Origin of the sequence: Actinoplanes flavus (genome assembly GCF_017592555.1) — a bacterium.
Classification (GTDB): Bacteria; Actinomycetota; Actinomycetes; order Mycobacteriales; family Micromonosporaceae; genus Actinoplanes; species Actinoplanes flavus.
This window is the reverse complement of the sequence record NZ_JAGFNS010000042.1, coordinates 1-57,671: the sequence shown is the minus strand read 5'-3', so window position 1 is coordinate 57,671 and position 57,671 is coordinate 1. Positions and strand designations below refer to the sequence as shown.

Sequence of the window (57,671 nt, the reverse complement as noted above, 5' to 3'; positions counted from 1 at the left end):
TGTCCGTACCCGCGGCAGAGGGTGCGCCGCCGATCGAGGCGCCGGAGATCGGCACCACGATCTTCCTCGCCATGGGTGAGGGCCTGAACCTGCGCTCGAAGCTACAGGGCATCGAGGACGGCGCGCTCATCGTCACCGCTCCGCTGGAGACCACCGGCCTGACCGTGTTCCAGCCGGGCCGCGAGTTCGAGATCTTCTGGGCCCTGCCACGGACCCGGATCGTGCTGCCCTGCCGGCTGATCGCGCTCTCCGACTCGCCGCCGCGGTGGACGCTCGTGCCGGCCGGTGGCGCCCGCCACGACAACCGGCGCGAGTTCGTCCGGGGCGGGGCGGGCGCGGTGGTCCGGCTGGACACCGAGGCCGACGACGGACAGCCGGCCGAGGGCGTGCTGCTCGACATCAGCGAGGGCGGCCTGCGCTGCTGGATCGACCAGCCGACCACCCTGTCCCAGGGGGACCGGGTGGAGGCCGCGGTGTGGCTGGGCGCCGCCGAGGCCCGGCTGAACGGTGTCGTCCACACGATCCGCCCGGCCCCGCACGGCGATCCGGGCGAGCACCTGATCCTCCGGTTCGGCGCCAAGGAGGACGTGGCCAGGTTGATCCGGCAGTACATCCTCGCCTGGGAGATCGGTGAGCGCCGCCGGGCCGGGGGCGTCTGAGGGACGCCGTCAGCGGCGGCGACGGCGGCGCAGGAGCGACCGGGCGACCAGCAGGGCCACGACCGCGACCAGCTGACCGCCGATGACGATCTTGTTGACGTCGACGGCGGGCCGCCAGTGGGCGTCGCCGTCGCGGATGACGTAGACACCGGCCGGGCGGGCGATGAAGCCGAACCCGCCGCCGGAGCCCTCACCCTGCGGGGTGTCGCCGTCCACGGGTCGGTCGCCCGCGGCCGTCCCGCCGCCCTCGCCTCCGCCGCCGCCCCCGCTGACGACGGCGACCGGGACGACGGTGACGCCGTCCCGCTCGATCGGCGGGCCGAAGACCCGGCCGGCCGTGGCCGTCTCGGCACCGGCGCGGGCCCGCTCCAGGATCTCCCCGGCGTTGAGTCTCGATGACATGCGCATCTCCTTCGCGTCGAACGTCGTCCCTTGCAGGATCCGCTCGGGCGACCGGTGCGCGCAGTCCCGGATCAGACTTCCGGGGCGGCGGTGCTGGCCCGGACCACCAGGCGGGTGGCGACCAGATCGGTGCCCGGCCCGGACGGCTCGTCGTGGATCTGGCGCAGCAGGGCGTCCACGCAGCGCCGCCCCACCTCGGCGAAGTCCTGGTGCACGGTGGTCAGCGGGGGCAGGTAGGAACCGGCGTCGGCGACGTCGTCGAACCCGACCACGCTGACCTCCTCCGGCACCCGGCGGCCGCGCTCGTGCAGGGCCCGAAGCACGCCGAGGGCCATCTGGTCGTTGGCCGCGAAGATCGCGGTGCAGGACGGGTCGGCCGCGAGCCGCAGCCCGGCCCGGTAACCGGAGTCGGCGGACCAGTCGCCGCGCTCGAGCGCGGGCACCGGCCGCCCGGCCTCCTCGAGGACCTGCCGCCAGGCCGAGGCACGGCGCTCGGCGGAGAACGACCCGGCCGGCCCGGCCAGGTGCCAGACGGTGTGGTGACCCAGGTCGAGCAGGTGCCGGACGGCCTGCCGGGCGCCGTCGGCCTGGTCGGTGTCGACGACCGGATAGCGGTCGCCGGCGTCGGAGTCGACGACCACCACGTGCGCGCCCGGCGGAAGGGTCACCGCGGCCGCGTCGAGCAGGTGCACCTCGATGATGAGAATGACGCCGTCGACCGCGAGCTCGCCCATTCTTGTGAACGCTCCCAGAACGTTGTCCTGGGTGGGCGCGCCGACCGGGATGAGCGTGATCGCGTACCCCTCGGCGGCCGCGTGGGTGGCGATCGCCTCGACCGTCCGGCTGTTGCCGATGGAGGACAGCCCGAACAGGATCACCCCGATCGTGTTGAACCGTCCGTAGCGCAGTGAGCGGGCCGCGCTGTTGGGCCGGTAACCGAGCTCGCTCATCGCGGCGAGCACCTGCTCACGGGTGGTCTCGACGACACCGGGCGAGCCGTTGGCGACGCGCGAGACGGTCTGTGAGGAGACCCCGGCGAGGCGGGCCACGTCGGCCATGGAGACGCGCTGTTTGCGGCGGCCGCCGGGGACGTCCGAGGAGGCGCGCAGCCGGGGTGGTTCGATCTTGATCACTCCTTGACCGTGATTTGTGGCCCGTGCCACTATACGGCAGTCATGTTTACGTAAACATGACACCGATGTTTACGTAAACATCCTCGGAAGGGGGCAGGTTTGACCCGGCGTTCCTGGATCGGATGGCAGTTCACCGCTCCGTTCCTCGCGCTCTTCACGCTGGTCTTCCTGGCGCCGATCGCGTACTCGGCGTACCTCAGCGTGTTCCGCACCAGGCTGGTCGGCGGCACCACCTTCGTCGGTCTGGAGAACTACACCAAGGCGCTCAGCGACCCGCAGTTCTGGGAGGCGATCACCCGGGTCGTGCTCTTCCTGCTGATCCAGGTGCCGATCATGCTCGGGCTGGCCCTGCTGGTGGCGCTCGCCATCGACAGCGGGCGGCTCTACGGCGCCGGCTTCTTCCGGGTCGCGATCTTCCTGCCGTACGCGGTGCCGTCGGTCGTCGCCACGCTGATGGCCGGTTTCCTCTACGGCATCCGGTTCGGCCTGGTCGGCAGCATCAACGAGGCGCTGGGCCTGAACCTGCCCGACCCGCTGGCGCCGGGCTGGATCCTCGCCACCATCGGCAACATCGTGACTTGGGAATACGTCGGCTACAACATGCTCATCCTCTACTCCGGACTCAAGGTGATCGACGCCTCCCTCTACGAGGCGGCCGCGATCGACGGGGCCGGCGAGCTCCGGATCATCCGGGCGATCAAGCTGCCGGCGTTGCGCGGGCCGCTGGTCGTGGCCACGATCTTCTCGATCGTCGGCAGCTTCCAGCTCTTCAACGAGCCGCAGGTGCTCGACAGCCTGGCGCCGAACTCGATCACCACCTACTTCACCCCGAACATCTACGCCTACCAGCTGTCGTTCGCCGGACAGCAGATCAACTACTCGGCCACTGTCGCGCTGCTGATGGGTGTGGCGACGATGGTCGTGGCCTACCTCTTCCAGCTTCGCGCCATGCGGGGGGAGGCCCGGTGACCGCCACGCCCACCGTCCGGGCGGCGGCGCGCCGTCCGGGCCGCCCCCCGCTGAAACCCGCGGCCCGGCGGCCGCGCCGGCGCAGCGTCGTCCTCACCGCGGTCACCGGCCTGATGCTGGTGTACGCGATCCTGCCGCTGGCCTGGCTGTTCATCAGCGCCACGAAGACACAGGAGGACCTGCTCGGCACGTTCGGGCTCTGGTTCGGCGACGGGTTCGCCCTCGTCGACAACATCACCGAGGTGTTCACCTATCAGGACGGCATCTTCGGCCGCTGGGTGCTCAACACGGTGATCTACGTGGTGGTGGGCGCCGGGGGAGCGACCCTGCTGGCCGCGCTCGCCGGGTACGGCCTGGCCAAGTTCGACTTCCGCGGCCGTCGCGCGGTGTTCGCCGTCGTGCTCGGCGGGATCGCGGTCCCGCCCACCGCGCTGGCCGTGCCGACGTTCCTGCTGTTCGCGAAGATGGGGCTCACCGACACCCCGTGGTCGGTGATCATCCCGTCGCTGGTGTCGCCGTTCGGTCTCTACCTGATGTGGACCTACTCCACGGAGGCGGTGCCGAACGAGATCCTGGAGTCGGCGCGGTGCGACGGGGCCGGCGAGTTCCGGATCTTCTTCAAGCTCGCGCTGCCACTGCTGGCGCCCGGTCTCGTCACCGTGCTGCTGTTCAACCTGGTGGCCGCCTGGAACAACTTCTTCATGCCGCTGATCATGCTGAAGAACGCCGACCTCTACCCGCTCACGCTGGGCCTCTACTCCTGGAACAGGCAGGCCAACACGGTCGGCGGCGACGTCGTCTTCGACCTCGTGATCACCGGCTCCCTGCTCACCATCATTCCCCTCACCGTGGCCTTCCTGATGCTCCAGCGCTACTGGCAGTCGGGTCTGGCCGCGGGGAGTGTCAAACAGTGAAATCCCCCATCACCGAAGGGATTGATATGTCGATCACCCGACGGCGGGCGCTACTCGGCGCCGCCCTGTCGATAACCCTCCTGGCCACCGGCTGTTCCGGCTCGGACGACACCGGCGACGGCGCCGCGGCCCCGGCCACGGTCACCGAGGCGGACATCGCGGCCGCCCTGGAGGCGGGCGGCAACCTGACCGTCTGGGCCTGGGACACCACGCTCACCAAGGTCGCCGCCGACTTCCAGACCAAACACCCCAAGGTCAAGATCAACCTCACCAACGCCGGTACGGGCAACGACCAGTACACCGCCCTGCAGAACGCGATCACGGCCGGCACCGGGATCCCCGACGTGGCGCAGATCGAGTACTACGCGCTGCCGCAGTTCGCGCTGGCCAAGTCGGTGGCGGACCTGAACACGTACGGGGCCGCGTCGCTGGACGGCACGTTCACCCCGGGCACCTGGAACGCGGTGCACGCCGGCGACAAGATCTACGGCTTCCCGATCGACTCCGGCCCGATGGCGCTCTTCTACAACAAGGAGGTCTTCGACAAGCACCAGATCGCGGTGCCGACCACCTGGGAGGAGTACGCGGCCGCCGCCGAGAAGCTGCACAAGGCGGACCCGAAGGCGTACATCACCAGCGACAGCGGCGACGCCGGGTTCACCACCAGCCTGATCTGGCAGGCCGGCGGCAAGCCGTACACGGTCAGTGGCACCGACGTCGGCATCGATTTCGCCGACCCGGGCAGCACGAAGTTCGCCACCCAGTGGCAGAAGCTGATCGACGCCAAGCTGCTCTCGCCGGTCGTCGGCTGGACCGACGAGTGGTACAAGGGCCTCGGCGACGGCACCATCGCCACCCTGGTCACCGGCGCGTGGATGCCGAGCAACCTGGAGAAGGGCGCGGCGGCCGCCAACGGCAAGTGGCGGGTCGCCCCGATGCCGCAGTGGGAGGCCGGCGGCAAGGCCACCGCGGAGAACGGCGGCAGCTCCCTGGCCATCCCGGAGAAGAGCGCCAACAAGACCCTCGCGTACGCGTTCCTGAAGTACGCGGCCGTCGACGAGGGCGCACAGACCCGCATCGACGACGGCGCCTTCCCGGCGACCACCAAGCACCTCGCCGCACCGGAGTTCAAGAACAAGGAGTTCCCGTACTTCGGTGGCCAGAAGGTCAACGAGGTGCTCGCCGAGTCCGCCGGGCAGGTCGTCACCGGCTGGTCCTACCTGCCCTTCCAGGTCTACGCCAACAGCATCTACGGCGACACGGTGGGCAAGGCCTACCTCGGGCAGGGAACGCTCGCCGACGGACTGAAGTCGTGGCAGGACGCTTCGGTCAAGTACGGCCAGGAACAGGGTTTCACGGTTAAATGACACAGAGCAACGAGACGACCCGGCGCTGGCTTCGCCGCGCCGGGTCGGCGCGTCTGGAATTCGGCGCCGACTACAACCCCGACCAGTGGCCGCGCGAGGTCTGGGACGACGACGTACGCGCGATGCGCGAGGCCGGCGTCACCATCGTCAGCCTGGCCATCTTCTCCTGGGCCCGGCTGGAGCCCTGCGACGGCGAGTACGACCTCGGGTGGCTGGACGAGGTGATGGACCTGCTGCACGCCGGGGGCATCACCGTCGACCTGGCCACCGCCACCGCCTCGCCGCCGCCCTGGCTGACCCGGAAGCACCCGGAGATCCTGCCGGTCACCCGGACCGGGGAGGTCCTCTGGCCGGGAGCCCGCCAGCACTGGCGGCCCACCTCGCCGGTCTTCCGGGAGCACGCGCTGCGCCTGGTGGAGAAGCTGGCCACCCGGTACGCCGACCACCCGGCGCTGGTCGCCTGGCACGTCAACAACGAGCTGGGCTGCCACAACGTGTACGACTACTCGGACGACGCGGCGCGCGCCTTCCGGGTCTGGCTGCGGGAGCGCTACGGCACCGTCGAAGCGCTCAATCACGCCTGGGGCACCGCCTTCTGGTCCCAGCGGTACGACGACTTCGAGGAGATCCTGCCGCCCCGCCTGGCCGCCTCGCACCCGAACCCGACCCAGCAGCTCGACTTCAAGCGGTTCTCCTCGGACGCGCTCAAGGACCACCTGCGGGCCGAGCGCGACCTGCTCCGGCGGATCACCCCGGAGGTGCCGGTCACCACGAACTTCATGGTGATGGGCGGGATGAACCCGATGAACTACGCCGACTGGGCGGCCGAGGTCGACTTCGTCGCCAACGACCACTACGTGGTGCCCGGCCCGCAGGCCCGCGACGAGCTGTCCTTCTCGGCCAACCTGACCGGCAACATCGCCGGCGGCGAGCCGTGGTTCCTGATGGAGCACTCCACCAGCGCGGTCAACTGGCAGCCGGTCAACGTGGCGAAGAAGCCGGGCGAGCTGGCCCGCGACTCGCTGACCCACGTGGCGCACGGCGCCGACGCGGTTTGCTTCTTCCAGTGGCGGCAGTCGCGGGCGGGTGCGGAGAAGTACCACTCGGCGATGCTGCCGCATGCCGGGACCGACAGTGATCTCTTCCGGGGTGTGGCCCGGCTGGGGGAGCGGCTGCGCGAGCTGGCGCCCATCGCCGGCTCGCGCCGTCGCCGCGCCGCGGTCGGCATCGTCTTCGACTGGGAGTCGTGGTGGACGGCCGAACAGGACTCGCACCCGACCGACCGGCTGCGGTACCGGCAGGAGGCGCTGGACTGGTACACCGCGCTGCTGGACGCCGGCGTCCGCGCCGACGTGGTGCCGACCGGCGGGCCGCTGGAGGAGTACCGGCTGCTCGTCGCCCCGGTGCTGCACGTGGTCCCGGCCGCCCTCGCGGACCGGCTGGCGGCCTGGGTCGCGGCGGGCGGGCATCTGGTCACCACGTACTTCTCCGGGATCGTGGACGAGAACGACCACGTCTGGCTGGGCGGCTACCCGGGCGCGCTGCGTGACCTGCTCGGCATCCGGATCGAGGAGTTCGGGCCGCTGCTCGACGGCGAGAGCGTGGCGCTGGACGACGGGACCACCGGCACACTGTGGACCGACCGGATCGACGTGACCGGCCCGGACGTCGAGGTGCTGGCCCGCTACCGGACCGGCGAGCAGGCGGACCGGGCGGCGGTCACCCGGCGGCGGGTGGGTGCGGGCTCCGCGGCGTACGTCTCCACGCGTCTCGGCCCGGACGGGCTCGCCGGGCTGTTGCCGCGTCTGCTCGGCCCCGCCGGGGTGGCTGGCGAGCTGCCGGCCGAGCTGGCCGGGCGGGTGGAGCTGGCGATCCGCGGCGACCACTGGTTCCTGATCAACCGCACCGACCAGCCGGTGGACCTGCAGGCCCTCCCCGGCGCCCCCGAGGTGCTGGAGGCGCGGGGAGTCGCGGTCTTCACGAACTGAGCGCCTGACCGCTCCCCGGCCGGATGGGCCGGCCGGGGAGCGGTCAGAGCGCGGCCCGCGGCACGAACGCGGTGGCCCGCTCCGCGGAGGTCTCCACGATCCGCAACCACTGGTCGCCGGAGACGACATAGTGCCTCGGATAATTGTGGGAACGCAACACGAGCGCGGAACCTGAACGAATCGTCAGTGGACAGAAAGTGGCGTCCTGACGGAAAAGCTCACTGCCGTCGATCCGGTCCAGCCGGATTTCGTAGTTGCGGTGCCGCAAATAATATCCGGGAAAGTTAACAGATTCGAAGGAGACGCAGCCGCCGTTCGCGAGTCCGCTACGGATCCGGAAGTTGGCGTCGTCTCGCTCGCGGTCGCCGATTCGGTCCAGACGGCCCCGGTAATCGCGGTGCCGGACCCGCAGCGTGGTCTCGTCGGCCGCCGCCAGGCCGCCTGTCGAGCCCACGGAGAGTGACACCGGCGCGGGTTTCGTGGTGGCGGTACGGGTCGGCTTCTTGGTCACGGTCCGTGTCGACACCGCCGTGGTGGCCGGGGCCGTGGTGTGCCGCCGGGTCGGCGTCGCGGAGAGTGAACCCGCTGGTGGGGATGGCTCGACGCTGACCGGCACGTCGGACGGGCCGAGGCCGGGCGGCAGGGCGGGCCAGGTCTGCGGCGCGGCGGCCGGGAAGGTGAACTCGGCGGCCACCGGTTCGGGACCGCGGGCGGCGTCCAGGGCGACGGCGACCGCGGCGGTGGCCGCGCAGGCGAGACAGAGGGCGGCGGCCAGAACGAGGCGTGGGCGCGTCACCGCGGCGCCGCGGAGCCGGGGGAAATGGTCACGGGGGCGGGCCCCGCCGGGTAGCGCGGGTTGGACGGTCGGCCGGATCGGCCCGGTGGTCGCCCCACCGGGTGAATAGGGCGGAATCCAGCCGCCGACCCGCAGTCCGTCGCGGGTGTCGTCTTCCGGCATCAATTCGCTTCCTGGGGAACACTCACATTGGCACTTAATGATCCGTTAAGGATCTACACGGTCTATGTGTCGTGGGGCAAGAGGTAACACCCCATCAATTCTCTGGGAGCGATCCCAGTTGATCCGCACGGCCCGCGCGCCCGTATCCCCGGCTGGATCCATCCGTGCGCTTCGAGGAGAGAGCAGCGTGGACAGTCCCGTCGTGCCCACGACCGGCGACCCGGCCGAACCGGCTGAGTTGCCCGACATATCGGAATACTGGCCGGATGCCCCGCACCGGGCCGGGCCGCCCGCCGACCACTACGAGCGGGACGGCGCCGAGGCCGTCCGGACCGATCCGGCCTGGAACTCGCTGGCCACCCACCGGCCCACCCTGGAGCTGGCCGACCTCGGCTCGCCGCCGCCCCGGCCGCTCTGGCGCCCGGTGGTGCCGCTGCTGGCCGGCATCCTCGTCGTCGCCGGCGCCTTCTGGGTGGTCTTCGGGCCGGACCGGCCGGCCGCGCCGCCCCGGGAGCCGGTCGTCGTCGACCCGCCGGCCGCCGCCCCGGCCAGCCCGCCGGTGTCCATCGGGACGTCCCCGCCGGCCGCCGAGCAGACCACCGCGCCGCCCGCGCCCGCCCCGGCCGCCGCCACCTTCGAGCTGGCCGAGGGGACCACCGAACTCGACGTGCGCATCGGTGACCCGGACGAGGGCTGGTTCGCCGTGTCGACCCCGGCGGACAGCGGGATCACGGTACGGACCGTGGTCGAGGGCACGTCCGTACGGGTCTTCGTCGACGAGACCGACCGCGACGGCTCCGCCCGGATCGACGTGACGCTCAGCCCCGCGGTGGTCTGGTCGGTGCTGATGCGCGGCGGCGTACGGGTCGGCGACTTCGACCTCACCGGCGGCCGGGTGGGCCGGGTGGACCTGCTCGGTGGCGCCCGGCGGATCGTCCTGGCGCTGCCCCGCCAGGACACCGTCGTCCCGATCTCGATGGGCGGCGGCGTCCGGGACTGGCGGATCACCACCGACGGTGAGACCCGGGTCCGGGCGGTGCTCCAGCGTGGCGCCGGCGAGGTGGACTTCTACGGCGACCGGGAACGCGGCGTCGACCGTCGTACCGTGTTCACTGTCGGTGACGGTGACGGCGGCATCGACCTGGTCGCGGCCGAGGGCGTCGGCACCCTGACCGTCGAGGCGGGGTGAGCCCGGGGCAGAATTTCGGGGTGACACGAGCAGAGGGCGACGCCGCACCACCCGAGACCACCGTCTCCCTGGACTACTTCACCGGGCTCTACCTGGCGAAGGACGACCCGTGGGACATCGCCAGCAAGTGGCACGACCGGCGCAAGTTCGCGGTCACCATGGCGAGCCTGCCCCGCGAGCGGTACGAACGCTGCTACGAGCCGGGCGCCTCGGTCGGCACCCTGACCCGGATGCTGGCCGGCCGCTGCGGCGAGGTGCTGGCCGTGGACAGCGTGCCCGAGGCCGTCGACCTGCTCCGGCAGAACACCGCCGACCTGCCGAACGTCCGGGCCGAACGCGCCGAGCTCCCGGCCGAGCTGCCGGACGGCACGTTCGACCTGGTCGTCATCGGGGACCTGCTCTACTACCTGTCCGCGGCCGACCTGACCGCCCTGCTCGACGGCCTGGTCCAGCGGCTGGAGCCGGGCGGCGACCTGGTGTCGGTGCACTTCCGGGACCGGGAGAACGGCGGCAACTACGACGGCTTCAACGCGCACGCCGCGCTGTTCACCACCGCCGGGCTCACCCCGGTCGTGCACCACGAGGACGAGTGGTTCCTGCTCGACGTGCTGCGCCGGTCGGACGTCGCGTAACGCGGTCAGCGATCGACCCGGCCGGGGCGTTCGGCAACTTCGTCGCTATGAGTGACAGAAATCGTCGAACCGACACGGCCTGTGATCCGTTCTCTCTGTCAGGCGGGACACGACGTCCCGCGGTGACCGACAAGGCGGTGGCAATGCTGATCCTGTCCCTGCTCATCCTGGTCCTGGCCGCCGCCTGCGTGCTCGCGGTGCGCGGGGTGCGGGCGGACGCGTCAGCCGAGGCTGAGTCGCTGAGCATTCCGGAGGCGCTCTTCGCGCCGGAGAGCCTGGAGGGCGTGCTCTGCGCGCAGCTCCTGGACGGGGAGATCACCCGGCGCCAGTACCTGCGGTCGATGGCCGGCATCGCCGCGCGTGACGAGTACCGCCACCCCCTCGTGGTGCCCCGCTACGAGGACTGAGGTCCGGGTGTGGCCCGGTACCCGCGGACGCGGGTGCCGGGCTTTTTTGCGTCCTTGACAGCCCTCCATCGATGGCCGCTAATGGAAACACTGTTTCGGAGAGTGTTACGGCTGACCACTTGGAGGTCCCGTGTCCCTGTCCCCGCGCCGCATCGTGGCGACGCTCGTCATGTCCGCCGGCATCCTGGCCGCCACCACGACGGCCGCCCACGCCGCGGCGGTCGAGGTCGACGGTGACATCACCGTCCCCTGCGGCAGTTCGATCTACACCCAGGACGCCGACTGGTTCTTCCCCGCGACCACCAGCCCGAAGGCCCTGGTCCTGCTCCAGCACGGCTTCTCCCGCTCGAACAGCAACGTCGCCGCGCTGGCCCGCAGATACCAGGCCGCCGGCTTCCTGGTCTTCACCCCGACCCTGCCGTCGACCAACTCCAGCGGCTGCACGGTCAGCAACCAGGGCGACAACACCGCCTTCCTGAACAGCGTCGCCGCCTGGATCGGTGAGGCCACCACCTCGACCAGGGCGCTCGCCACCAGCTACGCGAAGGCGGCGACCACGGCCGGGCGCTCCGGCAGCACCCTGCCCACGAAATACGTGCTGGCCGGGCACTCGGCCGGCGGCGACGCGGTCACCTACATCGCCAACCGGTTGCGCACCACGTTCCCGGCCGCGTTCGCGAACCTGGCCTACCTGCAACTGCTCGACCCGGTGAAGTCGCCGTCCGGCACCAACATGGCGGACGCCCTGACCGGGCTGAACGGGACCGCGCTGCCGATCACGGCGATCTCCTCGCCGCCCTACCTCTCCAACGGCAACGCCAGCGGCACGGTGGAACTGCTCGCCCGGGTCGACCGGCCGTTCCTCGGGGTCCGGCTCACCACCGGCTCGCACTGTGACGCCGAGGGCGCCAGCACCAACTGGCTCTGCACCCTGACCGGCGGCGCGCCGAAGGAGCGGAACGTCACCGCCCTGCAGACCTTCGCGGTCAACTGGGCCTCGGACGCGGTGGCCGGCGCCGCCACCGCGACCTACTACCCGGGCGGCTCGTACTACCAGGGCCTGCTCACCGGCAACGTCATCCAGACGCTCAGCTGACCTGCACCACCGGAGCCGGCGGCCGCACGGTCGCCGGCTCCGCGCCGCCGGACCTCACCTGGTCCCCGATCTCCGAGCGCCCGGCCGGAGGATGCCCGCCGCCGTCCACTGTCCTTGGCTGGGTGAGTGGACCGGGCGCTGCGGTACGCCGGCCTGCCGTCGATCTTCCGCGTCGGCGGCGACCAGCCGTTGAGTGAGTCCTGGCGGGCCGCGGTCGTCTCGCTGGTCAGTTGAGGCCGGGTGGCAGCTCCGCCCGGAACGGGCGGCACGGGCTCGCGTGGCAGTGTGGCCGCCGTGCGCCACGGGACGGGGAGTCCTACCCGGAACGCTCCGCCGCGTACCGGATCAGGGTTTGCCGGGTTTCGGGGAGGGTGACCACGTCGGCGTATTTGGCGTCGAGGTCGAAGAGGTTGTGGTCGTGCGGGCCGCCGTCGCGGTCGGCGCAGGCGTCGCGGACGACGATCGGCCGGAAGCCGTGCTGGAGGGCGTCGAGCGCCGAGGCGCGGACGCAGCCGGAGGTGGAGTAGCCGCCGATGACCAGGGTGTCGATCGAGTGCGAGGCCAGCCAGGCGGCCAGTGACGTGCCGGCGAAGGCGCTCGCGTAGTGCTTGACCACCACCTGCTCGCCGGGTGCCGGGCGCAGTGGCGGCGCGAAGCCGCCCAGCGGGTTGCCGTCGGCGAAGACCTTGAGCGCCGGGACCTTGGCGGCGAACAGCGGCGCCTCCGCGCACGATGCGTCGGCGAAGTGGACCCGGGTCCAGAGGACCGGGATGCCGGCGGCGCGGGCGGCGCCGGCCAGCTCGGCCATCGCCTCGGCGGCCGCCTGGCCGGTGGTGAGGAAGAGCGGCGAGTCCGGGTCGGTGTACGCCAGCGCCGGGTCCACGAGCAGCACCGCGGGCCGGGCGCCCCAGCCCAGCCGCCGCGCGAACCCGGCCCGCCTGTAGTCCTCGCCGAGCCCGGCCATCAGATGATCCCGCGGGTTCTCAGGCCGGCCAGCTCGTCGCCGGTGAGGCCGAGCAGGCCCTGGTAGACCTCCTCGTTGTGGGCGCCGAGCGCGGGGCCGGCCCATTTCACCCCGCCGGGTGTGCCGGACAGTCGCGGCGCCACGTTCTGCATCGGGAGCTTGCCGAACTCGGGGTGGTCCACCTCGATGACCGCCTGCCGGGCCGTCACGTGCGGGTCGGCGATGATGTCCTCGGCCGTGTAGATGCCGCCGGCCGGGACGCCGGCCTCGTGCAGCAGCGACAGCAGCTTCGCCGACGGGATGGTCCGGGTCCAGGCGGCGATGATCTCGTCGAGTTCGGCCTGGTTCTCGCCGCGGGCGCCGTGTGTCGCGTACCGCGTGTCGGCCGGCAGGTCGGGGCGGTCCATGACGTCGGCCAGCCGGCGGAACACGGTGTCCTGGTTGGCGGCGATCAGCACGTCGGAGCGGTCGGCGGTGGGGTAGACGTTGCTGGGCGCGACGTTCGGCAGGATCGGGCCGGTGCGCTCGCGGCGGTAGCCGGCCACCGCCCACTCCGGGATCAGCGACTCCATCATGGCGAGCACCGCCTCGTAGATCGCCGCGTCGACGACCTGGCCGCGGCCGGTGCGCTCGCGGGCGTGCAGGGCGGCCAGGGTGCCGAAGGCGGCGTAGGTGGCGGCCAGCGAGTCGCCGATCGAGATGCCGGAGCGGGACGGGGCCCGGTCGGCCTCGCCGGTGACATACCGCAGGCCGCCCATCGCCTCGCCGATCGACCCGAAGCCGGCGCGTGGCGAATACGGCCCGGTCTGTCCGTAGCCGGTCACCCGGACCAGGATGAGCCCGGGGTTGATCGTGGAGAGTTCCTCGTAGGAGAGGCCCCAGCGCTCCAGGGTGCCGGGCCGGAAGTTCTCCAGCAGCACGTCGGCCTTCTCCACCAGGCGGCGGACCAGCGCCTGGCCGTCGGCGGTACGCAGATCGCAGGTGACCGACTTCTTGTTGCGGGCCACCACCGGCCACCACAGCGACTGGCCGTGCGGCTTCTCCCGGCCCCACTGGCGCATCGGATCGCCCCTGCCCGGGTCCTCCAGTTTGATCACCTCGGCCCCGAAGTCGCCGAGGAGCTGCCCGCAGAACGGGCCGGCGAGCAGGGTTCCGGTTTCCAGGACGCGAATGTCAGACAGTGGCGCGGTCACGCCGCCACCCTATACTCGGGAAACGACGTTTCGCTAGATGAAACAAGGGGTATCGCAGGTGGAGATCGTCGAGGTCGGGCCGCGGGACGGGCTGCAGAACGAGAAGCGGGTGCTGCCGACGTCCGTCAAGGTCGGCTACGTGTCCCGGGCCGTCGCGGCGGGGCTGCGGCGGATCGAGGTGGCCGCCTTCGCCCGGCCGGACCGGGTGCCGCAGATGGCCGACGCCGAGGAGGTGCTGCGGTCGGTGCCCCGCCGGCCCGGCGTGCGCCATGTCGCGCTGGTCCTCAACGGCCGCGGCCTGGACCGGGCCCTCGCGCTGGAGGCCGCGCGGCCCGACGAGATCAACTATGTAGTTGTCGCGAGTGACGAGTTTTCCCGCCGCAACCAGGGGATGTCTACGGCCTCCTCGCTCGCGGCCTTCCGCGCGGTCGCGGCGCGCGCCCGCGACGCCGGACTTTTCGTGACTTTGACGGTCGCGGCGGCGTTCGGATGTCCCTTCACCGGTGCCGTGCCCGTTTCCCGGGTGCGCGACATCGTGGCCGGCGCCGGTCCGCTGGATGAGATCTGCCTGGCCGACACCATCGGCGTGGGCGTGCCGGGGCAGGTCACCGAGCTGGCGGCCGCGGTGCGTGAGGTCGCTCCGGGCGCGCCGCTGCGCGCTCACTTCCACAACACCAGAAACACGGGGTACGCCAACGCGATCGCCGCGGTGGCGAGCGGATTCGTGGCGCTGGACGCCAGTCTCGGCGGGATCGGCGGGTGCCCGTTCGCGCCGGCCGCCACCGGGAACATCGCCACCGAGGACCTCGCCTACCTGCTGAACCGGTCGGGGCTGAAGACCGGGGTGGACGTCTCCGCCGCCGCCGCGACCGGCACCTGGATCGGATCGCGGCTGGGGCTCGCCGCGGTTCCCGCGCAACTCGGCCGGGCCGGCGACTTCCCTCTTGCGTCATGAATGGAAACGGTGTTTCCATTCTCGCATGCTGCGGCCGGGTGGTGCTGATCTGACGATCGCCGGGGGCGTGCGCGAGTTCGGCCGGGCCACACCGGACGTGATCGCGGTACGCGACGGGGATCGGGAACTCAAGTACGGCGCTCTCGACGAGCGCTCCTCACGCATCGCGTGCGCGCTGCTGGCCCACGGGCTCGTCCACGGCGACCGGGTGGCGCTGCTCTGCGGCAACCGCCTCGAATACCCGGAGATCGCGGCCGGCGTCGCCAAGGCGGGCCTGGTGCTGGTCCCGGTCAACCCGCGGCTCACCGCGCCGGAGGTGGACTTCATCCTCGGCCACTCCGGGGCACGGGCGCTGATCGTGGACCCGGCCCTGGCCGGGGCGGTTCCGGACGGCTTCCCGGGGCGGATCGTGCACATCGGTCCGGCGTACGAGGCGTGGCTCGATGCCGCCCGCGCCGTCGACCCGTGGATCGCGGTGGACGAGCGGGACCCGTTCTGCATCGCGTACACGGCCGGCACCACCGGCGACCCGAAGGGCGTGCTCGTCTCGCACCGGTCCCGGGCGCTGACCTTCTACGCCACCGCGCTGGAGTGGGGGATCGGGCCGGGGCGGCGGACCATCGCGGTCGCCCCGATGTACCACGGCGCCGGGTTCGCCTTCGCCTACGCGGCCGTCTACTGCGGGGCGACGGTCAGCATGCTGCGCTCGTTCCAGCCGGACGCGCTGCTCGACATGATCCAGCGGGACGGCGCCCAGTCGGTCTTCCTGGTCCCGACCCACGCGCAGGTGATCCGCTCCGCCATCGACGAGGTCCCGGCCCTTCCGACGCTGGACACCCTCTACTTCAACGCGGCGGCGCTGCCCGGGGTGCTCAAGGAGTGGGTGTTCGAGGCGTTCCCCGGCGTGGGGGTGCACGAGCTGTACGGCTCCACCGAGGCGGGCGTGATCACCAATCTGCGGCCGCCGGACGCCCGGCGCAAGGCCGGGACCGTCGGCCACCCGTGGTTCGGCACCCGGGTCAGGATCGTCGACCCGGCCGGGAACCCGGTCGGGCCGGGACAACCGGGAGAGCTGTACAGCCGCTCGCCGTACCTGATGAACGGCTACCACGAGAACCCGGCCGCGACCGCGGCGTGCACCACCGCGGACGGCTTCCTCACCTCCGGCGACATCGTGATCCGCGACGAGGAGGGCTTCATCTCCATCGTGGACCGGGTCAAGGACGTGATCATCACGGGCGGCGTGAACGTCTACCCGCGCGACGTCGAGGAGGTGCTGCTCACCCACCCGGCGGTGACCGAGTGCGCGGTCGTCGGCGAACCGGACGAGCGGTGGGGTGAACGGGTCGTCGCCTACTACGTGGGCCGCTCGCCGGTCTCCTCCGGCGACCTGGAGGGCTTCCTGCGGTCGCGGCTGGCCGGTTTCAAGGTCCCCAAGCAGTACCGAACCGTCGCGGCGCTGCCCCGCAACGCCGCCGGCAAGATCCTGAAACGCGAGCTGAGGAGTACGCCGTGAGGGCACATGTGGAGTTGATCCACGAGAACGACTACATCTTCCACGCCGGGGAGCTGCCGTACGGCGAGGGGAGGATCCTCGAACGCCGCCTGTCGACCGACGAGGAGGACGGCTCGTCCTCGCTGTCGCTGCACGCAGGAGCGGACTGGGGCCGCAGCGCCGGGATCGTGCACGCCGACACCGAGTTCTACGTGGTCGAGGGCTCGCTGTCGTACGGTGGCCGGGAGCTCGGGGCCGGCGGCTACGTCCAGGTCCCCAAGGGCACGGCCATGGACTGGATCAAGATCCGCGAGGGTTCCCGGGTGCTGCACTGGCGGGAGTACGGGGACTGCGGCTTCGATCCCTTCACTTCCCTGAGCGAGGCCTCGGCGAAGGCGGCCCCGGAGTCGGCCGAGGGCGTGACGGTCATGGACGCCGAGAAGATGGAGTGGACCGAGGCGCCGTCGGTCGGCCCGCTCACCCCGCTCTACATCAAGCTGCTGCACCGCGACCCGAAGACCGGCTTCTACACCCGGCTCATCCGCGCGCCGAAGGGCTGGACCGATCACCGGCTCGCCCACCACCCGTGCTACGAGGAGTTCTACACCCTGGCCGGGAAGATGGCCTACAACTTCGGCGACATCGACGAGGGCACCTACTGCTTCCGCCCGGCCCGGGTGAAGCACGGCCACTTCGTCGCGGAGACCGAGATCGACTGGATCCTGCGGTCCGACGGTGAGCTGACCAACTGGTACACCACCGGCGAGTGGGTCGACTACGGCGGGCACGCGGAGAACTACGACGAGCACGACGGGCACATCCACCCGATCCTGTCGTCGCTGCCGGTGCGGTCCCGGTCCCGTGGCGAGTGGTCCGGCGACGGCATGTGACGGCGTTTCTCCGGCTGGGCCGGCGCCCAGGCGGTTAAAAAAGGTTACTCGTGGGTAATATCGCGGCATGAGTGATCGTGTCACCGCCTCCCTGACCGAGGCGCTCGACGGCCGGTGGGCGCACATCCGCCGGGCGGTCCGGGAACGGCTCGGCGCCGAGTTCGTCACCGTTCCCGGCGAGACCGGCGACCAGGCCCGGGAACGCGTCAGCCGGCTGATCCGCGAACTGCCCACCGACGTGGGCGTGGTCTCCGCCTTCCCGGTCGAGTACGGCGGCTCGGACGATCCGGGCGGCTCCACCGTGGCCGCCGAGATGCTCGCCCAGGTCGACCTGTCGCTGATGGTCAAGGCCGGCGTGCAGTGGGGGCTCTTCGGCGGGGCGGTCGTCGCCCTGGGCACGAAGCGGCACCACGACGCCTACCTGCGCGACATCATCTCGGCCGACCTCATGGGCTGCTTCGCGATGACCGAGACCGGACACGGGTCCGACGTGCAGCAGCTGCGCACGACGTGCACCTACGACGCGGCCACCGGAACCTTCGATCTGCACACCCCGCACGAGGCCGCGCGCAAGGACTACATCGGCAACGCGGCCCGCGACGGGCGGATGGCCGTCGTCTTCGCGCAGCTGATCACCGGCGGCAAGTCCTACGGGGTGCACGCCTGGCTCGTGCCGATCCGCGACGAGAACGGCGATCCGATGCCCGGCGTCACCCTCGGCGACGCCGGACCCAAGGCCGGGCTGCTCGGCGTCGACAACGGGCGGATCTCCTTCGACCACGTCACGGTGCCGCGGGACATGCTGCTCGACCGGTACGGGCAGGTCGCCGCCGACGGCGGCTACACCAGCTCGATCGAGAACGACACCCGGCGCTTCTTCACCATGCTCGGCACCCTGGTCCGCGGCCGGGTCACCGTGGGCGCCGCCGCCTCCGCGGCCACCCGCAGCGCGCTCACCATCGCGGTCCGCTACGGCGAGACCCGCCGCCAGTTCACCAGCCCCGGTGCCGACCGCGAGATCGTCCTCAACGACTACCTGGCCCACCAGCGCAAACTCCTTCCGGCGCTGGCGCGCTCGTACGCGTACGCCTTCGCCCAGGAGGAACTCGCGGTCACCATGGCCGACGTCTTCTCCCTCGCCGAACCCGACGAGCACCGGCAGCGGGAACTCGAATCCCGGGCCGCCGGGCTCAAGGCCGTACAGACGTGGCACGCCACCCGGACCATCCAGATGTGCCGGGAGGCGTGCGGCGGCGCCGGATACCTCGCCGAGAACCGGCTGCCCGGGCTCAAGGCCGACACCGACGTGTTCACCACCTTCGAGGGCGACAACACCGTCCTGCTCCAGCTGGTCGCGAAAGGCCTGCTCACCGGCTATCGCGACGCCTTCGGCTCGCTCGACGGCTGGGGGCGCGCCACGTTCGTCGCCGAACAGGTGCGGGAGATGATGCTGGAGCGTACGGCCGCGCGCTCGCTGATCCAGCGGCTTGTCAGCGCCGCCCCCGGACGCGACGAGGAGGTCGCCGTCACCGACCGGGGCTGGCACCTCGCCCTCTTCGAAGACCGGGAGAAGCACCTGCTCGACGGGGCGATCCGCCGTCTTCGCAACGGCGCCGCCACCAAGAAGGACCGGCCGTTCGACATCTTCAACGACGTACAGGACCACATCCTGTCGGTGGCGAGTGCCCACATCGACCGGATCACCCTGGAGGCGTTCGTGGCCGGCATCGACCGGACCACCGACGAGGCCGCCCGCGAGCTGCTCGAAAAGGTCTGCGACCTGTACGCGCTGACCACCATCGAGGAGCACAAGGCCTGGCTGATGGAACACGGCCGCCTCACCCCGGCCCGCTCCAAGGCGGTCACCGCGGTGGCCAACGACCTGCTCCGCGAGCTGCGGCCGCACCTGCGCACGCTGGTGGACGCGTTCGCCGTACCGGAGGAGTGGTTGAACGCCGCCATCCTCCGCGAGGAGCCCGCCCGCCAGGAGGCCATGTCCAAGGAGGACGACGCCCTCCGTCAGTCGTGATCGAGTGGGTAGACGAGGTGTTCGGCATCCCACCAGAGGATGTAGAAGACGCCGGCCGCGATGAAACCCCACAGACGCCGGCGGTTGGCCACGCGGAAGCGGAAGATCTCATCGCCGAACACCTCGTCGAGCCGCAGTTGGGCGATCCGCTCCTGTGCCTCGTCGGCGGCCGGCCATCGCCAGGCGCCCTGGTATCCGTGGTCGGCGTAGTGGAACGAGAAAGTCACCTTGTGCGATCCGGCGTCGGGGCCGCGCACCGCAGTGGCGTCGACCTTGGCGACCTTCTCGCCGGATGCGATCCGCTTCGGGGAACCCGTCCGGGTCCTCTTCGGGGACATCGAACCGCCTACGCGGTGGCGGCGGTGGCGCCCCAACCCTCCCAGGTCAGCTCATCGATGGGTATGGCCTCCTCGGCCGCGTCGAGCGAGCCGTAGTACTCATGCATCGCCGCGGGGGTGATGACGTTCTCCGAGCGCTCGGTCGGGTGCAGGCCGGTCCGCGCGTCGGCCCACGGCGCCTCCGCGTGCGTCAGATGGCTGAGTTTGCGGCCGTCGAGGTCGCCGTACGATTCGAGGACCACGTCGACGGACTCCCGCTCGGAGGCGGAGAGCCGTGTCGCGTCGCCGTGCGGCCACTCGCTGATCAGGAACTGGCCGCGGTGCAGGGGATACAGCTCGGCGACGACCGGGCCGTTGGCCCATGCCTCGATGCGCTCGGGGAAGAGCGGCTGCTCGTCCCACACGAGATGCCATGCCTGGGAGTAGTAGAGCAGTTTCTGTAGCTTCATCGCCGACATCGGGCCGCGCCTGGCCAGAATGTAGGCGGCCACGTCATGTGCGGTCGCCACTGTGTCACCCCCTGACCTGGACTTCCTTTCGGACCTTGCGCGGATGAGCTTAGCGAGGTGGTGTGTCATTTTCCGTCCCCAGAATATCCGTCGGCACGCCGCTTTGCGCTTACTTGACCGTTTTGTCGCATCAGGCGGTCCGGTGGATCCGAGTGAGCCTCGCAACTCGTGGGCGTGTTTCGCTGCCTAGTCTCCGGTATCCCGAGACCACCGGGCAGCGCTCGATCGGCTGACGTGGATGGTCGGTTACCTGACAGGGCGGGCGCTTGTCGGTCACGTGGGATGAACGAGTGACCCGGTCCCGAGTCGGCGGGCGCCATCCCCGCCGGCGCCCGCCGCGAGTAGGTCAGCGGGAGACGAAGGCGCCCCGGGGAGCGCCCAGGACCTCGCCGTCGCGGTAGGCGACGCGGCCCCGGAGGACGGTGGCGACCGGCCAGCCGCGGACCTTGCGGCCCTCGAAGGGGCAGTGGTCCTGGCCGGAGAGCAGCAGGCCGGCGGTGACCTCCTGCTCCAGGTCGGGGTCGATGATCGCCAGGTCGGCGTCGAAGCCGGGGAGCAGGTTGCCCTTGCGGCCGTCCAGGCCGTACGCGCGGGCCGGGTTCGCGGACACCAGTTCGGCGACGCGGGCCGGGGAGAGGCCGCGTCGGTGCATGCCCTCGCTGATCAGGATGGGGTAGAGCAGTGCGGTGCCGCCGAAGCCGGGCAGCGCCGGCCACAGTTCGTCGCCCTTCTCCTCCTCGAGGCAGCAGGCGTGGTCGGAGGCGACCCAGCCGACGGTGCCGTCCAGGACGCCGGCCCACAGGGCTTCGGTGTCGGACCTGGCCCGGACCGGTGGGTTGACCTTGCCGCCGAGGCCGCCCCGCGCGTCGAGGTCCTCGTGGGTGAGGCACAGGTGGTGCAGGGTCACCTCGAAGCGCATGTCGACCCCGGGCATCGCGATCCGGGCCTCGCGGGCGGCGGCCAGGGCCTCGCCGGAGGACAGGTGCAGCAGGTTGATGGCACAGTCGGTGGCCCGGGCCAGGGTGGTGGCCTCCCCGATCGCCACCCGTTCGGTCAGTGGCGGGCGGGCGTCCGAGTAGGCCTTCAGGGTCTGGGGATCGCCGTTCGCGCGGACCCTCTCGATGAAGAGCCGCATCAGTTCGGCCTGTTCGCAGTGCAGGGAGAGGGAGACCCGCCGGTCCGTCGAGGCGTTGGCGGCCGCGACCGCCTCCATCAGCTGGTAGAGGTGGCCGAGGTCGTACTCGTCGCTCATCGTGAAGGACCTGGCGTCGCGCGAGTTCGCCGACAGGTTGAAGCCCTTGTAGAACATGTAGTACTTGAACGAGCTGACCCCGCTGCCGTCGACCAGCGCGGACACCTCGCCGACCTGGGCGGTGTCCATCGGCGCCAGGTGGAAGCCGTAGTCGGTCCAGGCGTGACCGGCGACCGCGCCGAGCACCTCCGGGAAGATGTCGGCGTAGGCGCCGGTCCGGTTCAGGTAGTGCTGCCCGGTCCGGAAGTAGGACAGCACCGTGGTCGCGCCGCCGACCAGCGAGGACCGGGTCTCCTCGGCCGCGTCGACCGCGAGCGGACGGTAGATGCCCAGGTGGAAGTGGGCGTCGACGGCGCCGGGGAAGACCAGTCTGCCGGTCGCGTCGAGGACCTCGTCGGCGTCCTCGACGTCGATCGTGTCGGCGATCGCGGCCACCTTGCCGTCCCTGGTGGCCAGGTCGGCCCGGATGGTTCCCAGGTAGGGCACGACCAGGGTGCCTCCGCGTACCAGCAGTTCGTAACGGCTCATCCGGCCCTACCCTCCACCGACGTTTCGCACACAGTAACGCGGTTTCCCTTAACGGAACAGAGCGGTTAGGGTGTGGCATGCACAGCCCTCTCGAAGGGGTGCGCGTCGTCGACGCGTCCACCCTGTTCGCCGGACCTCTGGCCGCGACGATCCTCGGCGACTACGGCGCCGACGTGACCAAGATCGAGCATCCGGTCAAGGGCGACCCGGCCCGGGGGCACGGGCCGGCGAAGGACGGGGTCCCGCTCTGGTGGACCATGCTGGGCCGCAACAAGCGGACGATCACCCTCAACCTGGGGGCGGCCAAAGGTGCCGCCATAGCGAAAAGTCTCGTCAAGGACGCCGATGTCATCATCGAGAACTTCCGTCCCGGGACTCTGGAACGCTGGGGCCTCGGCCCTGACGTTCTCCACGAGATCAACCCGAAGTTGATCATCGCGCGTGTCACCACGTATGGACAATTCGGACCGTACTCGCACCGGCCGGGGTTCGGCACGCTGGCCGAGGCGATGAGTGGGTTCGCGGCGATCACCGGTGAGCCGGACGGCCCGCCCACCCTGCCGCCCTTCGGTCTCGCCGACGGTATCGCCGCGCTGACCACCGCGCAGGCGATCATGACGGCCCTGTACCACCGCGACGTCCACAACGGGCCGGGCCAGGTCGTCGACCTGGCCATCGTCGAGCCGATGCTCACCGTCCTCGGCATGCAGGCGATGGTGTACGACCAGCTCGGCCAGGTGCAACAGCGGACCGGCAACCGATCGGTCAACAACGCGCCGCGCAACACCTACCGGACCGCCGACGGCCGCTGGGTCGCCGTCTCCACGAGCGCGCAGGCCATCGCCGAGCGGGTGATGCGCCTGGTCGGCCGCCCCGAACTGATCGACGAGCCGTGGTTCACCACCGGTGTCGGCCGGGCCGCGCACGCCGACGTGCTGGACGAGGCGCTGAGCGGGTGGATCGGCGCCCGCGACCTGGCGACCGTCACCGAGGCGTTCGAACGGGCGCAGGCAGCGATCGCCCCGGTCTACGACATCGCGGACGTCTTCGCCGACCCGCAGTTCATCGCGCGCGACTCGGTGACGACCGCGCACGATCCGACGCTCGGGCCGGTGCGCATGCCCGGCCCGCTGTACCGCCTCTCGCGGACGCCCGGCTCGATCCGCTGGACCGGCCGGCCGCGCGGCGCGGACACCGACGACGTGCTCGCCGGCCTCGGCTACGACGAGGAGGAACGGGCGAAGCTGAGGGCCGAAGGAGTCATCTAGTGGAAGTTTTCGACCTCGCGCAGCCGATGCGGAGGGGGATGCCACAGTCGCCGAACCATCCGGCCTACACCCATTCCCTGGTACGCCGGCACGGCGACATGGTGCGGGCCGGCGGCGGGTCGGCCGCCAACGACATCCTGGTCATGGGTACGCACGTCGGCACGCATGTGGACGCCCTGGCCCACGTCTCCCAGGACGGCCTGCTGCACGGCGGGGTGGTCGCGGCCGACGTGCAGTCCGACACCGGCTTCTCCCGGCTGGGCATCGACGAGTTCCCGCCGTTCGTCGGCCGCGGCGTCCTCCTGGACGTGGCGCGGGTGCACGGCGTCGAGGTGCTGCCGCCCGGCTACGAGGTGACGGCCGAGGACCTCGCGGCCGCCTCCGGCGCCCTCACGATCAACCCCGGCGACGCGGTCCTCATCGGCACCGGCTGGTCGCGCCACTTCGGCGACGGACAGACCTTTCTCGGTACGCGTGACGGCGCGCCCGGTCCCGGCGAGGACGCCGCGCGCTGGCTGGCCGAGCGGGAGATCGCGGTGACCGGGGCGGAGACGATCGCGTACGAGCACATCGCCCCCGGCGCCGGGCACGCCAGCCTGCCGGTGCACCGGATCCTGCTGGTCGAGGCGGGCATCAACATCGTGGAGACGATGCTGCTCAGTGAACTGGCCGACGCTCGGGTGACCGAGTTCCAGTTCATCCTGGCCCCGCTCAAGCTGGTCGGCGCCACGGGTTCGCCGGTGCGGCCGCTGGCGGTGGTCCCGTGACGCTGGCTCAGGAACTGGGGGAGTTCGCGGCCAAGGTGGACCCACCCGGGCGGGTTCGCGCGGACGTGCCGACGCGGATCCTCGACGTGCTCGGAAACGGTCTGGCCGCGTACGCCGAAAAGGACGCGGACGCGGCGCCCGCCGCACTCCGCGCGATGCGACGCTGGGGTGGCGTGCCCGAATCGACCGTCCTCGGCTCCGGGGACCGGCTGCCCGCGCCGTCCGCGGCGTTCGTGAACGGGGTGCTCGCCCACTCGCTCGACTTCGACGACACGCATCTGCCGTCGGTGCTGCACCCGAGCGCCTCGGTGGTCCCGGCCGCCCTGGCCGCGGCCGAGGCGGGCGCGCCCGGTGACCTGATCGCCGCGATCGCCGCCGGCATCGAGGTGACCAACCGGCTCGGCATGGCCGGCTGCGATCCGGAGACCGGCGCGAACCTCTACTTCGAACGCGGACAGCACGCCACCTCGATCTGCGGGACGATCGGCGCCGCGGTGGCCGTGGCCCGCCTGTACGAACTGGACGCCGGGAAGATCGCCGACGCCGTCGGGATCGCCGTGTCGATGGGCGCCGGGGTGCTGGAGGCGAACCGTACCGGCGGCTCGGTGAAACGGTCGCACTGCGGCTGGGCGGCGCACGGCGGCGTGGTCGCGGCCACCCTCGCCGCCGAAGGGCTGACCGGCCCGCCGACCGTGCTGGAGGGGCGCTTCGGGTTCTTCACGGCACACACCGGCCGGTTCACGGCGGCGGCCGTCACGGACGGGCTGGGCGAGCGGTGGGAATTGCTGCGGACGGTGTTCAAGCCGTACCCGTCGAATCATTTCACCCACGCCGGGATCGACTGCGCGCTGGCGTTGCGCGCGGCCGGGCTGGATCCGGACGACGTGGACAGCGCCGAGCTGGGGGTGGCCGGGCCGGTGTTGCGGACCATCGCCGAGCCGGCCGCCGAGAAGGCCCGGCCACGCAGCGGGTACCACGCCAAGTTCTCCGGGCCGTACACCCTCGCGGTGGCCCTGACCGGGGGCGGCGGGCTGGGCGTGGGCCTGGACGATTTCGCCGGGCTGGACCCGCGGCGGCTGGAGCTGGCGTCCCGGGTGCGGATGTACGCCGACGACGCCGCCACCGCCGCGTTCCCGCGTGCGTTCGCCGGCGTGCTGCGGGTGCGGACCCGGTCCGGGGCGGTGCTGGAGCACCGGGTGGACAGTTCGCGCGGCGGCCCCGGGCATCCGCTGAGCGCCGCCGAGGTGACCGCGAAGTTCACCGGCAACGCCCGGCGTGCGATATCGGCCGACGCGGTGGCGGCGCTGTCCGATGCGGTCCGGCGGCTCGGGTCCGGCGGGCCGGTTTCCGACGTGTTTCCGGTCTGACGCGTTCACCCGCGAACTTTGGAAACGGCGTATCGCAGAGCGGGATAAGGCTGGTCGGTGGGTTGACATGAGTGTTGCGGACTGCGTTCATTGATCCCACGCAGAAAGAAAACGCCGTTTCCCTCAGCGAAACGGCAGGAAGACTGGATGCGTACCGCGCGCTAGAGCGTCACCGCCGCCACCCGGCGGGGGCGCACCCACTGTCAGAGAGGGGACGCGGCACCACCATGACATCCACCGCAAGAAGAGCCCTGATCGCGGCACTGGCCCTGGTCGGCGTCGTCGCCGTCCAGGCGCCCGCCGCCGGGTACGGGCCGACCGCGAGTTCCCTTGGGTGCCGGATCTATTTCAGCGACGCCGGCACCGGCTCCTCCCCGAGCACGTGGGCGGACACGTTCACCCTGACCCAGACTCCGGCGTCGCCGAAGCCCGGCCAGACCGTGACCGTGTCGTTCACCGCGGCGGAGGGATCCACCAACGGCCCGGTCCCGCTCACCGCCGGCTCCGTGCCGGTGGCCGTCACGGTCGGGATCACCGGATCCCAGACCGGCACGGTCACCCTCAACCAGGCGAGCTACCCGGCCGGCGCCGTCGCCGCCTACGCCAAGCTCGGCGGCTTCACCGCCACCGGCACCTTCACCGCCGGCGCGGCGGGCACCCTCAACCTCACCATCCGGCAGGTCACGTTCGCCAACACCACGGCGTCCACCTACTGCTCGGCGGAGGGCGACCGGGACCACAAGGCGAGCCCGGCGGCCACCACCATCGTCCAGCCGGTCACCGTCTTCGACGGCGGGGCGACCATCACCTCGATCACCGGGCAGACCGGCACCGCCGCCGCCCGCTCCGGCAACACCATCAACTACTCGGTCACCGGCCTGGCCGCGAACGCGACGCTCACCGCGTCGCTCAAGGACAGCGCCGGCGGCGGTACGGGTGAGGGCAGCGGCACCGGCAGCACCGGGGCCACCGGCGCCGGCACCGGCACGCTGGCCGTCCCGGCGAACGCCACCGCGGGCGACCGCACCGTGGCGATCACCGACGGCACCAGCACCGTCCTCGTACCCATCACGATCCTCGGCACGCCGGCGATCACCATCACGCCCCCGGGCGGCGGCGCCGGCACCGTCGTCAGCGTCAAGGGCACCGGCTTCAACCCCGGCAGCACGGTCACGGTCGGCGGCTACCAGGCGCTCGCCGGCGCACCGCCGCCCCCGGCCACCGCCGACGCGCCGGTCACCACCACCGCGACGGCGACCGGTGGCATCACCGCCACGTTCACCGTCGACGACCCCGCGACCGCCTGGATCGGCGCGTCGTCGGGCCAGCTGTTCGCCCTGGCCGCGTGGACCGCCTCGGCGGACTCCTGCACCGCGGCGACCGGCAACGTCGACGCCGCGTGCGACCTCACCTACGAGCTCTCGCAGACCGTGAACGGCGGCGCGCTCGCGATGTCGCGGGGCGCCGGCTCCAGCACCATCGCGTTCGACGGCATCACCCTCAACGGGACCGCGCAGACCGCCGAGGGCACCCTCCCGGCGATCAACGTGACCGACCACCGCGGCAGCACCCTCGGGTGGGACCTGACGGCGGAGGTCACCGACTTCACCGGTGTGCCCGGCGGCACCATCCCGGCGAGCGCCCTCACCTGGACGCCCGCCTGCGTGGCCCACCCCGGCGCCACCAACGCCGTCACGGCGGAACCCGGCACCGCGGGTCAGGCGGTCAACGCCGCCACCCTCTGCAAGGGACCGGTCAACACCACGACCGGTACGGGCGGATCGTTCGACGCCTCGGCCGAACTGGCCCTGGCAGTGCCCGTGAACCAGCTCGCGGGCACCTACACGGCGCCGCTCACGATCACCCGGAGCTGCCCCCGCCCCGGGGTGGGGGCGGCCGCCACCGCCCCCACCCGACTCCTTCTCCGACTTTCCGGCCGCCATGCCGATGGAGGGACAGACATGCGGATCACCCGGATCGCCGCGGCGGCCCTGGCGCTGGCCGCATGCGCGGCCGTCCCGGCCACCCCGGCCCTGGCCAGCGGCAACGGCGAGTGGGCGGTGACACCCACCCCGGCCGGGAACGCCGGGCCCACCCCGCGCCTCTACTTCTTCCTCGACGCGGCCGCCGGCCAGACCCTCAAGGAATCGGTACGCGTCACCAACCTCGGCAAAGACCCGAAAGCCTTCGAGATCTACGGCGCGGACGCCTACAACACCGTCAAGGACGGCGGATTCGCGCTGCGCACCAAGGACCGGCGGCAGACCGGCCTCGGCGCCTGGGTGACATCCGGCGCCGGAAAGGTGACCATCCCGGGCGGCACCAGCGCGGACATCCCGTTCACCATCACCGTCCCACCGAGCGCCACCCCCGGCGACCACGTCGGCGGCGTCGTGGCCCTGGAAGCCGAGCCGAGCGCCGTCACCCGCAGCGGCGGCGCCACCGTGAAGATCCAGCGCGCCGTCGCGGCCCGCGTCTACCTGCGGGTGGCCGGCACCATCGTGCCCGGCCTCGGGGTGCCCGGCCTGCGGATGGACATCGGATCGCCGCTGCTGCCGGTGCCGGTGACGGGCGACCTGGAGTACACCGTCACGAACCTCGGCAACGTGCACCTCATGCCGCGGGCCACCGTCCGGGTCACCGGCCTGTTCGGACATCCCGTCACGGTGAGCGGGCCGACGCCGTCCAGCGACATGGTCCCCGGCTCCGAAGGCAGGTTCGCCATGACCGCCTCGGGCATCTGGCCGTTCGACATCGTCACCACCTCGGTCGTGGTCGAAGCCGACGGCGGTGTCTACGCCCGCCGCAGCGACCGGGCCTTCGTCTACTCGTACAGCGGCGCCATGATCCTCGCCATCCTGATCGGCTCGCTCCTCCGGGCCGCCCGCCGCCGGGTCCGCAGCCGCGAGGCCCGGCCCCGTGGGTTGGTGGCCGGCCGATGAGGCGGATCGGAGTCCTCCTCGCGGTCGTCGTGCTGGCGCTCGCCACACCGGCGGCCGCCGCCCGCGCCGGCGGCCTGGTCGCCCGGCTCTCGGTCACCGAGGCGTCGCCGGGCGAGAAGATCCGCGTCACCGGCGAAGGCTGGGAGCCGTCCCAGCTGCTCCAGTTCGTCACCTGCGGCGAAGGCGGCGTGACCGGCTCGGCCGCCTGCGACACCCGCGCCTCGATGGCCACCCCGGTACGCAAGGACGGCACCTTCATCGTCGACCTGATCGTCGGCGAACCCCCCAAGGCCTGCCCGTGCGTCGTCCACGTGGCCGCCGTACAGGGCGACGCCGGCGCGGGCGTCGACCTGCCGCTCACCATCACCGGCCACGCCAGCGGGCAGATCCCGCGCACCGCCGACCCGGTCCGGGACCTGGTCGTCCAGGACGCCCGGCTGACCGGCGGCACGGCGGCCGCCTGGTTCGGCGCCCCCGACCGGCTGCTGCTCGTCTACACGATCCGCAACCCGGGCACGTCGACGCTGGTCGACGCCACGGCACAGGTCCGCCTCGGCGGAGGCGGCGACGACAACGTCTTCCACCGGGCCCCGATCACCGACCTGGGGCCCGGCCAGAGCGTCACCCTCACCGTGCCGGTCGAGCTGCCTCTCGCCGCGTTCGGCCGCTACGTCGTGACGGCCGACGTCAGCGGACTGGCCCGGGCCCGGCTCACACACCAGGCGTACCCCTGGGGTCTGTTCGCCGTCAACGCCGCCGGCCTGCTCCTGATCGCCGGGGGCGTGCTGCGCCGGGCCCGCCGCCGCGGCACCGAACTCGCCTGGGCCGACCCCTCGCAGACCATGCTGCCGTCCGTCGTCCGCCTCGGCAGCCTCGGCGCCCACCTGGTCTTCGACGACGCCCCCGGCGCCCGGCGACTACGCCGGATGGCCGGCGCCCAGCTCAGCCTGGAGACGCTGCGCGCCCTGGTCGGCTCCGGACGCCCGGCCGGCGGCGACTCCGTGCTCGACCTGGACGCGCTCGACCACGTGATGGCCCGGCGCTACCCCCGGGACCTCACCCTCTTCGAGGAGGACGACGAATGACATCGCCGTCGCCGCGCCGCCCAGTGGACCGGCCGCTGCTGGTCCGGGCCGGCGCCGTGCTGGTGGCCGCGGCGCTCGCCTACACGAGCTGCGGCACCCTCATGCCGGGCGCCGACTCGGCCGGCGGGGCGTCGGCGAACGGCACCGGACCCGGCGTCACCGACGACACCGTGAAGGTCGTGTTCATCGGCACCGACCTCACCAAGACCGCCTCCATGACCGGCTTCCAGAACGCCGACGTCGGCAAACCGTCCGAGCAGGTCGAAGCCCTCGAGACGTACGTCAACGCGCACGGTGGGGTGGCCGGGCGCAAGCTGGAGGCCGTCTACCGCGAGTACGAGGCGAGCAAGGACTCCCCGGCCGCCGAGACCACCCTGTGCAGCCAGATCACCCAGGACGACGAGGCGTTCGCGGTGGTCCTCACCGGACAGCTGCAGTCCAACGCCCGGCCCTGCTACGCGCAGCGGCGCACCCTGATGCTGGACGCCACCCTGATCGCCGACGACCGGGCCACGTTCACCCGGCTCGACCCCTACCTGTGGACCGCGTCCTATCCCGAGTACGACGCGTTCGCCACCTCCTTCCTCGACGTGCTCGTGGCACAGAGGTTCTTCGACGGCCGCCGCCAGGCCGGCCTGGTCGCGGCCGACACCCCGGCCAACAGATCGGTGTACGACGAACTGGTCGTCCCGTTGCTCGCCGAAGCCGGCGTCACCGTCACCGTCAACTGGATCGACACCACCAGCCTCGGCACCCTGAACAGCGGCCTGTCGCAGGCGGCCGTCAACTTCCGCGGCAAGCGCATCGACCGGGTGTTCTTCCTCGGCGGGGCCCGGCTCGCGCCGTTCTTCATGACCAGCGCCAAGGCACAAGGCTTCACCGCCCGATACGGCGTCTCCACCTTCGACAGCCCCGTCTTCATGGTGAACAACCCGGGAACCGTGCCGCCGGAGTCGCTGGCCGGCATGGTCGGCATCGGGTTCGCGCCGGCCAACGACATCCCGGACTCCCAGCTCGCCTTCCCGGACACCGACGCCGAGCGCAGGTGCCTCGACATCTACCAGCAGGCCGGGATCACCTTCGCCAAGCGGGAGAACGCCCGGGTCGCCCTCACCTACTGTGACGCCGCGCTGCTGCTCCAGGGCGCCGCCGCGAACCTGGGACCGAACCTGAACGCCGCCGCCTGGGCCGCGGCCGCCCGGGCCCTGGGTCCCGCGTACCGCACCGCCACCGGCTTCGGCGGCGAACTCGGCCCCGACGGGTACGCGGCCGGCACCGGCTACCGGATCCTCAAGTACGACACCGGATGCGCCTGCTTCACCTACGACGGGCCGGTGACCCCCCTTGGCCGCTGACATCGTCCTCCAGACCACCGGGCTCTCCGGGGGCTACGGCTCGATCCGGGTGCTGTTCGGCGTCGACCTGACCGTCCGGCGCGGCGAGACCGTGGCACTGTGCGGGCCCAACGGCGTCGGCAAGTCCACCCTGGTCCGGATGATCTCCGGGCTCAGCCGGCCCAGCGCCGGCACCGTCTTCCTCAACGGGCTCGACGTCACCGGCGTGCCGGGCGCCCAACGGCCCCGGCTCGGCATGTCCACGGTCATCGGACAGCAGGCGTTCGGCTCCCTCTCGGTACGCGACAACCTGCGCATGCACACCTACCCGGTGGGCCGGGGCGACGAGAAACCCACCACCTCGGTCGACGGGGCGCTCGCCGTCTTCCCCCGGCTGCGGGCCCGCGCCGACCAGCCCGCCTCCACCCTGTCCGGTGGGGAACGGCAGATGCTGGTGCTCGCCAAGACGCTCATCCAGCGGCCCGACGTGCTGCTGATCGACGAGTTCTCCCTCGGGCTCGCCCCCGTCGTGGTGGGCGGCCTGCTCGAACTCATCCGCCGACTGGCCACAGCCGGCGTCGGCACGCTGCTCATCGAACAGTCGGTGAACGTGGCCATGTCCGTCGCCGACCGGCTGCTCTTCATGGAACACGGCACGATCATCGCCGAGCACACCCCCGCCGAGCTGCGCGAATCCCCGGACCTGGCCCGCCGCCTGGTACTCGGAGGGCACGCCGCATGAGCACACCCCGGTCCCTCGTCCCCATGGCGGCGGCATGACACTCCTCGGCTTCGATCTCGGGCTCGACCGGCTCACCGTCGGGCTGTTCACCGGGCTCACCTACGGGCTGCTCGCCGTCGGCCTGGTCCTCGTCTACCGGTCCAGCCGGTTCGTCAACTTCGCGCACGGCGCCATCGGCGTCTTCGGGGCCGCCGTCCTCGCCCGCTTCGCCACCGGAATGCCCTACTGGCTGGCCTTCCCGGCCGCCATCGTGGTCGCCGGTGGGCTCGCCGCGCTCACCGAGATCGTGATCGTCCGGCGCCTCTACCGGCGGCCCCGCGTCATCGGCATGATCGCCACCCTCGGCCTGTCCCAGTTCATCCTGGTCATCGCCCTGCTCGTGTCCCGGGACAGCTTCTCCGGCACCACCTACCCGAAACCGCCCGGCCTGCCCGCCTTCAGCATCGGCACCACCGCGGTCGGCTCCTCGCTCACCGCCATGCTCCTGCTCACCCCGGTGCTGCTGGCCGCGCTCGCCTTCTTCCTCCGGCGCACCAAATACGGCATCGGCATCCGCGCCGCCGCCGACAACCCGGACGCCGCCACCGTCGACGGCGTGCCCGCTCCCCGGATGGCCACCCTCGCCTGGGCGGTCGCCGGGGGCATCGCCGCCTTCTCGGCCATCCTCCTCACCCCCACCCAGGGCGTGCAGTCGATCGAGTCGCTCGGCCCCCAGCTGCTCCTGCGCGGCCTGGCCGGCGCGGTCCTCGCCCGCATGACGTCGCTGCCGATCGCGTTCAGTGCCTCCCTCGGCGTCGGCGTCCTCGAACAGGTCTTGCTCTCCAAGGAGGGCAGCGGCTTCGTCGACGTGGTCCTCGGATTCGCCATCCTCGTCTCGCTGCTGCGCCAGCGGCAGGGCGGCCGCCGCGACGACCCGACCGCGCCGTGGCCCCGCCAGGAACGCGAGGCCCCGTCCGGCCTCGCCAAAGCCGGGCTGGCGCTGCTCGCGGCCCTCGGCGTCGGGCTCGCCTACGTGGTCAGCAACGCCACCGCCTCCATCCTCACCACCATCTGCGGATACACACTGGTCGCGCTGTCCGTGATCCTGGTGACCGGCATCGCCGGCGAACTGTCGCTCGGCCAGTTCGGCTTCGCCGGCATCGGCGCCGCCGTCGCCGTCCAGGTCGCCACGCGCACCGGCAACATGTTCCTCGGCACCGTCGCCGGCTGCGCGGCCGGCGGGCTCGCCGCGATCCTCGTCGGCATCCCGGCCATGCGGCTGCGCGGCGTCGCCCTCGGCGTCACCACCCTCGCCTTCGCGCTCGCCACCAGCGGCTGGCTGCTGCGCCAGCCGTTCCTGCTCGGCGACGGGCTGGACACGCCCTACCCGGTGTGGCACGGCTACGTCGTCGGCGTCGCCACCGACTACTACCTTCTCGCCCTGCTGCTCCTGGGACTCGGCTGGTGGGTCACGGCCCGCCTCGGCGGCGGCGGCTTCGGCCGCCTCCTGCTCGCGCTGCGTGACAACGAGGAGGCGGGACGCGCCCTCACCGTGACCGCCCCGCTGCGCAAACTTCAGGCCTACGCCGTGGGCGGCGCCCTCGCGGGCCTCGGCGGCGTGGTGATCGGCTTCGGACAGTCGCAGCTGAGCATCAACAACTTCCCGGCCGGGGCGAGCATCGACGTGGTCGCCATCGCGGTCGTCGGCGGGCTGGCCCGCACCGGGGGAGCGCTGCTCGGCTCGGTGATCATCGTGGGGTTGCCGCTGCTCCACCCCCTCGGCATCCCCGGACAGGCGGCACTCACCCTCGTCTGGCTGCTCGTGGTCATCCTCATGCCGGACGGTCTGGGCGGCTTCCTCGCCCGCGGCGCCCCGCGCCTGGGGCGGCGCCTCGTCGCGTGGGGTGAGCGCCACGGTCTCGCCAACGTCACCCACCACCTGGCACACGCAGGCGCGACCGTCCTCACCCGCCTCCACGAACGCCGCCCCACCGTTCCGCGCGCCGCCGTTCCGGATGTCGGAGCTTCGGGGGCCGCTGTTTCGGTTGCCGCTGGTTCGAGTGCCGCCGCCTCGGATGTGGCTGTTTCGGGTGCCGCTGTTTCGGGTGCCGCCGCTTCGGACGAGGCTGTTTTGGGTGCCGCTGCTTCGGGCGTCGCCGACCCGGATACCAATGCCGCGATCTCTGTTGCCATCCGGGATGCCGTCCCGGATGCCGTCCCGGATGCCGTCCCGGATGCCGTCCCGGCCACGGGGTTTCCCGAGGCGTTCGACGAACACGCCGGATCTGTTCTGGCGGGCGCCGATTCGACTCTTGCGGGTGTTGCCCATGCGGATCCCTCCTCGGCAGATGTGGCTTCCACTTCGGACCCTGATCCTGACCCGGCGGAGACACAGGCCGGGAGGGGATCGTCTGACCTGGGATCCGCAAGCCACGGATCCGTGAGCCCAGGATCGGCGGGTCTGGGATCGGCGGGCCAGGGATCCGTGAGCCTGGGATCTGCGAGTCTGGGATCGGCGGGCCAGGGATCCGTGAGCCTGGGATCTGCGAGCCAGGGATCCGTGAGCCTGGGATCTGCGAGTCTGGGATCGGCGGGCCAGGGATCGGCGGGCCAGGGATCCGTGAGCCCAGGATCTGCGGGTCTGGGATCGGCGGGCCAGGGATCGGCGGACCTGGGGTCCGCGGGCCTGGGGTCCGCGGGCCTGGGGGCCGTGAGTCACGGATCCGCGGACCTAGGATCGGCGAGCCAGGGATCTGGGGACCTAGGATCCGCAGAACCATGGTCCACGCGGCCGGAGCCGGGAAACATGGGGGCCACGGACGAAGGGCTCGGGGGCCGGGTGGGAGCCGGCGCCGGGGCGGAGGCATCGTTCGCTGGGCGGCGTGCGGGTTCTGTCCAAGATGGGAGGTTGCGGGAGGCAGGGGCGACCGTCGCGGGGGAGAAGCCGCGGCTCTGGAACATCGCACGGCTGCCCGCTGAGCCTCTGGAACGGGCGGAGCCGGGGGTGCCGGGGGAGGAGACCGGGCCGCTGCTGGAGGTGGCCGGGATCCGGCGGGCGTTCGGTGGGGTGCGGGCTGTGCAGGACGCCACGTTCGCCGTCACCGAGGGTGAGATCGTCGGGATCATCGGGCCCAACGGCGCCGGGAAGACGACGCTCTTCGAGATCCTCGCCGGGTTCACCGCGGCCGACGGCGGTGTGGTCCGGTATCAGGGGCGCGCTGTCACCGGCTGGACTCCGGAGCGGCGGGCGCGGGCCGGGCTGGTGCGATCGTTCCAGGACGCGCGGCTCTTCCCGGCGATGACCGTCCGGGAGAACGTGATGGTCGCCGCCGAACGGACCGCGCCGGTGCGGCTGGCTGCGGACCTGATCGGTGATCAGCGATCGGAAGCGGTCAAGGCGGCTCAGGCGGATGCCGCGCTGGCCGCCATGGGGCTGGACTGGCTGGCCGGACGGCCGGTCGGGGAGCTCTCCACCGGGACCCGCCGCGTCGTCGAGCTCTGCTGCCTGCTCACGCTGCGTCCCCGGCTGCTGTTGCTCGACGAGCCGTCGTCCGGCCTCACCCAGGCCGACGGCAAGGCCCTCGGCGACCTGATGCTGCGCGTCCGCGCCGAACTCGGCACCACGATCCTCGTCATCGAACACGACCTGCCGCTGCTGTCCCGCGTCGCCGACCGGCTGATCGCCATGGACGCCGGCACGGTCATCGCCCACGGGACGCCGGACGAGGTCCGGACCCACCCCGCGGTCGTCCTGTCCTACCTCGGCACTGACCAGGCTGCCGTGGCCCGCTCCGGTGATCCGGCCGGCCTATCGGCCCGCTCCGGAGAACCGGCTGACCAATCGGTCGGTTCGGGGGAGTCGGCCAGCTTGTCGGCCCGCTCCGGAGAGTCGGCTGGCTTGTCGGCCCGCTCCGGAGAGTCGGCTGGCTTGTCGGCCCGCTCCGGAGAGTCGGCTGGCTCATCGGCCGGTTCTGGAGAGTCGGCCGGCTCGTCGGCCCGTTTCGGGGAGCCGGCCGGCTGACTGCCCGTACCCATGATGGAGGTTCTTTCCATGGTTCTTTCCCGCCACCTGCGCCGGCTGGCCGCCTCGGTCGCCGCCGGCCTGATCTGCGCCTTCGCGGTCGTGCTCGTCGACACGGCTCCGGCCCTGGCCGCGCCCGAACTGCACGTCTCCAAGACGAGTGGCATCGCCGACGGCGAGAAGATCACCGTCTACGGGACCGGGTTCAAGGCCGGGCTCACCGACCTGGCGCTCGGCCAGTGCATCGCCGACCCGGCCACCGCCACCGACTGCAATCTCACCGGCGGTGCCGAGTTCGTCTCCACCGACGGCTCCGGCAAGACCAAGACGCTCACCCTCACCATCGCCAAATCGTGGAGCGACGGGGCCAAGACCTGCGATGACGGTTGTGTGATCGCGGCGCAGTTGCTTCCGTCCAGCCACAGCGAGGAGGACGTGGCGGCCAACAAGGTCCAGGTGAAGATCTCGTTCGGCACCGGCGGTGGGACCACCACGTCGCCGACGGCTACGTCCACCACAACGTCGACCTCGACCAAGTCGGCGACGGCCAGCTCGTCGAAGAGTTCCAGTGCGGCCACCGGCGCCCTGCCCAAGACCGGGCCGGGCCAGGAGTGGGCCACCGTCGTACTGATCGGGAGCGCGCTGCTGTTGCCCGGTATCGGCCTGCTCGTCCTGCTGCCGGCGCGCCGGCGCCGGGTGGCGGGTTTTCGGTAGGGCGGCCTCTCCCGCCTGCGCCCGCCCGAGGGGAGGACGGTTCAGGGGTGTGGGCCCGGCTGTGCGCGGGGCCGGTCCCACACCCCCGATCCGGCAGGAACTACTTGCCCAGGCTCGACTGGGAGATGAACTCGCCGGCGGCCGGAGCCTTGATGTCGGCGAAGGTGGCGCCGAACTCGCTGAACAGGATGCCTTCGCCCGCCGCGTCCGCGCCGATCTTCACCGGGTACGCGTCGCCGGTCGTCGCCACGAACAGCTTCGCCGTCGCGTCGCCGGCGTCGGTCAGGGTGATCACCGCGGTGTCGCCGACCTTCGCGGCCTCGCCCTTGGCCAGCTTGCCGGTCGGCTTCAGGAGCTCGTCGACGTTCGCGCTGGCGAACAGGCCGGTCGCGGTCTGGTCCTTGGCCGGCACCAGCACCCACTTGCCGCCGGTGGCCGCCACCATCTTCTTCGCCTGCTCGGGGCCCATGAGCATGGCCCAGAAGCCCTCGGCCGGCTTCATGTAGTGCTTGCCGCCGACCGACAGCAGTTCCACGTCGGCGCCGTCACCCATCGACATCGTGCCCGCGAAGTCGTCGCCGGCGATCCGGAAGTCCATGCTCACGGTGGTGCCGTCGGTGGTCTGGCTGCCCTTGACCTGGAACGAGCCGGCCTTCTTCAGGGCCTCCTTGGCCTTGGCCAGGATCTCGTCGGCGGTGAGAGCGGCCACCCCGTTGTCGGCGGCCTGGGTGGCGGCCGGCGCGCCCTTGGACGCCGTGTCGCTCGAGTCGGAGCTGCCACACCCGGCGAGCAGCATGGCGGCGGCGGCCAGGGCGGCGGCACCGACCTGGAGCGTAGTCTTCTTCATCGATCTTCTTTCGCTGTCCGGCTCACCAGGAACCTGCGTGAGCTGGGCGAATCTATCGGCCTCCGGCAACGATTCGATCAACTTGACGGCCTGCAAAATGAGGTGAATCGCACACCGGAGCGTCGAAGGTGCTGGTAGTCCTACTTCTTGCCGGTCAGGGCCGCCATGTCGAGGACCTGGTCGGCGGCGGGCGCCTTGATGTCGGCGAAGGTGTCACCGAACTCGGTGAACGTGATCCCGTCACCGGTCGCCTCGCCCATCCGTAGCGGGTACGGCTCACCGGTCGTCGCGACGAACAGTTTCGACGTGGCATCGTCGCTGTCGGTCAGGGTGATCACCGGCCGCCCGTCGAGCTGAGCCGGTTCGCCCTTGGCGGCCGTGCCGGTCGACGACAGCATCTCGTCGATGTTCACGATGCCGAAGATGCTGGACATGCTCTTGTCCGTGGCGGACACCTCCAGCCATTTGGTGCCCAGTGCGGCGGTCACCGTCTTGGCCGTCTCGCCCATCCCGAGCATCGTGTAGAAGCCCTCGGACGGCCGCATGTACTGCTTGCCGTCGACGAGCAGCAGTTCCACGTCGCCCTGCCCCATCGAGAGCGTCCCGGCGAAGTTCACGCCCGAGACCCGGAAGTCCATGGCCATCTCGGTGCCGTCCTGGGTGGCGCTGCCCTTGACGTGGTACGAGCCGGCCTTCTTCAGCGCCTCCTTGGCCTTGGCCAGGATCTCGTCGGCGGTGAGAGCGGCCACCCCGTTGTCGGCGGCCTGGGTGGCGGCCGGTGCGCCCGTGGACGCCGTGTCGCTCGAGTCGGAGCTGCCACACCCGGCGAGCAGCATGGCGGCGGCGGCCAGGGCGGCGGCACCGGCCTGGAGCGTGGTCTTCTTCATCGATCTTCTTTCGCTGTCCGGCTCACCACGAAGCTGGGTGAGCCGGGCGAATCTATCGGGATCCGGCAACGGTCAGCACACCGGTGCGGCTCGGCCGGGTCGAGGGTGACCACCGATCTGCGCCCGGCGGGCGCGGCACGGGCCGGAGTGGGCAGTGAGATCGCGCGGCGGGGCGGAACGGCCCTGAACCGGACGGGGCAAGGTCGCGCGTACCGGAAAGGAAAGCCGGAAGCGGAACGCGGACCTCGACCCCGGGAGCCGGGCGGGCGGTGCGGTCAGTGGTCGCGGAGCAGGGAGCCCGCGCCGTACACCTTGTCGTTGATGTTGTTCTCCCGGAGGGCCATCCACCAGGTGGCCGCGTTGATGGCGATCACCGGTTTGCCCAGCCAGCGTTCGGCCTCGTCGGCCAGGCGGATCATGGAGAGGTTGGTGCCGCACTGGACGATGGCGTCGACGTCGGGGGTGTTGACCGTGAGGATGGCGGCGCGCAGTTCGTCCTCGGTCACGTGGGCGATGGAGACCGCGGTGGGGCATTTCAAACCCTCGATGGCGGTGACCTCGAAGCCGATCTCGCCGAAGAAGCGGACCACGTTCGCGTCGCCGACCGGCTGGTAGGGGGTGACCACGCCGATCTTGCGGGCGCCGTAGAGCGTGAGGGCGCGCTCGCACGCCTCGGCGCCGGTGGCCACGTCCAGGCCGGTGATCTCCCTGATCTGGGCCACGAATTCGCGGTTGCCCTCGACGCCGCCCCAGAACGTCTCGGCGGACATGCCCATCACCATGTAGTCCGGTTCGCAGGTGAGCACCCGTTCACAGGCGAATCCGATCTCGGCGCGGATCTGGACCAGCAGGTTCTCGAACTCGGCGTCGTCGGACAGGTTCTGGTTGCGGATGTGGATGCGGGAGAAGTGCGAGGTCACGCCGGGTACGGCCATCGCGTAGAAGTCGGGCTCGACGATCGTGTTGGTGGACGGGGCGATGACGCCGAACTTGCGGCGCCAGCCGAGGGCGTCGGTCATCTCCGGGCTCCGATCGGTGCGGGACGGGTGGCGCGAAGGGTGAGCCACGCGGCGATGAGGAGGCAGCCCTGCGCGGCGGTGTTGATCGACTGTTCGAGCCATTGGAAGGCGAGGGTGTGATGGTCGCCGGACGACCGCAGCGGCACCAGGCCCGTCACCAGGACCAGGCCGAGCGCGTAGAGGGACACCGCCCACCACTGCCGGTGGCGGCCCGCGACGATCGCGCCGAGCACACTGACCGCGGTCACGCCCAGCGTGGCGGCGACGAAGAGCGGGTCGAGGCTGCCGGCCGGCACCGATCCGGCCACGCACAGCCCGAAGGCCAGCCCGAACGGCCAGGACCGGGTCGGCCTGCCCCGGCGTACGGTGACGGCCAGTGACCAGGACAGCAGCACGGCGCCGGCCGCCATCAGCGGGAACAGCGACTGTTCGAGCGGCTTCCAGTCGCCGGCGCCGGCCGAATAGCCGAGTTTCCAGACGCATTTGGCGATGCCGCCGGCGCCGATGAGCACGGCGCCGGCGAGGCCGGCCGTCCGTGCGGGCTCCACCGGCGCGGTCCGGGCGAGCAGGGCGAACCCCACGGTCCCGAAGATCACCGGTACGAAGTCCTCGATCGCGAGGATGATCGGATAGTCCATCAAGCGTCCCCGAAGAGGTCACGCTTGCGGAATCCGGCGGTGGCGAACCGGTAGGCGGCCTTCGGTCCGGTGAGCCAGGCGACCCGGCCGCCGTTCCTCGTGCCGGCCAGCACCTTCGCGGCGAGCCAGGGGGTGACCGTCTCGACCCGGTCGGCCAGGATGTTGAAGATCTTCTTGGCCTTCTCCAGTTCGGCCGGGTCGTAGTCCTGGACGAGCAGGTCGGTGACGACCATGCCGGGGGAGAGCAGGCCCACCTTGACCGGGGTGCCCTTCAGCTCCTTGGCCATCGCCAGGGTGGCGTAGGTGAGGGCCCGCTTGGTCGCGCCGTACGGCGTCAGGCCGGGCACGATCTGCCCGTTCGAGCCGAGCCCCTCCATGTTCCACAGTGCGCCGTGCCCCTGGGCGAGCATCGCTTCGAGGACGACCGCACTGGCGTGCAGGGTGCCGTGGAGGTTGAGCCCGACGACCGCATCGATCTCCGCCGGTGGAAGGTCCCACAGCGGACGCCGTGAATGGGAGATCCCGGCATTATTGACCCAGATATCGACTTTTCCGAATTTGTCGACCGCGGCATCCCAGAGTTTTCGGACATCTGCCCGATCTGTCACGTCAGCGGCCACAGCGAGCGCCTCAGCCGGTCCATCCGGGGGGACCGTCCGTCCGCAGTAGGCGACAGACGCGCCCTGATCGAGGAACGCCCGGACCAGCCCCTGCCCGATCCCGCGCGTCCCACCCGTGACCACCACGACGGTCATGAGGTCCACTCCAGGAGACCGTGCAGCACCGAGTCCAGGTTGCCGCCGTGGAACAGCTCGTAGACGACCGCCAGCCGCCTACCGGCCGACATCCCGGGCTCGGCGTCGATCGAGAACTCCCGCGCCCTGACCTTCCACACGTCGGTGAAGTGCAGCGACTGGAACGACGCCCGCCCGAACCCGATCGCGTTGCCCCACGCCCGCGGCCCCTCGAAGAACAGCCGGTTGCCGTCGCGCCGGGTCTCGACGGTGAACACCCGGTCCAGGCCGGCGCCCCGCCAGGACACCGTCCGCCGGGTGCGGAGCAGGTCGACCGGCTCCAGCCCGATCGACGCCGACACCGTGCCGCGCAGCTTCTGGTCGGCGCCCCACAGCTCCAGCTCGCCGGTGAACGCGCCGGCCTGCTTGGTCGGCAGGATGTACGGCACCGAGCCGTTGCGGGTCTCCGCCTCGATCAGGGACTCGACCCGGTCCGAGACCCGCGTGTAGAGGCCGTTGAAGCAGCCCACCACGGCCCACCCCTGGTAGAGCACCGACGAGTAGACCTGCGTCTCGCCGTCCGGTAGCACCTGGTTCCAGGTGTTGAGGTCGACCTGCCAGCCGGGACCGTAGTAGTGCGAGTCGACGAAGGACCCGTACGGCTGCCCGGTCCCGAAGAAGTCCGGCCCGGTGTAGACCCGGTCGGCGTCCGAATCGACGACGCCGAACGAGAACGGCGCGCCCAGCCGGAACTGCCCGGCCAGCGGGCCGCCACCGATCAGACCACCATCCATCCGGTACGTGGTGACGCCGTCCACGAAGTCCGACGACCGCCGGATCTCCTCGAACCCGCACCACGTGCCGTTGTGGTCGAACAGCGACGGCCGCCCGTGCCACTCGCCGGCGATGCGTTTCTGCCAGGTGGACGGCTCAGTCATTGCTCACCAGCGCCCGGCGTACCGATTCGCTCTGCTCCTCGCCGAGGAGACGGACCGTCTGCTTCCACACCGGGTCGATCTCGGGGCTGAACAGCAGCTCGCGGTGGGCGGCGTCCCGAGCGGCGGTGCCCTCGGCCTTCACACCGCTCTCGACCAGCGCGGCCCAGTGCGACAGGTAGGCGTCGACCGCGTCGCCGATGCCCTCGAAGGCCGCCGCGGTCGCCCGGTTCACCAGCATCCACGGCGACATCAGGGCGTACTGGCGGGGCGTGAGGTGGGCCGGCGTGAGACCCTCGCGGCCGCGCACTTCCTGATACAGAGCGGTCAGCGGCTCGTACACGGAATCCAGGTAGTCCAGCGACGTGGCCAGATCGATCCGGGGGATCAGATCCAGGTGGAACGCGTAGTTCTCGCCATTGGCCACCGAGTCCAGCGTGAAGTGCGGCACGCCCGAGTCGGGGGCGGTGAACGCGAAGATCATGTGACTGTCCAAACCGATCATCGGTACGACCAGCGACACGTTCACGACTTTGACGACGGTGCCCGTACCCCGGAAGATTGTGATCCCGCCGACCGGGTCCGGGCTCATGGGCGAGGTGAGGTCGCGGTCCTCGGCGAGGGAGACCGCGAAACGGGCGAGGATCTTCTCGAGCGTCGTGTCGGAGAGGGCGGCGGGCAGGCTCACGTGGTTTCCTCTTCGGGATCGGCGCCCATCAGGCGGGCGGCGGCGACGGTCGGGTGCTCGCCACGGGCCTTGTGCACCCAGGCGCGGGACAGCTCCGGGTTCTCCCGGCGGGCCGGCGAGGGAATCACCGTGGCGGTGCGTTTCGGCACGTCACCGGTGATGAAGTCCTCCTCGTTCAGCAGCCAGCCCTTGTCGGCCAGCTCCTGGCGCCGGCGGCGGTACTCGACCGCGATGATGTCGCTCCTGATGTGCAGCTCGGCGCCGAGATCGAAGGGCAGCAGCTCGGGCCGCACCTTGTCGACCACCGCCGCGTCCTCGTAGAAGATCCGCATCGTCCGGTTGACGGCGTCCCGGTTGGCCCATTTCCCGGTGAAGAACGTGCGCAGCGCGACCCACTTGACCAGCGTGGTCGTCTCGTCGATCGGGATGTTCGTGTCGTAGATGATCATGTCGCCGATCGGCAGCCGCACGTGCAGCTTGATCATGTTCGGCAGCATCCAGCCGGCCGACGTGGTGACCGGCGGCCGCTTCTTCAGATCGTTGCCGATCAGCCGGCCGAACTTCCCCCACAGGCCGCTCGGCTTCGGCGGGTGCAGATCCACCGTCGCGAACGCCGACCACTCGTCCGGATGCTCCACCTCGTAGTCCGGCACCTGCGGCATGTCCGGGTTACCGAAACGGCCGGCGTGCACGAACGGCGCGTGCGCGATGTCGCAGCCGTTCTCCAGAATCCGCTCGTAGTTGGCCTTCCACAGGAACTCGCCGGTCACCGTGCGGAACCTGCCGCCGTTCTCCACCAGGTCGTCGAATTCCGGCCACACCGGCATCGGCGGGCGCTCCTCCTCCGGGAGATCGCCCATGAAGACCCAGACAAAACCATATTTCTCCTGTACGGGGTACGAATCCACCCGTGCCTTCCGGGGAATGCCCCGCCCCGGCAGGTTCGCCGGGATCTTGACGCAGGCGCCGTCCGGCTCGTACTCCCAGCCGTGGTACGGGCACACGATCCTGTCGTCGTCGAGCCATCCACCGGAGAGCGCGGCCCCCCGGTGCACACACAGATCGCTCAGCGCGACGACCCGTCCCTGCCTGGGCGTCCGGTAGATCACCAGGTACTGCCCGAGGACCGTGATCCGCTCCGGCTTGGTGGTCACCCGGTCGGAGAACTCCACCGCGTACCAGAAGTTCTTGAGCATGGCTGTCACCTCCGCCGGATGCCGGCGATGTCGGGATTCTGGAGAGCCTTGTCGAGCACGTCACCGGAGGCGCCGCGCAGGTGGATGTCGAGGAACGCCGCGGTGACGTCCACGAGGGCGGCACGGGTGGCCGCCGGATCGGTGGTGGCCTCGGCGTCGAGAAACGCACGGGCGGCGGTGCCGTCGACCGGGTGCACGATCCCGAAGTGGTTCGCCCCGGCGAAGGTGACCTGCACGTTCGCGCCGTCCGCCGGGGGCAGGGCCTCGTCGAAGGTGCGGCTGATCGGATCCCGCCTGGTCGCGGCATCCTCGCCGTACCGGTCCGCCGAGCCGTTGATGACGCCGTCGTTCTCGCCGTTCATCAGCAGCACCGGGCAGTCCACCTGAGCCGGGAGAACCGTGCCGGCCGGCCAGCCCAGCATCGTCGCGACCATGGTGTGCGTGCCGTAGGCCGCCACTGCTCTCACCTGCGGGAAGAAGCGGGCACTCTGGAGGATGACGGTGCCGCCCGCCGAATGCCCGATCAGCCCGACATTTCGCATGTCGAGCAATCCCTCGGTCGGGCCTGTCATGGTCGCCAGCGCCTCCAGCACCGCGGGCACCGACGGCGTGGTGGCGCGCGTGCCGTAGGTTTCCGGCTTCGCGGCCGCCAGTTCGACGCCCGGGGTGATGCCCTTCAAGCCGCCGAACAGCTCACCCACCCAGTCGTAGGTGACGGCCACGAAACCGCGCGAGGCGAGTTCGACCGCCAGCCAGCGATAGGCCTCCTGGCCGACGTTCACCCCGGAGACGATCAACACCACGGGGTACGGGGCGTGCGCCGGATCGGCGGGGAAGACACCGGACAGCCGTTCCGCGTCCGACCCGGTCGGCTTCGACGGGTAGAAGACCCGCAGATGCGCGGTGTCGAACGGCTTGTCCGCGCCGGGAATCGCAGCGGCCCACCAGACCGACCGGACGCCCATCACCCCACCGCCGTTCCCGTGGTCGCCTGTTTCCCGGTCGCTGTTTCCTGGACCGCTGTTTCCTCGGCCACCCCTTCCGTGGTCGCCTGTTTCCCGGTCGCCGTTTCCGGCGTTCCGGGCCGCGGCAGCTCACGGTCGCCGCCCCAGAGGGCGCGGACCAGCTTGTTCGTGGTCTCCTCGCCGAAGAACCGGACCCCCATCACGTTCGCCGGGTCCCGTTCGGCGATGTTGCGGCGGATCGTCTCGTCGGTCGCGGCCAGTGCCGCCCGCTCCTCCGCCGGCACCGGTTCGGCCTCATCGACCCAGCGCAGCCAGCGGTCCACGTGCGCGTGCGCCCGGGCCGCCACGATGTCGAGATTGCGCTGCGAACGCTCGAACGAGAAGCAGTACGCGGTCGGCGACAGGCTCGCCCGGATGAACCCGGCCCGGCTCACGAAGTAGTCGAACTCCGGGTCGCCCCGCAGCTCCAGCCACTCCTCGTTGACCGGCTCGTAGTACTTGTCGTAGTACTCGCCGTCCTCGACCAGATTGGTCCGCGGCACCGAGTCGAAGTAGAACCAGCCGCCCGGCCACACCAGCAGCGCGATGCCCAGGTGCGGCACCTTGACCTGCGGGCCGAGCCAAGCGGTCAGGTGCAGGTTGGCGAAGCTGGCACCCGGGTTGCCGATCCACGAGTGGACCAGCCAGTCGATCTCCGGCCCGGAGTACGCCTCCAGGGAGCCGCCCGGGCCGTCCGGGTAGCTGCCGTACGTCTGGAGGCCCAGGGTGGACGGGTCACGCCTCAACTCGAACCGGGCGTCGATCTTCGCCTTCAGATCGGCGAGGAGCTGCCGGTAGAAGTTGAACGTGTCGTGCACGTCGATGGCCGGCGAGTTGTCGACCATGTCCTCTACATGCTGGATCGTCTCGGCCACTATGTGCACCCTTCGATATCGAATCAATGCGTTGTGTCAAGTCAATGTGTGTATGAAGTCAATGCGTCGTTAACGGATCAATGCGTCGACCAGGCGCCAGGGACGGCCGTCGACGAGATCGGTGTTGCGTGAGACCAGACGGTTCGCGGCCTGTGCCGGAGCGACGTCGGCCGCGCCGATCGGCTCGCCGGCCGGGATGTCGGTACGGACCGGCGTGGAGATCCGGCCGGTGAACGGCCCCTCCCACTTCGTCCAGAGGGTGAAGTCCGGGGTCATCGCGAAGATCGCGGCGGGCTGGCCGATCGGGGTGGCGACGACCAGGTTGAGCCGGTTCTCGGCGGCCCGCTCCGGTAGGCCGAGAGCGAGCTCCCAGTCCTCCTGGGCCGCGTAGGGGACCGCCACGACATCCGTGTCCAGCAACGCGGCCAGCCGAAACGTCTCCGGATAGAGCGCGTCCTCCCCGGCGATGATCGCCAGCCGGCCCCACTCCAGATCGATCGGAACGATCCCCACACCAGGCCCACCGACCGCGCCGATTCCGCCGGCCGCGCCGATTCCGCCGGCCGCGCCGCTTCCGCCGGCCGCGCTGGGTTCGCCGGGGCGGTCGTGCAGGCGGGGCTGACGCGCCACGACGCCGTCCCGGGAGATCAACAGGCCGGTCGGGACGCCGTCCTCCAGTGCGGTGGTGACGACGTGGGCATCGGTGCCGTCGAGCGCCGCGGCGAGCGCCGCCGGATCACCGGCCGACTGCGGCATCACCACCAGCCGGGCGCCCTTGTCGACGGCGTCGCGCAGGAGCGCCGGATCGCGGACCACCGCCGTGTGCAGCACCGGCGCCCCGGGCGGGCGGCGGCGTCCGGCCGGCGGCTCACCGATCGGCCCGTACAGATGGGGGCGCCGGGTGGCGAAGATGTCCGTCCCGTCCGGCCGCCGTTTGTCGTCGGCCAGCGCCGGGTCGATGTCGGCGACCACCACGGCCTCGCCGGTGCGCGGCGCCTTCGCGACCACCGTGCCGTCCGGCGCCACGATCTGCGACTCGCCGGCCCCGTGCAGCCACTCCGGCGGCACCCCGAGACGCGCGGCGATCGCGGGCAGCTCCTCGCGCGGCAGCAGTGGCCCGACCTTGTTGGCGGCGACCACCCACACCTTGTTCTCCGCCGCGCGGACCGGGATGTGCAGGTCGGCCTCGTCCAGGGCGAAGCTGTTCAGACTGTTGAGCAGCACCTGTGCGCCGCGCAGCGCCAGCCCGCGGGCGACCTCGTTGATGACGCCTTCCATGCAGGCGTACATCCCGATCCGCCCGAGCGGGGTCGCCAGCACCGGCCCGACCGTGGCGCCCGGCTCCAGGAAGTCGTTCTCGGCGCCCATCAGGGTCTGTTTGTCGCAGGTGCCGGCCACCGCGCCGGCCGGGTCGAACAGGAAGTTGGTGCCGCCGGTGGTCCCGTCCGGGTGGGCGTGCGTGACATTGATCTTGATCCAGATGCCGTGCCGGCGGGCCCGCTCGCCGACGGCGGTCAGGAACGCGTCGCCCGGCCGGGTGGCCCGCTCGTGTGCCTGGGCGCGAGACGCGTACCAGGACAGATGGTTGCAGAACTCGGGCAGCACCACGAGCTGCGCCCGCTGCCCGGCCGCGGCGTCGATGACCCGCAGGCAGGCGGCGAGATTCGCGGCTTCGTCCTGGCCGGCTTCGATCTGGGCGGCGGCGACACGGACCATGGTCGGCGCCGCGGCGTCGGGCACTGCGGCATTGGGCACTGCGACACCGGGCATCCGGTTCCCCCTAGCGAAACGGCGTTTCCCAAATTTACACTCGGGTGCCGTCTGCGCAACAGATATCTCGATGACAAAGATTTTGGGGATGCAAGATGCTGACGCATGTCGTACTGATGAAGTTCTCCGATGCGGGCGATGCTGCCAAGGCCAGGCCGCGTTTGGAAGAGCTCGCGGAGGTCGTTCCGCAGATTCGGTCCCTGGAGGTGGCGGTGGACGAGCTCGCCACCGACGTCTCCTGGCATCTGTTCCTGCGCACCACCCACCGGGACGCCGGCGACCTGCGGGCCTACCAGGACCATCCGGCCCACCGCGAGTTCGGCGCCTGGGTCCGCCCGCTGCTCGTCTCCCGCGCGGTCGTCGACTACACGACGCCCTGACCGCCCCCGGCCGCCGCGCTTTCCGCTCCGGGGATCGCGGAAAGCCGCCCGTCACCGCAGGTCGCGCACGACTCCGGCGGTGACGGCGCCCAGCTTGTCGGGATTGGCCACGTTGTGGATGGCGACGATCCGGCCGTGCTCGTCGAGGTCGAGCGTGAGCGTCGCCAGGACCCGTCCGCCACCGCGCATCACGACGCCGGGCGCACCGCTCAGCCCGGTGATCTCGGCGGTCATCGCGGCCGGCGCGACCCCCTCGTAGGGCCGCCTCATGATGCCCGCGAACCAGGCCGCCACCGGCTGCGCCCCGCGGACCGGCCGCAGCGCCTGGCGCACCTTGCCGCCACCGTCGGTCCACAGGGTGACGTCCGGGGCGAGCAGCTCCAGCAACGTGTTGATGTCCCCGCCACCCGCCGCGGCCAGAAACCGTTCGGTCACCGCCCGGTGCCGGGACGCGGTGACTGGGAACCGCGGCCGGTTCGACCGCACGTGCTCCCGGGCCCGCGACGCCGCCTGCCGTACCGTCTCCTCGGAGCGGTCCACCGCGGCGGCGATCTCGGCATGGCTGAACGCGAACGCCTCCCGCAGCACGAACACCGCGCGTTCCAGCGGGCTGAGGCTCTCCAGCAGCATCAGCAGCCCGGTCGACACCGACTCCGCGCGGACCGCGTCGTCCTCGGAGCCGGCGCCGGTCGGCACCGGCTCGGGCAGCCACGGGCCGACGTAGGACTCCCGTCGCGCCCGGGCCGACCGCAGCCGGTCCATCGACACGTTCGTCACGATCCGCACCAGGTAGGCCCGCGGGTCGGCGACCCGGGAGCGGTCCGCGGCCGACCACTTCAGCCAGCTGTCCTGGACCGCGTCGTCGGCGTCGGCCGCGCTGCCGAGAATGCGGTAGGCCACCGCGAACAGCAGCCTCCGGTGCTCCTCGAACGGCGCGCTCACCGGGTCCGCCGGCCACCGCGGCGCCAGGCGAGACGGCCCGCGCCCGGGCTGCGGAGGATGCGCTGGAAGGACGGCCAGGGAGACGAGCTCACGGTCTCCTTGTACCAGACCGCCGCCCGCCCGGTCAGCGCCAGCCGTTTCGGGCTGCCGTCCGGCCGGGTGAACTGGACGACCGCGTCGCCGCGGCCCAGGCTCACCGGCAGGTGCAGGTAGCCGAACCGGAACCGGCCCGGTTCCCGGCCGTCCAGCTCCCGCGCGATGTTCCACGCCGCGTGCGCGCCGGTCGGCATGCCGCTCTGGCAGGTGCCGTGCAGGACGCCGAACCCCTGCCGGATCGCGGCCGCGTCCCCGATCGCATAGATCTCCGGGTGCGACACCGAGCGCAGGGCGCCGTCCACCACGATCCGCCCGGACCCGTCCACCGTGAGGCCGGCCGCCGCGGCCAGCGGGGGGACCCGCACCCCGGCGGCCCACACCACCACGTCGGCCTCGACGGTCGCGCCGCCGGCCAGCGCCACCACGCCCGGGAGCACCTTGACCACCTCGGCGCCGGCCAGCACCCGGATGCCGAGGCGGGCCAGCGCGCCGTCCAGGTGCGCCCGCGCGCGCCGGCCCAGACCGGCGCCGGGTGCGGCCGTGCCGAGCAGCGTGACCGCCAGGCCGGGGTGCCGCTCGGCGATCTCGGTGGCCAGCTCGATCCCGGTCAGGCCGGTGCCGCACACGGCCACCGAACCGCCGCCCGGCCGGGCCACCTCCGCCAGACGGCGGGCCAGCGCCTCGGCGGCCGGCGCGCCGTCCAGGGCGTACGCGTGCTCGTCCGCCCCCGCCACGGCGCCGGTGGCGGCGACCCCGCCGAGCGCGTAGACCAGCGTGTCGTAGCGGAGCACCCGTTCGTCGTCGACCCGTACCGTCCGGGCGGCCGGGTCGATCGCCGTCACCCAGCCGGTGACCAGGCGGGCGTTCGTGCCGGCCAGGACCGCCGGGATGCTGAGCTCGGCGAGCCGCTGCCCGGTCGCCACCTGGTGCAGCCGGAGCCGTTCGGTGAACCGGTCGCCGCCGTTCACCAGCGTGATCCGGACGTCGTCGCGCCGTGCGGTGCGGCCGGCCAGGCTGGTGGCCGCCATCAGGCCCGCGTATCCGGCGCCGAGAACCAGGATCTCGTGCATGGCTTGTTCCTCCTTGGTCGCGATGTGCGACCGGGAGACGGATGGGGGACCGCCGTCCGTGAACCGTGGTGACGCGGGTCACCGTCCAGGGGGTCGGCTGTCCGGGACGGCCCCTCACCCCGCGGGGTACGCCGACGGCCCGCCCCCGGCCACCGCGGCGCCCGGCCGGAACGCGGCCGGGGCGTGGATGACGCAGGTCTGGACGTATGCGGCGAGACCCTCGTGGGCGTACTCGCGACCCCAGCCGGAGCGCTTCACCCCGCCGAACGGGGCGCGCAGGCTCATGCCGGTGCGGTTGTGGGTGTTGACGAACGTGAACCCGGCCTCGAACCGCCGCGCGAACGCGAACGCCCGTTCCTCGTCGGCGCTCCACACCGACGCGCCCAGCCCCAGCTCCCCGGCGTTCGCGGCGGCCAGCACCGACTCCTCGCCGGAGTAGCCGAGCACCGGCACCACCGGCGCGAACTGCTCCGCGGCGACCAGCAGCGACCCCGGGTCCGGCTCCACGACGAGCGCCGGCCGCACGAAGTACCCGCTCGCCGGATCCCCCTCGAACCGGCCGAGGTCGTGCACGGTTCCGCCGCCGCGCAGGGCGAGCGCGGCCCGCTGGGCGGCGGCCGAGATCACCGGCCCCATGGTCACCCCGTCGGCGAGCGGGTCGCCGGTGACCAGGACCCGGTCGGCGGCGGCCAGGTAGGCGCCGACGAAGGCGGACAGCCGTGACGACGGCACGTAGATCCGTTTCGCCGCCATGCAGACCTGCCCGCTGGTCGCGAAACTGGCCATCACCAGCCGGTCCATCGCGTCGTCGGTGAACGGCGCGTCGTCGAGGAAGACGGCCGGATCGTTGCCGCCGAGCTCCAGGACACTCGGGGTGAGCCGGTCACCGGCCAGCGCCGCCACCGCCCGCCCGCCGGCCGTGCCACCGGTGAACGCCACTTTCCGCACCAGCTCGTGCCCGACCAGCGCGGCGCCCGTGTCCGCCCCGCCGTGCACCACCCGGACCGGCGCGCCGAAGAGGTCCACCACCCGGGAGACGGTCAGCGGCGCGAGCGGCGACGGTTTCACCACGACGGCGTTCCCGGCTGCCAGCGCCGGCGCGATCTTGAGCATGGCCAGGATCACCGGCGCGTTCCAGGGCGTGACCGCGGCCACGACACCGTACGGTTTGCGCTGCTCGACGATTCGTCCCAGGTCGTCGTCGAGCACGCGGTCCGCGTACGCCGAAGGGGCATGCTCGACCACCCACCGCAGATAGCGGACCGCGAAGCCCAGCTCGCCGCGGCAGTCGCCGACCACCTTGCCGGACTCGCGCGCCAGGAGGGTGGCCAGCCCGGGCGCCGCGTCCTCGATCGCGGCGGCGGCGCGCGCCAGCGCGGCCAGCCGGTCCGGGAGTGCCCGCGCCGCCCATCTCCGCTGGTCGGCGTCCGCTTCGCGGACGATCGCGTCGACCGCCTCCGGCGCCGTCTCGGCGACCACCCCGACGATCTCATCGGTACGGGCGGGATTCTCCCGGGCGATCGTCGCCGCGCCGGACGGCGTCACGCGGCGACCGGCCGCAGTGAGGTGATCATGGAGCTGCGCAGCAGGGACTCGCGGGCGCGGGCCGGGTCGGCGGCGATGGCGCGCAGGCCGTCGAGGTGGGCGGCACGGGCGTCCGGGTCGGTGGCGCGCAGACGCTCGTAGTTCTGGTGGGAAACGCTCTGCACGTACTCCAGGGCGATCCGCCGCCGGTCGGTGGCGGCCGCCCCGATCGCCGCATCGTCACCGGTCGCGATGGCGGCGGCGTAGGCGACGGCGTCGTGGATGCCGGAGTTCATGCCGAGCCCGCCGAGCGGATTGTTGACGTGCGCCGCGTCGCCGGCGAGCAGGACCCGCCCGGTACGGAACGACGTGGCGACCCGCTGGTGGACGCGGTACATGCTGGCGTGCGCGACCCGCCACGGCCGTCCCGGGTCGAAGACGCCGCGCAGCCGGGAGCCGAGGCGTCCGTACTCCTGCTCGTCGGGTGTCTCGGCCGGGGTGGGCAGCAGCACCCGCCAGTGGTCCGGGGTCCGCAGCAGCACGCACCACTCGACCGGGTCGAACACGTAGTTGACCGAGGCCAGGTCGTCGAGCCAGTCCGGCAGTTCCTCGTCGACCGACGCGACCAGGAACCGCTCGGGATAGGTGATGCCGTCGAAGGTGACGCCGGTGGCCCGCCGGGTCGACGAGTGCGCGCCGTCCGCCCCGATCAGCCAGTCACCGTGGAGTCCGCGGCCGTCGGCGGAGGTGACGGTGACCCCGTCGTCCTCGGCCACTCCGGCCACGTGGAAACCGAACTCGATCCGGCAGCCGGGGTACCGCAGCAGATGGTCCAGCAGGATCGGCGTCAGCTTCGACTGCTCACACTGCAACCGGTACGGAAAACGGGTGTCGTCACCGAGAACCGCCAGGTCCAGCAGGGCGACCAGCCCCTCGCGCCGGTCCCGGTAGGCGAACGTGGGCGACCGCAGCCCGCGCTCGTGCAGGTCCGCGCCGACGCCGAGATCGTCGAGCATCTCCAGGGTGGGCGGGTGGAACGTGGAGGCGCGGGACTCGGCGGCCAGCGCGTCCCCGGACTCGCACACGGTCACGGCGAAGCCGCGCCGCGCCAGGGCCAGGGCCGCGGTGAGACCGACCGGCCCGGCGCCGGCGACCAGGATGCGGTTCACGTCTGCAAGCCTTTCGGTACGTAGCGGGCGTCGAGGTCGAGCGCCTCGTCCTGGCCGACCAGTGCGGTGAACGCGGCCCACGGCATCCGGTCGACCGGGTCGGCGGTGCCGCCCTCGGCGATGGCCCGGTAGGCCAGCGACGCCGCGCGCATGGCGGCGAGCAGCGCGGACACCGGGTGCAGGACGAGACGGACACCGGCCGCGGCGAGCTCGGCGTCGGTCCGTGCCGGGCGTTCGCCGCCGGCCTCGCTGCGGTTGACGACGATCGGTACGCCGGGGATCGCGGCGCTGATGCGGGTCAGGTCCGCCAGGCTGTCCACGCCCTCGGGGAACACCGCGTCGGCGCCGGCCTCGGCGTACGCCCGGCAGCGCAGGATCGTCTCGTCGAGCCCGCGCACCGCGTACGCGTCGGTGCGGGCGATCACCACGATCTGCGGCGCCTGATCGGCCAGGGCGGTGATCTTCGCGGCCGCCTCGCCGATCGGGATCACCTCCTTGCCGGCCAGGTGGCCGCACCGTTTCGGGCTGGCCTGGTCCTCCAGGTGCAGCCCGGCGATCCCGGCCCGGGCGTAGGCGAGGGCGGTCCACACGGCGTGCAGCGGGTTGCCGTACCCGGTGTCGGCGTCGGCGATCAGCGGAACACCGTCCAGGGCCGGGACCAGTGTGGAGGCCCGGTCGGCGATCTGGGTGCCGTGCACGAACCCGAGGTCGGGCCGGCCCAGCATGATCGCCGAGACGGCCGCGCCGGACAAATGCACGGCCCGGTGACCGGCCGCCACGGCGAGCGCCGCGGTGACCGGGTCGTAGACGCCGGGCACGTGGGTGACCCGGCCGGACGCGAGAATCGCGCGCAGTGCGGAGGCAGTCATGTCTGGATCTTCCTCGCCCCGCCGGGAAGCCGCTCGGCGCGGTGGCTCATGACCGGCTGTGCAGCGCGAAGCCGTTCTCCACACCGACCACCCGCGGGTTGGTGAAGAACAGCAGGGTCTCGGCGGTGCCCTCCACCGAGTAGCCGGAGATCCCCCAGGCCGGGCGCGGGGTGAACAGATGCAGGCTCATGATCGACGACCCGTTGACCTTGACCTCACCGGCCCGGACCCGTCTCGCGACGGCCAGAGCGGCCGCCTCGTCGGCGCCGAAGACGTAGCCCTCCAGGCCGTACCGGGTGCCGTTGGCCAGCGCCACCGCCTCGTCCACGGTCTGATAGGTGTGCACCGCGGCGACCGGCCCGAAGATCTCGCCGGTGGTGCGCGCGGGGTCGGCGCCGATCACGAGAGCGGGCGCCAGCGTGTTGCCCGGCCCGGTCAGATCGGACGCGACGAGGGTCCCGCCCAGGTCGTCGCGAGCCTTGACCACGGCGGCGCGGTGTCCGGAATGGATCAGCGGGCCGTAGTCGGTGGCCGGGTCGGCGGGATCGCCGGTCCGGAGATCGTCGATACGCGCCATGACCAGCGCGGCGATGGCCTCCGCGCGGCCGGCCGGGACGATCAGGCGGCCCAGCGCCCGGCACCACTGCCCGTTCAGCGTGGTGAGCAGGTCGGCGGCGGCCCGCGCCACGGCGCCCTCGTCGGCGTCCGGCAGGGCGATCAGCGCGTTGTTGCCGCCGAGCTCCAGCTGCACCGGCTTGATGTCGTAGGCGCAGGCGGCCGCGACCGCCCGGCCACCGCCGAGCCCGCCGGTGAACGAGACGGCCCGGATCCGCGGATCCGAGACGATCCGCGAGCCGACCGCGGCGCCGCCGTGCAGCAGCTGGAACAGGGCGGGCGGGGCGCCGGCGTCGCGCAGGACGGTGTCGATCACCGCGGCCAGGCGCTCGGTGCCGTACGGCGCGTACTCGCTCGGCTTGAGGACGACCGGGCAGCCGGCGGCCAGCGCGCTGGCGACCTTGTGGGCGGCCATCGGAGCCGGCGCATTCCACGGGACCAGGCAGGCGGCCGGGCCCCACGGGAGGCGTTCGACCAGCACCTCCCGGCCGTCCTCACGGGTCGCCGTCGAGGTCAGGACGCCGGCCCGGAGCTGCCCGGCGGCCAGGGCGAACGCGCCGGCCAGGATCATCCCGAGCCCGGTGGTCTGCCGGATCGGGACGCCGGTGGCCGCCGACTCCAGCGCGACGATCTCCGGTGCGGCCGCGCCGACCGCGGCGGCGATCCGGTCCAGGACCTCGGCGCGGTCGGTGGCGGGCAGGTCCCAGGAGCCGAGGGCGTCCGCTGCCGCGAGCGCCTCCTCGGCCCCGGTCTCGGACGAGCCGAGCGCCGGGCCGGTCACCTCACCGGTGGCCGGGTTCTCCAGATCCACCCCTACCGCGGTGGTGCACGCTCTCCACGTACCGTTGATCAGGTCTTTGGTCATGAGGCCACGCTCGCGAACAGGTCGTTGGCCCGGTTGCTGGTGATCACCGAGGCGGCCTCCAGGCGGCCGCGCTCCGGCGGGAACGTCATGACCAGGCCCATCGCCAGGTCACGCAGCGTGCGGCCGACCGTGCCGTTCATCGTCGCGTTCGACGTGCCGGAGGCCTTGAGGGCGCCGATCGCCACGTCGAACGCGGCCTGGCAGATGCTGCCCTTGGCGATGCGCCACTGCGCGTACACCTCGGATTTGGTGGCGATCGGCGGCTCGCACGTCTCGAGCAGCAGCTGGCGGCGCAGCCACAGGTAGGCCCGTTCCAGGTTCTCGGTCATGTCGCCGATGATCACCTGGTGCATGGGCGACTCGGCGATCGGACGGCCCGTGTCGGCGAACGTCCTCCGGGTCAGCCGCTCCAGGGTGTCGTCGTAGACGCCCTGCGCCGCGCCCACGTAGACCGCCGTGATGGCCAGCTGGTTGCCGACGAAGCTGCCGCGGCTGCACTGCAACATCTTCACGAACGCGCCCGGTACGGTGAGCGCGTCCTCCCGGGGGATGAACACCCCGTCGAGGCGGATGCCGTGGTTGGCGCTGCCGCGCATGCCGAGCCCGTTCCAGAACGGCCGCTCGGTCACCCCCTCGGCGTCACGCGGAACCAGGAACATGACCAGCCCGTCGGCCGTCTCGTAGCCGTCCAGCCGGGCCGTGACCAGGTAGTGGTCGGCGATGCCGGTGGCGCAGCCGAACGACTTCTCGCCGGTCAGCTCCCAGCCCTCGGTCTCCCCGCGGGAAGCCGGCACGGCGGTGGTGGCGATCGCGATGTTGGCGCCGCTCGACTTCACCGACTCGCTGGCGAAGTTGGCGAGCCAGGCGCCGCCGGACATCAGCCGCAGCACCTTCTCGGCGAACGCCCTGACCACCGGCGCCTCCTCGGCGGAGAACAGGCCGGACTCGATCGCCTCCAGCGGCAGCAGCCCGCGCGACGCCGACGTGTTGTGGAAGAAGAAGGCCAGCGCGGTGGACGGGCAGGCGCTGCCCATCGCGTACGTGGCGGCGGCCAGGTCCCGCAGGGTGCCGCCGAGCCCGCCGTACTCCTCGGGGACGATCAGGCCCATCAGGCCGGCGTCGCGCAGCAGGCCGATGTGCTCGCGCGGGAAGGCGCCGTCGGTGTCCGCCTGGTCGGCCCTGGCCCGCAGCGCCGGCAGCACCTGCTCGACGAGGGCGGCCCGGGCCTTCTCCTCGACGGTCATGTCGTCGACGAGCTTCTCGCCGATGAGTCGGTCGGCCATCGTGTCACTCCCTGAGGTGGGCGAGGTCGGGCGGGCCGGCGACCTCGAGTTGGCGGGACAGGTGGAGCAGGTCGCCCAGCGGCAGCCCGGACGACCCGGAGCCGGGGGCGACGACGTCGAAGTGCGAGACCCCGCTCTTCATCGCGACCAGCGCGTTGACCAGGGCGAGACGGTTGTCGCCGGAGAGGCGCACGCGCAGGACGGCCGGGCGGGCCCGGACCGCCGCGTCCTGGAGCACCCGGCGGACCTGCAACGGCGAGGCCGGCGCGACGAGCGACTCGGCGCAGCCGATCTCGTCGCAGCCGAGCGCGGCGAGGGCGGAGACCCCGGCGAGCACCTCGTCCTCGCGGCCGGGATCGAAGGCGTCGGTCACCCACCCGATGACGGTGGCGCCGGACTCCCTGGCGGCGCGGACGGCCGCCGGTGCGGGCGGGTCGCCGGCCGAGAACTCGAAGCAGTGGCCGTCGCCGCGCACTCGGGCCCCGGCCCGCCGCAGCGCGCCGGCGAGCGGGTCGTCGGCGGCCACGTCGACGGTGAGGTTCACCGCGGACGGCAGCGGGTCGGCGAGCTGGACCCAGTTGCGCGAGTGGAACAGCAGCGGGGCGGTGACCCGGGGCAGGGCCGCGTCGGTCACCGCGCCGACGAAGATGGTGTGGTCGCCGCCCGGGTACGCGTGCGCGACCGTGCAGTCCAGCCACGCCACCGCGTCGCTGAGCACCGGGCACCCGTTCGGGGTGGTGGTCCAGTCCAGGCCGGCGAACCGGTTCTTGACGTCGCGCTCCTGCCCGGCGAACCGGCGGCCGACGTCCGCCTGATCCTTGCCGAGGAAGCTGATGGCGAACTTGCCCGCCTCGCCCAGCAGCGCCCGGCTGGGCAGATGGTTGCCCAGGCAGACCGACACGAGCGGCGGATCGAGGCTGACGGAGGAGAATGAGCTGGCGGTCATCCCGTGCACGCCGTGCGGACCGACCGTGGTCACCACGCAGACGCCACTCGGCCACTGTCCGAGCACGGATCGGAAGGTCGTGCTGTCGACCGGCACTCGTGCGCTCCGTTCCAGCGGACTGTTTCGCTCTAGGAAACGTCGTTACGCTGAACGTAACGACGCTGGTTGGTCGTGTCAACCGCGGAACGGTACGTCGTTTCGCACCGCGAAATGGCAGGCTAGAGTTCGGCGAAGTTTGTTCCGTACCTGTTCCGTGGGGGTTTCGCAGTGGCAGTAAGTGAGGACGAAGGCCAGTCCCGTTCCATCGCCGCCGTCGAGCGCGCGATGGATGTGTTGCTCTACTTCGGCCGCACCGACCAGCCCGACCTCGGGGTGACCGAGATCGCCACCGCGCTCGGTCTCACCAAGGCGGCCGTGCACCGCATCCTCACCGCGCTGCGCAGCCGCGAACTGATCACCGTCGACCCGGCCACCCGGCGGTACGCGCTGGGCCACGCCGCGGTCGCCCTCGGCCGGGCGTACCTGGCCCGCACCGACGTCCGCGCGATGGCCGCGCCCGAGCTCAAGCGCCTGTCCGAGCGCACCCACGAGACCGCCACCCTGTCGCTGCGCCGCGGCGACACCCGGCTCTACGTCGACCAGGTCGTCCCCGACCAGGAGCTGCGCCTCGAGGTGAGCCTCGGCATCCCGTTCCCGCTCAATGCCGGCGCCTCGTCCAAGGCGTTCCTGGCGTTCCTGCCGGACTTCGAGGTCGACGCCTACCTCGCCCGGCACCCGCTCGAGGCGGTGACCGACAAGACCATCACCGACCCGGCCAAGCTGCGCAAGGACCTGGCCGCGGTCCGCAAACGGGGGTACGCCACCTCGCTCGGCGAACGCCAGGCCGGGGCCGCGTCGGTCGCCGCCCCGATCTTCGACCACGACGCCCGGGTGGTGGCCGTGATCAGCCTGGCCGGGCCGGCGCTGCGCTTCAAGGCGGACACCGAGGAAGCCGTCGCCGACCTCCTCACCTCCGCGTCGCGGATCTCCGCGCAGCTCGGTCACCGGCCCTAGACGAGTAAGTCCTAACTCCTTGAGCGCGAGGAGTGTGCAACTGTCCTGTACGAATGACTAGTTGTCACAGCCACTTGTCAATGCGAAACACGAAGGGTGTCGATGATCTGTTTGTGACGACAGACATCAACACCCTTCTCACCGCACTTTACGTGAAGATCGACGACTGGCTCGGCAAGC

51 protein-coding genes (1 of these 51 running past the window's edge) are annotated in these 57,671 nt (G+C 71.7%); 24 read left to right on the top strand and 27 right to left on the bottom strand.

The window, feature by feature from the left end; all coding sequences use genetic code 11:
- On the top strand, positions 1 to 659 hold the 3' portion of the coding sequence (locus J5X75_RS39695) for a PilZ domain-containing protein (RefSeq protein WP_208472875.1). Its footprint begins 1 nt before the window's first position; only the last 659 of its 660 coding nucleotides appear in the window; the start codon is cut by the window's left edge — 2 of its three bases fall inside, at positions 1 to 2; it ends in the stop codon at positions 657 to 659.
- 9 nt (positions 660 to 668) lie between these two features.
- Here the strand turns inward: J5X75_RS39695 and J5X75_RS39690 are convergent, their stop codons facing one another.
- Both J5X75_RS39690 and J5X75_RS39685 read right to left on the bottom strand, forming a co-directional pair.
- Complete coding sequence (locus J5X75_RS39690) at positions 669 to 1,061, bottom strand: sporulation protein (protein ID WP_208472874.1); 393 nt, start codon at positions 1,059 to 1,061, stop codon at positions 669 to 671.
- A 71-nt stretch (positions 1,062 to 1,132) separates the two neighbouring features.
- The gene (locus J5X75_RS39685; RefSeq protein WP_372451031.1) at positions 1,133 to 2,194 is read right to left on the bottom strand and encodes a LacI family DNA-binding transcriptional regulator; all 1,062 of its coding nucleotides are present in this window, start codon (positions 2,192 to 2,194) and stop codon (positions 1,133 to 1,135) included.
- A 99-nt stretch (positions 2,195 to 2,293) separates the two neighbouring features.
- On the opposite strand from J5X75_RS39685, the gene J5X75_RS39680 reads away from it, so the two are divergent.
- From J5X75_RS39680 to J5X75_RS39665, 4 genes are read left to right on the top strand one after another with little or no spacing between them, the layout of a single operon-like run.
- Complete coding sequence (locus tag J5X75_RS39680; RefSeq protein ID WP_208472873.1) at positions 2,294 to 3,163, top strand: carbohydrate ABC transporter permease; 870 nt, start codon at positions 2,294 to 2,296, stop codon at positions 3,161 to 3,163.
- Positions 3,160 to 4,077: a carbohydrate ABC transporter permease gene (locus J5X75_RS39675; protein WP_307798565.1), complete on the top strand. Its 918-nt coding sequence runs from the start codon at positions 3,160 to 3,162 to the stop codon at positions 4,075 to 4,077. The genes J5X75_RS39680 and J5X75_RS39675 overlap by 4 nt, the downstream gene beginning before the upstream one ends.
- 26 nt (positions 4,078 to 4,103) lie before the next feature.
- The gene (locus J5X75_RS39670; protein ID WP_208472872.1) at positions 4,104 to 5,444 is read left to right on the top strand and encodes an ABC transporter substrate-binding protein; all 1,341 of its coding nucleotides are present in this window, start codon (positions 4,104 to 4,106) and stop codon (positions 5,442 to 5,444) included.
- Complete coding sequence (locus tag J5X75_RS39665) at positions 5,441 to 7,432, top strand: beta-galactosidase (protein WP_208472871.1); 1,992 nt, start codon at positions 5,441 to 5,443, stop codon at positions 7,430 to 7,432. Before J5X75_RS39670 ends, J5X75_RS39665 begins: the two co-directional genes overlap by 4 nt.
- Before the next feature lie 43 nt (positions 7,433 to 7,475).
- Here the strand turns inward: J5X75_RS39665 and J5X75_RS39660 are convergent, their stop codons facing one another.
- Positions 7,476 to 8,390, bottom strand: coding sequence for an AbfB domain-containing protein (locus J5X75_RS39660; protein WP_238490786.1), 915 nt, complete (start codon positions 8,388 to 8,390; stop codon positions 7,476 to 7,478).
- Positions 8,391 to 8,577: 187 nt separating this feature from the next.
- Between J5X75_RS39660 and J5X75_RS39655 the strand changes: the two genes are divergently transcribed.
- From J5X75_RS39655 to J5X75_RS39640, 4 genes are all read left to right on the top strand, one after another.
- Positions 8,578 to 9,579: a hypothetical protein gene (locus J5X75_RS39655; protein WP_208472870.1), complete on the top strand. Its 1,002-nt coding sequence runs from the start codon at positions 8,578 to 8,580 to the stop codon at positions 9,577 to 9,579.
- 20 nt (positions 9,580 to 9,599) lie between these two features.
- Positions 9,600 to 10,211, top strand: coding sequence for a class I SAM-dependent methyltransferase (locus tag J5X75_RS39650; RefSeq protein WP_208472869.1), 612 nt, complete (start codon positions 9,600 to 9,602; stop codon positions 10,209 to 10,211).
- Positions 10,212 to 10,354: 143 nt separating this feature from the next.
- On the top strand, positions 10,355 to 10,618 hold the full coding sequence (locus J5X75_RS39645) for a hypothetical protein (protein WP_208472868.1): 264 nt from the start codon (positions 10,355 to 10,357) through the stop codon (positions 10,616 to 10,618).
- A 130-nt stretch (positions 10,619 to 10,748) separates the two neighbouring features.
- Positions 10,749 to 11,714, top strand: a complete 966-nt coding sequence (locus J5X75_RS39640; protein ID WP_208472867.1) for an alpha/beta fold hydrolase — start codon at positions 10,749 to 10,751, stop codon at positions 11,712 to 11,714.
- Positions 11,715 to 12,030: 316 nt separating this feature from the next.
- Here J5X75_RS39640 and J5X75_RS39635 read toward each other — a convergent pair whose 3' ends face one another.
- Positions 12,031 to 12,678 carry an isochorismatase family protein gene (locus tag J5X75_RS39635; RefSeq protein ID WP_208472866.1) on the bottom strand — a complete coding sequence of 216 codons (648 nt, stop codon included), beginning with the start codon at positions 12,676 to 12,678 and terminating at the stop codon, positions 12,031 to 12,033.
- Positions 12,678 to 13,871, bottom strand: a complete 1,194-nt coding sequence (locus tag J5X75_RS39630; protein ID WP_208472865.1) for a CaiB/BaiF CoA transferase family protein — start codon at positions 13,869 to 13,871, stop codon at positions 12,678 to 12,680. Before J5X75_RS39630 ends, J5X75_RS39635 begins: the two co-directional genes overlap by 1 nt.
- 37 nt (positions 13,872 to 13,908) lie before the next feature.
- On the opposite strand from J5X75_RS39630, the gene J5X75_RS39625 reads away from it, so the two are divergent.
- The 4 genes from J5X75_RS39625 to J5X75_RS39610 all read left to right on the top strand — a co-directional run bounded on the left by J5X75_RS39625 (position 13,909) and on the right by J5X75_RS39610 (position 19,240).
- A complete protein-coding gene (locus J5X75_RS39625; protein ID WP_238490785.1) occupies positions 13,909 to 14,826 on the top strand; it encodes a hydroxymethylglutaryl-CoA lyase in 918 nt (305 codons plus the stop codon).
- A gap of 25 nt (positions 14,827 to 14,851) precedes the next feature.
- Positions 14,852 to 16,342, top strand: coding sequence for a class I adenylate-forming enzyme family protein (locus J5X75_RS39620; protein ID WP_208472864.1), 1,491 nt, complete (start codon positions 14,852 to 14,854; stop codon positions 16,340 to 16,342).
- The gene (locus tag J5X75_RS39615) at positions 16,339 to 17,211 is read left to right on the top strand and encodes a DUF4437 domain-containing protein (RefSeq protein ID WP_208472863.1); all 873 of its coding nucleotides are present in this window, start codon (positions 16,339 to 16,341) and stop codon (positions 17,209 to 17,211) included. The genes J5X75_RS39620 and J5X75_RS39615 overlap by 4 nt, the downstream gene beginning before the upstream one ends.
- 67 nt (positions 17,212 to 17,278) lie before the next feature.
- Positions 17,279 to 19,240, top strand: coding sequence for an acyl-CoA dehydrogenase family protein (locus J5X75_RS39610; RefSeq protein ID WP_208472862.1), 1,962 nt, complete (start codon positions 17,279 to 17,281; stop codon positions 19,238 to 19,240).
- On the opposite strand, the gene J5X75_RS39605 is transcribed toward J5X75_RS39610, so the two are convergent.
- The 3 genes from J5X75_RS39605 to J5X75_RS39595 form a co-directional block, all read right to left on the bottom strand.
- The gene (locus J5X75_RS39605) at positions 19,231 to 19,578 is read right to left on the bottom strand and encodes a hypothetical protein (protein ID WP_208472861.1); all 348 of its coding nucleotides are present in this window, start codon (positions 19,576 to 19,578) and stop codon (positions 19,231 to 19,233) included. The two genes, J5X75_RS39610 and J5X75_RS39605, sit on opposite strands and share 10 nt — an antisense overlap.
- An 8-nt stretch (positions 19,579 to 19,586) precedes the next feature.
- Entirely contained in the window at positions 19,587 to 20,087 is a 501-nt protein-coding gene (locus J5X75_RS39600; protein ID WP_208472860.1) for a Panacea domain-containing protein, read from the bottom strand.
- A gap of 346 nt (positions 20,088 to 20,433) precedes the next feature.
- Positions 20,434 to 21,867, bottom strand: coding sequence for a dihydroorotase (locus tag J5X75_RS39595; protein WP_208472859.1), 1,434 nt, complete (start codon positions 21,865 to 21,867; stop codon positions 20,434 to 20,436).
- A 77-nt stretch (positions 21,868 to 21,944) separates the two neighbouring features.
- Between J5X75_RS39595 and J5X75_RS39590 the strand changes: the two genes are divergently transcribed.
- The 9 genes from J5X75_RS39590 to J5X75_RS39550 all read left to right on the top strand — a co-directional run bounded on the left by J5X75_RS39590 (position 21,945) and on the right by J5X75_RS39550 (position 36,086).
- Positions 21,945 to 23,135, top strand: a complete 1,191-nt coding sequence (locus J5X75_RS39590) for a CaiB/BaiF CoA transferase family protein (protein ID WP_208472858.1) — start codon at positions 21,945 to 21,947, stop codon at positions 23,133 to 23,135.
- Positions 23,135 to 23,902 carry a cyclase family protein gene (locus tag J5X75_RS39585; RefSeq protein WP_208472857.1) on the top strand — a complete coding sequence of 256 codons (768 nt, stop codon included), beginning with the start codon at positions 23,135 to 23,137 and terminating at the stop codon, positions 23,900 to 23,902. The genes J5X75_RS39590 and J5X75_RS39585 overlap by 1 nt, the downstream gene beginning before the upstream one ends.
- Positions 23,899 to 25,269, top strand: a complete 1,371-nt coding sequence (locus J5X75_RS39580) for an MmgE/PrpD family protein (protein ID WP_208472856.1) — start codon at positions 23,899 to 23,901, stop codon at positions 25,267 to 25,269. The genes J5X75_RS39585 and J5X75_RS39580 overlap by 4 nt, the downstream gene beginning before the upstream one ends.
- A gap of 227 nt (positions 25,270 to 25,496) precedes the next feature.
- On the top strand, positions 25,497 to 28,211 hold the full coding sequence (locus tag J5X75_RS39575; RefSeq protein WP_208472855.1) for a WxL protein peptidoglycan domain-containing protein: 2,715 nt from the start codon (positions 25,497 to 25,499) through the stop codon (positions 28,209 to 28,211).
- Positions 28,208 to 29,296 (top strand): hypothetical protein, encoded by a 1,089-nt coding sequence (locus J5X75_RS39570; RefSeq protein ID WP_208472854.1) that lies wholly within the window; start codon positions 28,208 to 28,210, stop codon positions 29,294 to 29,296. Before J5X75_RS39575 ends, J5X75_RS39570 begins: the two co-directional genes overlap by 4 nt.
- The gene (locus J5X75_RS39565) at positions 29,293 to 30,651 is read left to right on the top strand and encodes an ABC transporter substrate-binding protein (protein ID WP_208472853.1); all 1,359 of its coding nucleotides are present in this window, start codon (positions 29,293 to 29,295) and stop codon (positions 30,649 to 30,651) included. Before J5X75_RS39570 ends, J5X75_RS39565 begins: the two co-directional genes overlap by 4 nt.
- Positions 30,641 to 31,372 carry an ABC transporter ATP-binding protein gene (locus J5X75_RS39560; protein WP_208472852.1) on the top strand — a complete coding sequence of 244 codons (732 nt, stop codon included), beginning with the start codon at positions 30,641 to 30,643 and terminating at the stop codon, positions 31,370 to 31,372. The genes J5X75_RS39565 and J5X75_RS39560 overlap by 11 nt, the downstream gene beginning before the upstream one ends.
- Before the next feature lie 34 nt (positions 31,373 to 31,406).
- A complete protein-coding gene (locus J5X75_RS39555; protein WP_208472851.1) occupies positions 31,407 to 35,372 on the top strand; it encodes an ABC transporter permease subunit in 3,966 nt (1,321 codons plus the stop codon).
- 30 nt (positions 35,373 to 35,402) lie between these two features.
- Entirely contained in the window at positions 35,403 to 36,086 is a 684-nt protein-coding gene (locus tag J5X75_RS39550) for a neocarzinostatin apoprotein domain-containing protein (protein WP_208472850.1), read from the top strand.
- A 100-nt stretch (positions 36,087 to 36,186) separates the two neighbouring features.
- On the opposite strand, the gene J5X75_RS39545 is transcribed toward J5X75_RS39550, so the two are convergent.
- From J5X75_RS39545 to J5X75_RS39495, 11 genes are all read right to left on the bottom strand, one after another.
- Positions 36,187 to 36,933: a hypothetical protein gene (locus J5X75_RS39545; protein ID WP_208472849.1), complete on the bottom strand. Its 747-nt coding sequence runs from the start codon at positions 36,931 to 36,933 to the stop codon at positions 36,187 to 36,189.
- A 140-nt stretch (positions 36,934 to 37,073) separates the two neighbouring features.
- Positions 37,074 to 37,820 carry a hypothetical protein gene (locus J5X75_RS39540; RefSeq protein ID WP_208472848.1) on the bottom strand — a complete coding sequence of 249 codons (747 nt, stop codon included), beginning with the start codon at positions 37,818 to 37,820 and terminating at the stop codon, positions 37,074 to 37,076.
- Positions 37,821 to 38,095: 275 nt separating this feature from the next.
- Entirely contained in the window at positions 38,096 to 38,839 is a 744-nt protein-coding gene (locus J5X75_RS39535) for a maleate cis-trans isomerase family protein (protein ID WP_208472847.1), read from the bottom strand.
- Entirely contained in the window at positions 38,836 to 39,477 is a 642-nt protein-coding gene (locus tag J5X75_RS39530) for a hypothetical protein (protein ID WP_208472846.1), read from the bottom strand. The genes J5X75_RS39535 and J5X75_RS39530 overlap by 4 nt, the downstream gene beginning before the upstream one ends.
- Positions 39,477 to 40,232, bottom strand: coding sequence for an SDR family oxidoreductase (locus J5X75_RS39525; RefSeq protein ID WP_208472845.1), 756 nt, complete (start codon positions 40,230 to 40,232; stop codon positions 39,477 to 39,479). The genes J5X75_RS39530 and J5X75_RS39525 overlap by 1 nt, the downstream gene beginning before the upstream one ends.
- The gene (locus tag J5X75_RS39520) at positions 40,229 to 41,149 is read right to left on the bottom strand and encodes a hypothetical protein (protein WP_208472844.1); all 921 of its coding nucleotides are present in this window, start codon (positions 41,147 to 41,149) and stop codon (positions 40,229 to 40,231) included. Before J5X75_RS39520 ends, J5X75_RS39525 begins: the two co-directional genes overlap by 4 nt.
- Positions 41,142 to 41,834, bottom strand: coding sequence for a hypothetical protein (locus tag J5X75_RS39515; RefSeq protein WP_208472843.1), 693 nt, complete (start codon positions 41,832 to 41,834; stop codon positions 41,142 to 41,144). The genes J5X75_RS39520 and J5X75_RS39515 overlap by 8 nt, the downstream gene beginning before the upstream one ends.
- Entirely contained in the window at positions 41,831 to 43,030 is a 1,200-nt protein-coding gene (locus tag J5X75_RS39510) for an aromatic ring-hydroxylating dioxygenase subunit alpha (protein WP_208472842.1), read from the bottom strand. The genes J5X75_RS39515 and J5X75_RS39510 overlap by 4 nt, the downstream gene beginning before the upstream one ends.
- A 5-nt stretch (positions 43,031 to 43,035) precedes the next feature.
- A complete protein-coding gene (locus tag J5X75_RS39505; protein ID WP_238490784.1) occupies positions 43,036 to 43,995 on the bottom strand; it encodes an alpha/beta hydrolase family protein in 960 nt (319 codons plus the stop codon).
- Positions 43,995 to 44,909, bottom strand: coding sequence for an oxidoreductase (locus J5X75_RS39500; RefSeq protein WP_208472840.1), 915 nt, complete (start codon positions 44,907 to 44,909; stop codon positions 43,995 to 43,997). Before J5X75_RS39500 ends, J5X75_RS39505 begins: the two co-directional genes overlap by 1 nt.
- 69 nt (positions 44,910 to 44,978) lie before the next feature.
- The gene (locus J5X75_RS39495) at positions 44,979 to 46,664 is read right to left on the bottom strand and encodes a nitrilase-related carbon-nitrogen hydrolase (protein ID WP_307798563.1); all 1,686 of its coding nucleotides are present in this window, start codon (positions 46,662 to 46,664) and stop codon (positions 44,979 to 44,981) included.
- Between the two features lie 110 nt (positions 46,665 to 46,774).
- On the opposite strand from J5X75_RS39495, the gene J5X75_RS39490 reads away from it, so the two are divergent.
- Positions 46,775 to 47,059, top strand: a complete 285-nt coding sequence (locus tag J5X75_RS39490) for a Dabb family protein (protein WP_208472839.1) — start codon at positions 46,775 to 46,777, stop codon at positions 47,057 to 47,059.
- Between the two features lie 51 nt (positions 47,060 to 47,110).
- Here J5X75_RS39490 and J5X75_RS39485 read toward each other — a convergent pair whose 3' ends face one another.
- The 8 genes from J5X75_RS39485 to J5X75_RS39450 all read right to left on the bottom strand — a co-directional run bounded on the left by J5X75_RS39485 (position 47,111) and on the right by J5X75_RS39450 (position 56,504).
- Entirely contained in the window at positions 47,111 to 48,001 is an 891-nt protein-coding gene (locus tag J5X75_RS39485; protein ID WP_208472838.1) for an RNA polymerase sigma-70 factor, read from the bottom strand.
- Entirely contained in the window at positions 47,998 to 49,167 is a 1,170-nt protein-coding gene (locus tag J5X75_RS39480) for an NAD(P)/FAD-dependent oxidoreductase (protein ID WP_208472837.1), read from the bottom strand. Before J5X75_RS39480 ends, J5X75_RS39485 begins: the two co-directional genes overlap by 4 nt.
- A 114-nt stretch (positions 49,168 to 49,281) precedes the next feature.
- Entirely contained in the window at positions 49,282 to 50,712 is a 1,431-nt protein-coding gene (locus J5X75_RS39475; RefSeq protein WP_208472836.1) for an aldehyde dehydrogenase family protein, read from the bottom strand.
- Positions 50,709 to 51,860, bottom strand: coding sequence for an FAD-dependent oxidoreductase (locus J5X75_RS39470; RefSeq protein ID WP_208472835.1), 1,152 nt, complete (start codon positions 51,858 to 51,860; stop codon positions 50,709 to 50,711). The genes J5X75_RS39475 and J5X75_RS39470 overlap by 4 nt, the downstream gene beginning before the upstream one ends.
- Positions 51,857 to 52,729 carry an isocitrate lyase/PEP mutase family protein gene (locus J5X75_RS39465; RefSeq protein WP_208472834.1) on the bottom strand — a complete coding sequence of 291 codons (873 nt, stop codon included), beginning with the start codon at positions 52,727 to 52,729 and terminating at the stop codon, positions 51,857 to 51,859. Before J5X75_RS39465 ends, J5X75_RS39470 begins: the two co-directional genes overlap by 4 nt.
- 46 nt (positions 52,730 to 52,775) lie before the next feature.
- Entirely contained in the window at positions 52,776 to 54,209 is a 1,434-nt protein-coding gene (locus J5X75_RS39460) for an aldehyde dehydrogenase family protein (RefSeq protein ID WP_208472833.1), read from the bottom strand.
- Positions 54,206 to 55,492, bottom strand: coding sequence for an acyl-CoA dehydrogenase family protein (locus tag J5X75_RS39455; RefSeq protein WP_208472832.1), 1,287 nt, complete (start codon positions 55,490 to 55,492; stop codon positions 54,206 to 54,208). The genes J5X75_RS39460 and J5X75_RS39455 overlap by 4 nt, the downstream gene beginning before the upstream one ends.
- A 4-nt stretch (positions 55,493 to 55,496) precedes the next feature.
- Positions 55,497 to 56,504 (bottom strand): flavin reductase, encoded by a 1,008-nt coding sequence (locus tag J5X75_RS39450; RefSeq protein ID WP_208472831.1) that lies wholly within the window; start codon positions 56,502 to 56,504, stop codon positions 55,497 to 55,499.
- Between the two features lie 201 nt (positions 56,505 to 56,705).
- Here J5X75_RS39450 and J5X75_RS39445 point away from each other — a divergent pair, with 201 nt between their 5' ends.
- Positions 56,706 to 57,491, top strand: coding sequence for an IclR family transcriptional regulator (locus J5X75_RS39445; protein WP_208472830.1), 786 nt, complete (start codon positions 56,706 to 56,708; stop codon positions 57,489 to 57,491).
- Positions 57,492 to 57,671: the final 180 nt, after the last annotated feature.

Bases quoted from the DNA above. Each gene is read 5' to 3' on its own strand.
- J5X75_RS39665 (WP_208472871.1), top strand. From the start codon at position 5,441: ATGACACAGAGCAACGAGACGACCCGGCGCTGGCTTCGCCGCGCCGGG.
- J5X75_RS39545 (WP_208472849.1), bottom strand. From the start codon at position 36,933: ATGAAGAAGACTACGCTCCAGGTCGGTGCCGCCGCCCTGGCCGCCGCC.
- J5X75_RS39535 (WP_208472847.1), bottom strand. From the start codon at position 38,839: ATGACCGACGCCCTCGGCTGGCGCCGCAAGTTCGGCGTCATCGCCCCG.
- J5X75_RS39635 (WP_208472866.1), bottom strand. From the start codon at position 12,678: ATGGCCGGGCTCGGCGAGGACTACAGGCGGGCCGGGTTCGCGCGGCGG.
- J5X75_RS39465 (WP_208472834.1), bottom strand. From the start codon at position 52,729: ATGACTGCCTCCGCACTGCGCGCGATTCTCGCGTCCGGCCGGGTCACC.
- J5X75_RS39595 (WP_208472859.1), bottom strand. From the start codon at position 21,867: ATGAGCCGTTACGAACTGCTGGTACGCGGAGGCACCCTGGTCGTGCCC.
- J5X75_RS39505 (WP_238490784.1), bottom strand. From the start codon at position 43,995: ATGGGCGTCCGGTCGGTCTGGTGGGCCGCTGCGATTCCCGGCGCGGAC.
- J5X75_RS39690 (WP_208472874.1), bottom strand. From the start codon at position 1,061: ATGTCATCGAGACTCAACGCCGGGGAGATCCTGGAGCGGGCCCGCGCC.
- J5X75_RS39610 (WP_208472862.1), top strand. From the start codon at position 17,279: ATGAGTGATCGTGTCACCGCCTCCCTGACCGAGGCGCTCGACGGCCGG.
- J5X75_RS39490 (WP_208472839.1), top strand. From the start codon at position 46,775: ATGCTGACGCATGTCGTACTGATGAAGTTCTCCGATGCGGGCGATGCT.
- J5X75_RS39660 (WP_238490786.1), bottom strand. From the start codon at position 8,390: ATGCCGGAAGACGACACCCGCGACGGACTGCGGGTCGGCGGCTGGATT.
- J5X75_RS39520 (WP_208472844.1), bottom strand. From the start codon at position 41,149: ATGACTGAGCCGTCCACCTGGCAGAAACGCATCGCCGGCGAGTGGCAC.
- J5X75_RS39540 (WP_208472848.1), bottom strand. From the start codon at position 37,820: ATGAAGAAGACCACGCTCCAGGCCGGTGCCGCCGCCCTGGCCGCCGCC.
- J5X75_RS39570 (WP_208472854.1), top strand. From the start codon at position 28,208: ATGAGGCGGATCGGAGTCCTCCTCGCGGTCGTCGTGCTGGCGCTCGCC.
- J5X75_RS39550 (WP_208472850.1), top strand. From the start codon at position 35,403: ATGGTTCTTTCCCGCCACCTGCGCCGGCTGGCCGCCTCGGTCGCCGCC.
- J5X75_RS39575 (WP_208472855.1), top strand. From the start codon at position 25,497: ATGACATCCACCGCAAGAAGAGCCCTGATCGCGGCACTGGCCCTGGTC.
- J5X75_RS39555 (WP_208472851.1), top strand. From the start codon at position 31,407: ATGACACTCCTCGGCTTCGATCTCGGGCTCGACCGGCTCACCGTCGGG.
- J5X75_RS39525 (WP_208472845.1), bottom strand. From the start codon at position 40,232: ATGACCGTCGTGGTGGTCACGGGTGGGACGCGCGGGATCGGGCAGGGG.
- J5X75_RS39460 (WP_208472833.1), bottom strand. From the start codon at position 54,209: ATGACCAAAGACCTGATCAACGGTACGTGGAGAGCGTGCACCACCGCG.
- J5X75_RS39510 (WP_208472842.1), bottom strand. From the start codon at position 43,030: ATGCTCAAGAACTTCTGGTACGCGGTGGAGTTCTCCGACCGGGTGACC.
- J5X75_RS39645 (WP_208472868.1), top strand. From the start codon at position 10,355: ATGCTGATCCTGTCCCTGCTCATCCTGGTCCTGGCCGCCGCCTGCGTG.
- J5X75_RS39625 (WP_238490785.1), top strand. From the start codon at position 13,909: ATGAAACAAGGGGTATCGCAGGTGGAGATCGTCGAGGTCGGGCCGCGG.
- J5X75_RS39620 (WP_208472864.1), top strand. From the start codon at position 14,852: ATGCTGCGGCCGGGTGGTGCTGATCTGACGATCGCCGGGGGCGTGCGC.
- J5X75_RS39455 (WP_208472832.1), bottom strand. From the start codon at position 55,492: ATGGCCGACCGACTCATCGGCGAGAAGCTCGTCGACGACATGACCGTC.
- J5X75_RS39565 (WP_208472853.1), top strand. From the start codon at position 29,293: ATGACATCGCCGTCGCCGCGCCGCCCAGTGGACCGGCCGCTGCTGGTC.
- J5X75_RS39480 (WP_208472837.1), bottom strand. From the start codon at position 49,167: ATGCACGAGATCCTGGTTCTCGGCGCCGGATACGCGGGCCTGATGGCG.
- J5X75_RS39605 (WP_208472861.1), bottom strand. From the start codon at position 19,578: ATGTCCCCGAAGAGGACCCGGACGGGTTCCCCGAAGCGGATCGCATCC.
- J5X75_RS39530 (WP_208472846.1), bottom strand. From the start codon at position 39,477: ATGGACTATCCGATCATCCTCGCGATCGAGGACTTCGTACCGGTGATC.
- J5X75_RS39590 (WP_208472858.1), top strand. From the start codon at position 21,945: ATGCACAGCCCTCTCGAAGGGGTGCGCGTCGTCGACGCGTCCACCCTG.
- J5X75_RS39670 (WP_208472872.1), top strand. From the start codon at position 4,104: ATGTCGATCACCCGACGGCGGGCGCTACTCGGCGCCGCCCTGTCGATA.